Annotated in this window: 54 protein-coding genes (1 of these 54 cut by a window edge); 18 read left to right on the top strand and 36 right to left on the bottom strand. The window is 65.0% G+C overall.

The features are described 5' to 3' along the window. Positions 1-885: the 5' portion of a VOC family protein gene (locus VNN77_04530; GenBank protein HXG50660.1), read on the bottom strand. The gene continues 150 nt to the left of window position 1, outside the view; only the first 885 of its 1,035 coding nucleotides appear in the window; it begins with the start codon at positions 883-885; its stop codon lies beyond the left edge, outside the window. Between the two features lie 202 nt (positions 886-1,087). On the opposite strand from VNN77_04530, the gene VNN77_04525 reads away from it, so the two are divergent. The 6 genes from VNN77_04525 to VNN77_04500 all read left to right on the top strand — a co-directional run bounded on the left by VNN77_04525 (position 1,088) and on the right by VNN77_04500 (position 6,957). Continuing rightward, positions 1,088-1,822 carry an ABC transporter substrate-binding protein gene (locus tag VNN77_04525; GenBank protein ID HXG50659.1) on the top strand — a complete coding sequence of 245 codons (735 nt, stop codon included), beginning with the start codon at positions 1,088-1,090 and terminating at the stop codon, positions 1,820-1,822. A 32-nt stretch (positions 1,823-1,854) separates the two neighbouring features. Next, positions 1,855-2,166, top strand: coding sequence for a putative quinol monooxygenase (locus VNN77_04520; GenBank protein HXG50658.1), 312 nt, complete (start codon positions 1,855-1,857; stop codon positions 2,164-2,166). Positions 2,167-2,175: 9 nt separating this feature from the next. Continuing rightward, on the top strand, positions 2,176-3,426 hold the full coding sequence (locus tag VNN77_04515) for an MFS transporter (protein ID HXG50657.1): 1,251 nt from the start codon (positions 2,176-2,178) through the stop codon (positions 3,424-3,426). A gap of 119 nt (positions 3,427-3,545) precedes the next feature. After that, positions 3,546-4,799 (top strand): MFS transporter, encoded by a 1,254-nt coding sequence (locus VNN77_04510; GenBank protein ID HXG50656.1) that lies wholly within the window; start codon positions 3,546-3,548, stop codon positions 4,797-4,799. A 15-nt stretch (positions 4,800-4,814) separates the two neighbouring features. Further along, complete coding sequence (locus VNN77_04505; GenBank protein ID HXG50655.1) at positions 4,815-6,161, top strand: MmgE/PrpD family protein; 1,347 nt, start codon at positions 4,815-4,817, stop codon at positions 6,159-6,161. A 286-nt stretch (positions 6,162-6,447) separates the two neighbouring features. Continuing rightward, positions 6,448-6,957, top strand: a complete 510-nt coding sequence (locus tag VNN77_04500; GenBank protein HXG50654.1) for a hypothetical protein — start codon at positions 6,448-6,450, stop codon at positions 6,955-6,957. 30 nt (positions 6,958-6,987) lie between these two features. On the opposite strand, the gene VNN77_04495 is transcribed toward VNN77_04500, so the two are convergent. The 3 genes from VNN77_04495 to VNN77_04485 form a co-directional block, all read right to left on the bottom strand. Continuing rightward, a complete protein-coding gene (locus VNN77_04495) occupies positions 6,988-7,986 on the bottom strand; it encodes an ABC transporter substrate-binding protein (GenBank protein ID HXG50653.1) in 999 nt (332 codons plus the stop codon). Continuing rightward, complete coding sequence (locus tag VNN77_04490) at positions 7,983-8,867, bottom strand: polysaccharide deacetylase family protein (protein HXG50652.1); 885 nt, start codon at positions 8,865-8,867, stop codon at positions 7,983-7,985. The genes VNN77_04495 and VNN77_04490 overlap by 4 nt, the downstream gene beginning before the upstream one ends. A gap of 164 nt (positions 8,868-9,031) precedes the next feature. Then, positions 9,032-9,421, bottom strand: coding sequence for a CBS domain-containing protein (locus VNN77_04485; protein ID HXG50651.1), 390 nt, complete (start codon positions 9,419-9,421; stop codon positions 9,032-9,034). A 264-nt stretch (positions 9,422-9,685) separates the two neighbouring features. Between VNN77_04485 and VNN77_04480 the strand changes: the two genes are divergently transcribed. Continuing rightward, positions 9,686-10,114, top strand: a complete 429-nt coding sequence (locus VNN77_04480; protein ID HXG50650.1) for an ACT domain-containing protein — start codon at positions 9,686-9,688, stop codon at positions 10,112-10,114. 62 nt (positions 10,115-10,176) lie between these two features. Here the strand turns inward: VNN77_04480 and VNN77_04475 are convergent, their stop codons facing one another. Genes VNN77_04475 through VNN77_04465 form a run of 3 tightly spaced genes read right to left on the bottom strand, consistent with a single transcriptional unit; the run spans position 10,177 to position 12,406 of the window. Then, complete coding sequence (locus VNN77_04475; GenBank protein ID HXG50649.1) at positions 10,177-11,106, bottom strand: TPM domain-containing protein; 930 nt, start codon at positions 11,104-11,106, stop codon at positions 10,177-10,179. Continuing rightward, a complete protein-coding gene (locus VNN77_04470; protein ID HXG50648.1) occupies positions 11,096-11,869 on the bottom strand; it encodes a hypothetical protein in 774 nt (257 codons plus the stop codon). The genes VNN77_04475 and VNN77_04470 overlap by 11 nt, the downstream gene beginning before the upstream one ends. Before the next feature lie 21 nt (positions 11,870-11,890). Next, positions 11,891-12,406 carry a 3-hydroxybutyryl-CoA dehydratase gene (locus VNN77_04465; GenBank protein HXG50647.1) on the bottom strand — a complete coding sequence of 172 codons (516 nt, stop codon included), beginning with the start codon at positions 12,404-12,406 and terminating at the stop codon, positions 11,891-11,893. A 554-nt stretch (positions 12,407-12,960) separates the two neighbouring features. Between VNN77_04465 and VNN77_04460 the strand changes: the two genes are divergently transcribed. Next, positions 12,961-13,743, top strand: coding sequence for an isochorismatase family protein (locus VNN77_04460; GenBank protein HXG50646.1), 783 nt, complete (start codon positions 12,961-12,963; stop codon positions 13,741-13,743). A 27-nt stretch (positions 13,744-13,770) separates the two neighbouring features. Here the strand turns inward: VNN77_04460 and VNN77_04455 are convergent, their stop codons facing one another. Continuing rightward, positions 13,771-14,952 (bottom strand): MFS transporter, encoded by a 1,182-nt coding sequence (locus VNN77_04455; protein HXG50645.1) that lies wholly within the window; start codon positions 14,950-14,952, stop codon positions 13,771-13,773. 125 nt (positions 14,953-15,077) lie between these two features. On the opposite strand from VNN77_04455, the gene VNN77_04450 reads away from it, so the two are divergent. The 3 genes from VNN77_04450 to VNN77_04440 all read left to right on the top strand — a co-directional run bounded on the left by VNN77_04450 (position 15,078) and on the right by VNN77_04440 (position 17,955). Next, positions 15,078-16,034 carry a peptidyl-alpha-hydroxyglycine alpha-amidating lyase family protein gene (locus VNN77_04450; protein HXG50644.1) on the top strand — a complete coding sequence of 319 codons (957 nt, stop codon included), beginning with the start codon at positions 15,078-15,080 and terminating at the stop codon, positions 16,032-16,034. 167 nt (positions 16,035-16,201) lie between these two features. Beyond that, positions 16,202-17,011, top strand: a complete 810-nt coding sequence (locus VNN77_04445) for a DUF427 domain-containing protein (GenBank protein ID HXG50643.1) — start codon at positions 16,202-16,204, stop codon at positions 17,009-17,011. Next, complete coding sequence (locus tag VNN77_04440; protein ID HXG50642.1) at positions 17,008-17,955, top strand: alcohol dehydrogenase catalytic domain-containing protein; 948 nt, start codon at positions 17,008-17,010, stop codon at positions 17,953-17,955. Before VNN77_04445 ends, VNN77_04440 begins: the two co-directional genes overlap by 4 nt. Positions 17,956-17,962: 7 nt before the next feature. Here VNN77_04440 and VNN77_04435 read toward each other — a convergent pair whose 3' ends face one another. The 9 genes from VNN77_04435 to VNN77_04395 all read right to left on the bottom strand — a co-directional run bounded on the left by VNN77_04435 (position 17,963) and on the right by VNN77_04395 (position 25,080). Next, on the bottom strand, positions 17,963-18,169 hold the full coding sequence (locus VNN77_04435) for a hypothetical protein (protein ID HXG50641.1): 207 nt from the start codon (positions 18,167-18,169) through the stop codon (positions 17,963-17,965). A gap of 66 nt (positions 18,170-18,235) precedes the next feature. Then, the gene (locus VNN77_04430; GenBank protein HXG50640.1) at positions 18,236-18,691 is read right to left on the bottom strand and encodes a PH domain-containing protein; all 456 of its coding nucleotides are present in this window, start codon (positions 18,689-18,691) and stop codon (positions 18,236-18,238) included. An 89-nt stretch (positions 18,692-18,780) separates the two neighbouring features. Further along, positions 18,781-19,533 carry a Sir2 family NAD-dependent protein deacetylase gene (locus VNN77_04425; protein HXG50639.1) on the bottom strand — a complete coding sequence of 251 codons (753 nt, stop codon included), beginning with the start codon at positions 19,531-19,533 and terminating at the stop codon, positions 18,781-18,783. A gap of 14 nt (positions 19,534-19,547) precedes the next feature. Further along, complete coding sequence (locus VNN77_04420) at positions 19,548-20,090, bottom strand: peptidylprolyl isomerase (protein HXG50638.1); 543 nt, start codon at positions 20,088-20,090, stop codon at positions 19,548-19,550. Between the two features lie 132 nt (positions 20,091-20,222). Further along, complete coding sequence (locus VNN77_04415) at positions 20,223-21,221, bottom strand: LLM class flavin-dependent oxidoreductase (protein HXG50637.1); 999 nt, start codon at positions 21,219-21,221, stop codon at positions 20,223-20,225. Between the two features lie 98 nt (positions 21,222-21,319). Further along, the gene (locus VNN77_04410; protein ID HXG50636.1) at positions 21,320-22,600 is read right to left on the bottom strand and encodes an MFS transporter; all 1,281 of its coding nucleotides are present in this window, start codon (positions 22,598-22,600) and stop codon (positions 21,320-21,322) included. A gap of 143 nt (positions 22,601-22,743) precedes the next feature. Continuing rightward, positions 22,744-23,301, bottom strand: coding sequence for a peptidylprolyl isomerase (locus VNN77_04405; protein HXG50635.1), 558 nt, complete (start codon positions 23,299-23,301; stop codon positions 22,744-22,746). A 29-nt stretch (positions 23,302-23,330) separates the two neighbouring features. Further along, on the bottom strand, positions 23,331-23,771 hold the full coding sequence (locus VNN77_04400; GenBank protein HXG50634.1) for a Zn-ribbon domain-containing OB-fold protein: 441 nt from the start codon (positions 23,769-23,771) through the stop codon (positions 23,331-23,333). Positions 23,772-23,886: 115 nt separating this feature from the next. Then, entirely contained in the window at positions 23,887-25,080 is a 1,194-nt protein-coding gene (locus VNN77_04395; protein ID HXG50633.1) for a thiolase family protein, read from the bottom strand. A 486-nt stretch (positions 25,081-25,566) separates the two neighbouring features. Between VNN77_04395 and VNN77_04390 the strand changes: the two genes are divergently transcribed. Further along, a complete protein-coding gene (locus VNN77_04390) occupies positions 25,567-25,878 on the top strand; it encodes a hypothetical protein (protein ID HXG50632.1) in 312 nt (103 codons plus the stop codon). Positions 25,879-26,279: 401 nt separating this feature from the next. Beyond that, positions 26,280-27,257, top strand: coding sequence for an ABC transporter substrate-binding protein (locus tag VNN77_04385; protein ID HXG50631.1), 978 nt, complete (start codon positions 26,280-26,282; stop codon positions 27,255-27,257). A 32-nt stretch (positions 27,258-27,289) separates the two neighbouring features. Here VNN77_04385 and VNN77_04380 read toward each other — a convergent pair whose 3' ends face one another. The 8 genes from VNN77_04380 to moaC all read right to left on the bottom strand — a co-directional run bounded on the left by VNN77_04380 (position 27,290) and on the right by moaC (position 37,947). Continuing rightward, positions 27,290-29,527, bottom strand: coding sequence for a hydantoinase B/oxoprolinase family protein (locus tag VNN77_04380; protein HXG50630.1), 2,238 nt, complete (start codon positions 29,525-29,527; stop codon positions 27,290-27,292). Between the two features lie 55 nt (positions 29,528-29,582). Further along, positions 29,583-31,694 (bottom strand): hydantoinase/oxoprolinase family protein, encoded by a 2,112-nt coding sequence (locus tag VNN77_04375; GenBank protein HXG50629.1) that lies wholly within the window; start codon positions 31,692-31,694, stop codon positions 29,583-29,585. A gap of 112 nt (positions 31,695-31,806) precedes the next feature. Beyond that, positions 31,807-32,568, bottom strand: coding sequence for an intradiol ring-cleavage dioxygenase (locus tag VNN77_04370; GenBank protein HXG50628.1), 762 nt, complete (start codon positions 32,566-32,568; stop codon positions 31,807-31,809). Positions 32,569-32,604: 36 nt separating this feature from the next. Next, positions 32,605-33,744 (bottom strand): LLM class flavin-dependent oxidoreductase, encoded by a 1,140-nt coding sequence (locus VNN77_04365; GenBank protein ID HXG50627.1) that lies wholly within the window; start codon positions 33,742-33,744, stop codon positions 32,605-32,607. Positions 33,745-33,904: 160 nt separating this feature from the next. After that, positions 33,905-35,326 (bottom strand): M23 family metallopeptidase, encoded by a 1,422-nt coding sequence (locus VNN77_04360; GenBank protein ID HXG50626.1) that lies wholly within the window; start codon positions 35,324-35,326, stop codon positions 33,905-33,907. Between the two features lie 208 nt (positions 35,327-35,534). Continuing rightward, complete coding sequence (radC, locus tag VNN77_04355; protein ID HXG50625.1) at positions 35,535-36,227, bottom strand: DNA repair protein RadC; 693 nt, start codon at positions 36,225-36,227, stop codon at positions 35,535-35,537. Positions 36,228-36,291: 64 nt separating this feature from the next. Continuing rightward, positions 36,292-37,467, bottom strand: coding sequence for a class I SAM-dependent rRNA methyltransferase (locus tag VNN77_04350; GenBank protein ID HXG50624.1), 1,176 nt, complete (start codon positions 37,465-37,467; stop codon positions 36,292-36,294). Further along, the gene (gene moaC / locus VNN77_04345) at positions 37,468-37,947 is read right to left on the bottom strand and encodes a cyclic pyranopterin monophosphate synthase MoaC (GenBank protein ID HXG50623.1); all 480 of its coding nucleotides are present in this window, start codon (positions 37,945-37,947) and stop codon (positions 37,468-37,470) included. A gap of 42 nt (positions 37,948-37,989) precedes the next feature. On the opposite strand from moaC, the gene trxB reads away from it, so the two are divergent. The 4 genes from trxB to VNN77_04325 all read left to right on the top strand — a co-directional run bounded on the left by trxB (position 37,990) and on the right by VNN77_04325 (position 42,429). Further along, entirely contained in the window at positions 37,990-38,955 is a 966-nt protein-coding gene (gene trxB / locus VNN77_04340; protein ID HXG50622.1) for a thioredoxin-disulfide reductase, read from the top strand. Positions 38,956-39,316: 361 nt separating this feature from the next. Continuing rightward, on the top strand, positions 39,317-40,354 hold the full coding sequence (locus VNN77_04335; protein HXG50621.1) for a tripartite tricarboxylate transporter substrate-binding protein: 1,038 nt from the start codon (positions 39,317-39,319) through the stop codon (positions 40,352-40,354). A gap of 41 nt (positions 40,355-40,395) precedes the next feature. After that, a complete protein-coding gene (locus VNN77_04330) occupies positions 40,396-41,433 on the top strand; it encodes a tripartite tricarboxylate transporter substrate-binding protein (GenBank protein HXG50620.1) in 1,038 nt (345 codons plus the stop codon). 48 nt (positions 41,434-41,481) lie between these two features. Next, a complete protein-coding gene (locus VNN77_04325; protein ID HXG50619.1) occupies positions 41,482-42,429 on the top strand; it encodes an ABC transporter substrate-binding protein in 948 nt (315 codons plus the stop codon). Between the two features lie 12 nt (positions 42,430-42,441). Here VNN77_04325 and VNN77_04320 read toward each other — a convergent pair whose 3' ends face one another. From VNN77_04320 to VNN77_04270, 11 genes are all read right to left on the bottom strand, one after another. Beyond that, the gene (locus VNN77_04320) at positions 42,442-43,341 is read right to left on the bottom strand and encodes a hypothetical protein (GenBank protein HXG50618.1); all 900 of its coding nucleotides are present in this window, start codon (positions 43,339-43,341) and stop codon (positions 42,442-42,444) included. 279 nt (positions 43,342-43,620) lie between these two features. After that, positions 43,621-44,643 carry a tripartite tricarboxylate transporter substrate-binding protein gene (locus tag VNN77_04315; GenBank protein ID HXG50617.1) on the bottom strand — a complete coding sequence of 341 codons (1,023 nt, stop codon included), beginning with the start codon at positions 44,641-44,643 and terminating at the stop codon, positions 43,621-43,623. A gap of 63 nt (positions 44,644-44,706) precedes the next feature. Next, a complete protein-coding gene (locus VNN77_04310; GenBank protein HXG50616.1) occupies positions 44,707-45,729 on the bottom strand; it encodes an extracellular solute-binding protein in 1,023 nt (340 codons plus the stop codon). An 89-nt stretch (positions 45,730-45,818) separates the two neighbouring features. Further along, positions 45,819-47,879 carry a tripartite tricarboxylate transporter permease gene (locus VNN77_04305; GenBank protein ID HXG50615.1) on the bottom strand — a complete coding sequence of 687 codons (2,061 nt, stop codon included), beginning with the start codon at positions 47,877-47,879 and terminating at the stop codon, positions 45,819-45,821. A 14-nt stretch (positions 47,880-47,893) separates the two neighbouring features. Then, entirely contained in the window at positions 47,894-48,937 is a 1,044-nt protein-coding gene (locus tag VNN77_04300) for a tripartite tricarboxylate transporter substrate-binding protein (protein HXG50614.1), read from the bottom strand. 46 nt (positions 48,938-48,983) lie between these two features. Beyond that, positions 48,984-50,030, bottom strand: coding sequence for a tripartite tricarboxylate transporter substrate-binding protein (locus VNN77_04295; protein ID HXG50613.1), 1,047 nt, complete (start codon positions 50,028-50,030; stop codon positions 48,984-48,986). Positions 50,031-50,093: 63 nt separating this feature from the next. Beyond that, positions 50,094-50,381 carry a hypothetical protein gene (locus VNN77_04290; protein HXG50612.1) on the bottom strand — a complete coding sequence of 96 codons (288 nt, stop codon included), beginning with the start codon at positions 50,379-50,381 and terminating at the stop codon, positions 50,094-50,096. Between the two features lie 227 nt (positions 50,382-50,608). Continuing rightward, positions 50,609-51,982, bottom strand: a complete 1,374-nt coding sequence (locus tag VNN77_04285; GenBank protein HXG50611.1) for a sigma-54 dependent transcriptional regulator — start codon at positions 51,980-51,982, stop codon at positions 50,609-50,611. Between the two features lie 281 nt (positions 51,983-52,263). Next, positions 52,264-52,680, bottom strand: coding sequence for a DUF5329 family protein (locus tag VNN77_04280; GenBank protein HXG50610.1), 417 nt, complete (start codon positions 52,678-52,680; stop codon positions 52,264-52,266). Next, the gene (locus VNN77_04275; GenBank protein HXG50609.1) at positions 52,677-54,317 is read right to left on the bottom strand and encodes an NAD(P)/FAD-dependent oxidoreductase; all 1,641 of its coding nucleotides are present in this window, start codon (positions 54,315-54,317) and stop codon (positions 52,677-52,679) included. The genes VNN77_04280 and VNN77_04275 overlap by 4 nt, the downstream gene beginning before the upstream one ends. Next, positions 54,317-55,906 carry an NAD(P)/FAD-dependent oxidoreductase gene (locus VNN77_04270; GenBank protein ID HXG50608.1) on the bottom strand — a complete coding sequence of 530 codons (1,590 nt, stop codon included), beginning with the start codon at positions 55,904-55,906 and terminating at the stop codon, positions 54,317-54,319. The genes VNN77_04275 and VNN77_04270 overlap by 1 nt, the downstream gene beginning before the upstream one ends. A gap of 79 nt (positions 55,907-55,985) precedes the next feature. Between VNN77_04270 and VNN77_04265 the strand changes: the two genes are divergently transcribed. Then, on the top strand, positions 55,986-56,773 hold a 788-nt coding region (locus VNN77_04265; GenBank protein HXG50607.1), incomplete at its 3' end, for an aminomethyltransferase family protein.

Here is a 56,773-nt window from a genome sequence, read left to right as displayed (position 1 = left end):
GTCGCCGCGCCGGTAAATCTGCTTCCAGCGGTAGCCCACAGGGCTCCGATGCAGGCCGGTTCGCGCCGGGAGAGCATCCTGCTCCTCGATCGACTGCCGCAGCGCTTCCTTGGCGTCTTCTTCCTCGGGAAGCCCTTCCCACATCCGCCGGTAATTCGGCATGTAGTCCTCTTCGCGGACCGTCAAGGCGGTGTGCATGTCCCACCACGGTCCGTGCCCCGCCACCCGCTCGTCGACCCGGTCGACGAGCCGGTAGACGAGCCGGGCGCCCGCCTGTAACCGCAAGACCAGCGTGCCCTCGGCGATCGCCGCGCCGCGGGAGGGCCGCAGGCCGCAGTACCTCTCGAAGAAAGCCGCGGTTCGGCTCAGGTCGCGCGAGCCGAACACCACGTGGCTGATGCGGCCGACCTTCTCCGGCGTGGCGATTTCCATCGCGCCCGGGGGCATGATGTCCGGCGCCCAGAACTCGTACTGGTTGCCGTCGGGATCCTCGAAGTAGACGGCGACGCCTTCTTCTCCTTCGGCCGCGGTGCGGACCGGGTCGGTGTGGGGAATGCGGTGGCGGTCGAGCCGCCGAACGTGCGCGTCGATGTCTTCGGGCCGGATGTAAAACGCGCACCGGGGCAGGTCCCTGCCGAGACCTCCGCTCGGGGGAAAGACCTCGGGCTGCAGAAACGCGCCGATGCGGCAGGAGCCGCCCTCCCACCAGAGGAAACACATGATCGGGGCATTCCTCTTTCGCGCCGCCGTAGTGAGGCCGCCGATCGGGCGGCGCAAGAGCCCGGTCGCATTCACCGCCCAGTCGGACCAGGCGGCCATGTCGTTGGTTCCCACGACATGGTGGTCGATCCAGTGAACGACTCCCTCAGGTTCGTCGAATCCCATGGCGCGCCCCTCTGTTCGATGCCGGCGTCAGGACCCCACGTACCAGAGAGAGCCGAACGGGTCAAGCCGCTGCGTTTCTTGACACAGAGCCCTTTCCCGACGTACGTTGCCCGAGGCCGCCGCAAGCGAGAAGCTGTGCGCGAACCGCGTCGGGAGGCGCGCCGCGACGCAGCGTCCGACGATCCGCCCCGAGGAGGCTTCATTGGCGATCCTGGATTCCTTGCGCGCCGAGCTGGCGCCGACCGGCACCTTGCGCGCAGGCATCAACTACGGCAACCCGGTGCTCGCCCGCAGAGACCCGCGCAGCGGCGAGCTGAGCGGCATCGCGGTCGTGCTCGCGCGTGAGCTCGCCCGCCGCGCCGAGCTGCCGCTTAAGCTCGTCGGCTACGAATCCGCGGGAAAGATGTTCGCGGCCTTCAAGCAAGGCGCCTGGGATATCGCTTTTCTCGCGCTCGACGCCGAGCGGGCGAACGAGATCGATTTCACGGCGCCTTACCTGGAGATCGAGGGCGCCTACCTCGTGCCGGCGGGATCGCCGCTTCGAGCGCCAGCCGACGTCGACCGCGACGGCACGCGGATCGCCGTCTCGGCGGGGAGCGCCTACGATCTGTTTCTTACCCGCAGCCTGAAGCACGCCGTCCTGGTGCGAGCGCCCACCCCCGACGCCGCCTTTGCGCTCGCCGTCGCCCGAGAGGTCGACGCGGTGGCGGGCGTGAGACAGCATCTCCTTGACAATGCACCGAAGCTCCCCGGAAGCCGCGTGCTCGACGGCCGTTTCATGGCGATCGAGCAGGCGCTGGGCCTGCCGAAGGGGCGGCCGCAGGCCAGGGACTACCTTTGCGAGTTCGTCGAGGAGATGAAAGCTTGCGGGCTGATCGCGCGCGCGATCGAGGAGGCGGGGCTCCGCGGCGTCACGGTGGCGCCGAAGGCGCGGTAGCCCGGGAATCGGGCGTGCGATGGAGGTGGCGCATGCTGATATTGCAGGTGACGATCGAGGTCAAGCCGGAGCATGTCGAGGAGTTCCTGGAGGCGGCCCGCTATGATGCGGAGCATTCGGAAAAGGACGAGCCCGGCTGCCTGCGCTTCGACGTGATCCGCGACCGCGAGAACCCGAACCGTTTTTATTTCTACGAGGTCTACCGCGACGAGGCCGCCCTGGAAGCGCATCGCCGGAGTCCGCACTTCAAGCACTATCAGGAAAGAACGCGCTCCTGGCTCGCCGCTTCGCCGGAGCGCCGCTTCGGCACCAACGTGGTGCCGCCGGACACGGCCTGGCGCTAACGGGACGGGATGGAAGGGGTCCTGCGCCGGGATCGCTGGCTGTTGTCGATCTGCGTCGGACGCGTTTTCGCCTACTCCAACTTCATGGTGTACGCGGCGTGCCTCCCGATTCTCAGAGAGCGATGGCAAATGTCCGCGACCGAAGCCGGCACCATCTCCTCGGGCTTCATGGTCGGCTACACGATCTCGCTCGTGGCTTTCTCGTGGCTGGCGGAGCGCGTCGGAGCGCGGCGTGTCTTCGTGCTCTCGGCGTTCGCGACCGCCGCGGGTGCGGTCGCGTTTGGCTTCTTCGCGCGAGGCTACGCGTCGGCGCTGCTCCTCTACACGCTCTCCGCCATGACGCAGGGCGGCAACTACACTCCCGCGATCATGATCATGGCTGAGCGCTATCGGGCCGACCGCCGCGGGCGCGCCGTCGGGTGGTTGATCGCGAGCACGTCGGCCGGATACGCGTTCTCGCTGGCGACCTCGGGCCTCTTGCTCGCGCTCGGCGACTATACGCTGGCCTTCGTCGGTACCGGCCTGCTCCCGAGCCTCGGCGCGCTCATCCTGTGGCGCGCGTTGCGGGACGTGCCCAATAGAGTCCATCGGCCGCCGAGGCATGGCGAAACCGCGGCAGCGCTCTTGGGCAACGTTCGAGCCCGGCAGCTCGTCGCCGCCTACACCTGCCATTGCTGGGAGCTGCTCGGCATGTGGTCGTGGGCGCCCGCTTTTCTCGCTGCGAGCCTGACGCTTTCCGGAACCGCTTCCGCGAAGGCGGCCGAGGCGGCTTCGTATCTCGTCGCCGCCATGCATCTCGTCGGGGCGCTCGCCGCATCGACCATGGGCCATCTCTCCGATCTCTGGGGTCGGGGAGCGGTCTTGCTGCTCCTCGCCGCGGCGGGCACCGTGGTGTCCCTGGGAATCGGCTGGCTCGTGGGGGGACCGCCTTTCATGATGATCGCGCTCATTCTCGTTTACGGTTTCGTCACAATCGGCGATTCGCCCGTGCTGTCCACGGCCCTGACCGAGGCGGTGGCTCCGGCTCATCTCGGCTCGGCGCTCGCAATCCGCTCGCTGCTCGGCTTCGGGGCCGGGGCGGTTGCGCCGACCGCCTTCGGACTGGCGCTCGACGCGGCGGATCTTGCCGGTTTCGGGCCTCCGGCGGCCTGGGGCTCCGCATTTGCGGTGCTGGCGATCGGCGGGGCGGGAGCCGCCTGGAACGCCTGGCGGTTTGCGCGCGAGCCGCGATGCGCGACAGGGAATCCAGTGAGGCCGTAAGTATGCGGACATCGTATCATGGCGGCTCGCGACCGAGACCCCGGAATTGCTTCCGGCGGTGCAAAGGAATCTTTGAACCGGATCGCAGGTGCTTCCCAAAAGGGTGACCGATGCCGGGAATGTCCCTCGCGAGCAGCGCTCTGTCTCTGGTTCGCTCCCTTCGGGTGCTGGGCGCCGAGCGCGCCTGGCTTCTCGGCGTGCTCACGGCCGGCCATTTCGTGATCCACTGGTTCCAGCAGTCCCTCCCGGTGATCCTGCCGACGCTTAAGGCGGATCTGGGGCTCAGCCACGTGGAGGTCGGCGCGCTCAGCTCGGCGCAGCAGATGGTTGCGGGTCTCGGACAGCTGCCGCTCGGAATCGCGGCCGACTCGCTGGTTCGCCATCGGGCGGCGATTCTGGCGCTGTCGCTGGCGTCGATGGGGACCGCTTATTTCCTCCTCGGCGCCGGTTGGTTTTTCGCGGCGCTCGTCGGCTCGGGCCTGGTCGGCCTGGGAACGGCGCTCTGGCATCCGGCCGCCGCGGGGGTGCTCTCGAACCGGTTTCCGGAGAGGCGCGGCACCGCGCTCTCGATCCACGGAACGGGCGCGACCCTGAGCGATACGATCACGCCATTTTGCGTGGGTTTCCTTCTCGCGAGCTTTTCCTGGAGAGGCCTCACACAGGCGCAGCTCGTCCCGGGCCTACTGTTCGGGTTCCTGCTCTGGCGCGCTCTGACGACCGCGCTCGGAGACGGAGGTCCCGCCCCGGCGAGCGCCTCCGGGCAACTGCGCGACGTGGCGCGACTGCTCAGGGACGCCGCGTTTCTGGGGGTCTCGGCGGCGACCGGGCTCTTGCAGATGGGGCGGCTGGTGGTTCTCACCTTCTTTCCCATCTACCTGCAGGAGCATCTGGGATACACCTCGGTCGGCGTCGGCGGGTTCGTCGCCTTGCTGCACGTCATGGGAATCGTCTCGCAGCCCGTTCTGGGGCTGCTTTCGGACCGTTTCGGCCGCAAGGCCGTGCTCGTGCCTTCGTGCCTGGCGCTCGGTTTGTTCTTCGCGCTGCTCGCCGCCGCGCCCGCGGGCGCGGCGCTCGCGCTCGTGGTTCTGGTAACCGGCGTCTTTTTCTACACGATCTTCAACATCATGAACGCGGCGGTGATGGACGTCGCCGGCTCGAACATCCAGTCGTCCACATACGGTCTTACTTTTCTGATCACGCAGCTCGCCGTGATCCCGACGCCGATGCTGACCGGCTACCTGATCGGCGCGTGGGGGATCCGGTCGGCTTTCGTGCTCGCGGGAATCTTCCTGCTGGTCGGTGCCGCCGTGATCGCGCCGCTGAAGCTGTACGGCGGGACCCGAGCGCAACAGCCGGCAAGCGCCCGCAAATAACGAGCGGAGGTCGATATGGACGTCACCGGGAAGATCGCCCGTTTTGCCGCGGAGGCGCGGTACGAGAACATTCCGGCGCGAGCGGTCGAGACGGCGAAGATTGCGGTTATGGACTGCGTGGGGGTGGCGCTCGCCGGGAGCCGCGAGCCGAGCGCCAGGATCTGCGCCGAGCTCGCGCGCTTCGATCGTGAGGAGTCCACGGTCATCGGGCAGCACTTTCGCTCCGGGGCAATCCAGGCGGCTCTTGTCAACGGCACGGCGGCGCACGCGCTCGATTTCGATCACAGCTTTGCGCTGATGGGCCAGCCGACCGCACCGCTGATTCCGGCGATCCTCGCTCTCGGAGAAGCGACGGGGGCGTCGGGCCGGCGCATCGTGGAAGCTTACGCGGCCGGGTTCGAAACCGTCGCCAAGCTGGCGCTCTCGCTCCGCGAGGGAACCGAAAGCGGATGGCACGCGCCGGGCGGCCTGGGGTCGCTGGGAGCAGCCGTGGCGTGCGCCAGGCTCCTCGATCTCGACGCCCCGCGGATCGCGACCGCCGTCGGCATCGCGGCCTCGATGGCGGGCGGGCTCGTTTGCAACTTCGGGACGATGACCAAGCCGCTGCACGCCGGACTGGGGGCGCGTAACGGGGTGATGGCCGCAAAACTGGCGCAGAGCGGATTTACCGCCAACGATCGGGCGATCGAGGCGAAGCTCGGTTTTTATCGGGTGCTCTATGCCGGCGTGAACGCCGACGGCGCGCCGATCGACGAGCTGGGACGGAAGTACGAGCTGGTCGAAAGCGGCTTGAGAATCAAGCCCTATCCCTGCGGCGGCCTGACGCATCCGGCGATCGACGCGCTGCTCGAGCTCAGGGCGCGCCACGGTCTGGCCGCCGCCGAGATCGAGGCGATCGAGGTCGGCGTGACCCGGTACACCTTCGAGCGGATCGCCTTTGGCGTTCCCGAAACCGGCCTTCAAGGAAAGTTCTCGATGCCATATGTGCTTGCGCGCGCAATCATCGACGGCGGGGTTTTCCTGGATGCGTTTACCGACGAGGCCGTGAGGGATCCCGACGTTCTGCGGCTGGCCGAGCGGATCCGGATGACGCACGATCGGGAGCTCAGGGCGACCTCGCCCGGCGGCCGCCCTTGCCGGGTTTCGGTGCGGCTGCGCGACGGACGGACGCTGGCGCAGTCGGTCGAGCACGCGCGCGGCAGCCGGGAGGCGCCGATGTCGACCGCCGAGCTCGAAAGGAAGTTCATGGACTGCGCCCGACGGGTGATCGACGAGGACGCGGCCCGCCGCGCTCTGGAGTGCATCGATCATCTGGAAACGATGGAAGATATCCGGCCGTTCTGTTCTCTTTTGCGGGGATAGGAATCCGAAAAATCCCCGGCTCCCGTTCAGAAGGACCTTTCTTTCCCCCCGCGCGCCGCCAACCACCCGCGAACGCCGGCAATTCTCCTGCGGCCGGGCCGCTTCGCGCATCCCGCCCGGACGACAACTTTGCGTATCGCCATGTAATTTTTACGGGGCTCGCAGACGAGCGATCCTCGACAACTCCCGTGTATTCGCGAGGATCATCGTCCCGGCGCGGGTGGCATGCGGGTTGCTCGGTGTGCCTCCCGGCCGACTCGACGGCAACGGCTGAAGGAGGACGACGATGAAGGTCATCAGAGCAGGCATCTTCGCGGGTTTGCTCGCGGCGGCGCTGGTCATGCCGGCGACGCCAGCGGCTGCAGACCACCGGGATTTCAAGGACAATCCCGGATGGCACAGAGGCCATGACAAGAAGCACGGGAAGCGCTACCACAAGGGCTGGCCGCACCGCGACGAGCATCGCTTTCGGCGGCACGCGCGGTACGACGCCCGCCACCGGTTCCGCAACCGGGACGAGATTCGGAGCGACATCCGGGACGTTCGCCTGGCGCGGCGCGAGGTGGCGAAAGATCGGCGAGAGCTACGGGAGGCTTACGGCGAGCTCAGAAAGGACCGGGCCGAGCTGAGACACGATATCCGCAGGGGAGCAAGCCCCGATGAGATCGCCGCCGACCGGCGCGAGATCCGGGAAGACCTCGCAAAGATCGCGGAGCGCCGAAAGGAGCTTCACGAAAGCCGGGCCAAGCTGGAAGCGGAGCGACGCGACCTCAGGGACAATTTCCGGCGCCGATAGCGCGCCGGGACGGCTTCGTTTTTCTCTCCGCTACCGACTCGCCGGAAAGCCCAGCTCCCTGTGAGCGCGCCGGAGATAGCTCATGTCGAGATATTTCTCCGGCGGCGGATAGGGCTTCTGCCTGAACAGGCGCTCTCCCATGAGATCGATCAACCGTTGAAACCCTTCCCGGTTGATCGAGCCGTCGCGGCTGATGATTCCCTGGGTCAGATACTCCTCGACCGTGGCTCGGGTATATTTGAGGGGGATTCCGGTTCGCTGCGTAACCAGCGCCGCGGCCTCTTCCTTGTTCGCGTGAGCCCACTGCATGGCGCGGATCATCGCCTTCAGATACCGCACGGTGAGATCGCTGTTGGCCTCCGCCCACCGGCTGTCCACGATGAAGCTGTGGAACTGAAGGTTGGCGATGTAGTCCTGCAGCCGCGCAATCTCGGGGAAGCCGAGCTCGCGCGCTCGCGGCAGATCGCCACCGAGGACCATCGTCGCGGCGGCGTTGCAGCCTTTGAGGCTGGCGAGCCGCTGCGTGGTGGGACCGCCCTGGAGGATCGTGTAGTCGCGATTGAGCTCCAGACCTTCCGCCCGGAGCATCTCCCTGAGGAAAATGGTGCTCCCGGAAACCAGGCTCACGACGCTGATGGTCGTCCCTTTAAGCTGCCTGATCGTTTTGTATTTCGGACAACCGACCAGGGTGTAGGCCGCGATCGGCACAGTGCCGCCGATGATCTTGAGCGCGGCGCCGCGCTCGATGGCGTTGATCGCCGCCGACGGGTCCACGATCGCGACATGGATCTGGCCCGCGACGAGCGCCTGGACCAGGGTATCCGTGGATCCGATCAGCACCACGTCGCCCTGAATTCCTTCCCGGGCGAAGAACCCTTTGTCGGTCGCCGCGTAGTTCGGGAGCTGCTCCACGGTGCGCGATACGTTGCCGATGAGGATTCGATCCGCGGCGCCGGCCCGCGGGCCGCCGCAAAAGAGCGCTGCCGCCGCCAGGAGCGGCACGACGTCGAGCCAGCCTTCGCGCTTCATCGGCGCCTCCCCTCGGATGGTTGGTAGTAGTGGGCGTAGAACCAGTCGGCGATCTCCGAACCCGTGGCTTTCCAGACGTCCCGGTGAGCGCAGATATAGGCGAGCGCCTCATCCAGGTACTTGATGCGGAACGCAAGCCCGATCACGAACGGGTGCAGGGGAATGGTCATGACCCGCGGCCTGGTCGCACCCTCGGCATAGAGGGTGTCGAACTGGTCACGGACCATCTGCAGCCATTCCGCAGGCGTGTGGCCTCCTTGGAACATGACGCGGATGTCGTTGAGTCCCTGTTGATACGGAATCCCGATCATGCGGCCCGACTTGACCCGCAAGGCGACCGGCTGATCGTCGCAGCCCCAGTCGCAAACGTAATCGAAGCCTTCAGCGGCGAGGTGGTCCAGCGTGTCCGGACTCTCATCGCCGCCTCCGGGGCCGAGCCACCCGCGAGGCGCCTTTCCGGTCGCCGCCGCGATAGTTTCGCGGACCTGGCGGATAACGGCGCGCTCTTCTTCGGCCGGATACTGGTTCATGCGTATGTTGTTGGTGACGCCGTGGCCCAGCCATTCCCAACCGCGTTTGTTGCCTTCTTCGATGATCGCGGGGTGATGCGCGCAGACGTCGGAGTTGAGAAGAACCGTCGCCCGGATCCCGTGCTTGTCGAGGACTTCCATCATGCGAAACACACCGATCCGCGACCCGTAGTCCCTCAGGGCATATCCCGTGACGTCCGGCAGCCGGGCGGTTGCCGCCCCGGGGATGACCTTGTCGATATGGAAGAACTCGATGTTCGGCGCCACCACCAAAGCGATCCTGGCCCGATTCGGCCACTGAAACGGCTCGCGGCGTATGATGGGCGAATAGTCGTAGCGGTCGGTTTGCATGTCGGTTCCCGGCGGCTGGGACGCTTTAGCGCCGACGCTATGACAAAAAGGCCCGGTGCGTCAAGGCGACGCCCGGACCGGCGAAGGCAACGGCCGGGGAAGGACCGCCAAACGGCTGGGGGTCTCGCGGGCCGGCCGGGGGAGAGAAAATCCCGCCCCGACCGTCAGAGGTCGTAGATCGGGGTTCGGATCGAGAAATTGTCGCCGAGAGCGACGGCCCGGATGACGTCCTCGCGGCTGACGATCCCCGCCAGCTTTTGTCCGCGCAGCACCGGAAGGCGCTTGAGGTGGCGGGTGGCCATGAGGGCGGCGATTTGCTCGACGGGAGTGTCCTCTGCAACGCCGATCACACGCCTGCTCATGATCGACTTCACCTGCTTTCCCTTCCTGGCCGCCAGGTCGCGGTCGGATACGACGCCTACGACTTTGCCGTTGCGGTCGACGACCGGGACTCCGCCGATGCGGTGCTCGCTCAGCGTTTTGGCGAGATTTTTGACGGGGGTCAGGGGTTTTACGGCAATCACGCGTTTGGTCATGATATCTCTGGCCAGCATAACACCTCCATGGGTGCCCGGACTTGCCGCAGGGGAGATAATCCTGTTTACCTCCTAGCACTTGAGCGGGCTCAGTCAAGAGGGTTTTGCCGCTTGCTTGAACTTTTGCCGGTCCGGTGTTATGAGCCGGTCAGCTTCCGCGGGCTCGCGCGATGAGAGTCGGACGCGGGCGAACACGCGTGCCGATCCCGGGCCGACGCTTCGAGGCGAATGCTGGTGGTTGTGTCTGAGTAGCGAGACCGATTCCGAGAAGGAGGTGCGACCATGGCATATACGATCAGCAAAGTGAGCGTTTGGGCCGGAGAAGTGGAGGATCGACCCGGCGGCCTGGCTGACAAGTTGACGGCCCTGGCAGACGCCGGGGCAAGCCTGGAGTTCATCATCGCACGCCGTGCTCCGGACAAGCCCGGCACCGGAGTCGTGTTTCTGTGCCCGATCAAGGGCGCGAAGCAGAAAGCGGCCGCGCAAAACGCCGGCCTGAGCACCTCGGACAGCCTCCATTCCGTGCGCGTGGAAGGCCCCGATCGGCCGGGCCTGGGGGCGAAAATGGCGCGCGCGATAGCCGATGCCGGGATCAATCTCCGCGGCCTTTCCGCGGCGGCTCTCGGACGCCGGGCCGTGACTTACCTGGCCTTCGACAGCGCCGCGGATGCGGACAGCGCCATCCGCGCCTTGCGTCGGGCGCTGAAATAGCCGGAGGGGTGGCGGGGCGATCTCGGGCGTCCTGCTTGGAGATCCCGGCGAGCGCCGGGCCTTCAAATTCCCATTTTTTCGGTGGGCTTTCGCCTGAGCGTCGCGTCCTTCTCGCGCGGTATGCCCATCCAGTCACCCGACATCCAGAATTCCGTAAGGCAGCCGAACAGAGCGAGGGGAATGCTCAGGCTCAGGATGAAGTACCACAGGCCGTCGCTGTAGGCGCCGAGAAAGGTCATTGCCGCGGCCAGAAGCTTCGCCGTGCCCCCGCCCAGGACGGCACCGACGAACAGCCGGGGGAAGCGCTGGATGCCCGAAGTGGCGGCGTAGAGTCCCCACAAGGCCCCGACCATGAAGGCCAGGTAGGGAGCCAGGAAAAGGGCGAAGATCGCTCCCGCTCCGGCGCCGCTGATCGAGGCGTCCTCGAGCTTTTCCTCCTCGCTCAGGGCGTCGGCCCTGATCTCTCCCTTGATGATGCGGAAAATGTAGTTGACGGCCGAGTGGATCCCGAGATCGGGTCTGAGACCGTTGAAATAAAGGCTCGCGTGGGCGTGGATCTTGTCGGTCGCGGCCGGTTCGGGAAAAAGAGGGCGGAGCTCGTCGCCGACGTGGACGCCGGTTCTGCGCTCTTTCCAGGCAATGACGAGCAGTGCGGTTTTTCCAAGCTCGTTCTCGCTAAGCGGCAGGCGGCCGAAGGTCTTTGCGGCGAAGGATTCCATCGGCTCGCCGAGCGCCGGCACGGTGACAACGACCACGGTGCGCCCGGTGCGTTTTTTTTGTTCATGGAGCTGCCGGCTCAGCTCCTCGATGCTTGCCTGGGGCATGATCCCGGCGAAATCGTTGACATCCTGCCTGAGGGGCGGGACCTCCCGTTCGCTCGACGCCGAAACCGGGGCGACGATCAGGAAAATCAACAGGGCGGCGGCCGCCGGGCGAAACTCAGCCGCAGGGATGGCGGGCGGCCTCGCGCGCCCAGGACGGTCAAAGCTCACAGGCCTGCCTCGCCCGCCGGTCCAGCTCCGCGATCCTGCGAGGGCTCAGGGGAAAGCCGAACTGCTCGTTGCGCATCCGTAGACGCTGGCTCGAGATCGCGCGAACGATATCCGCCGCCCGTTGAAAGGACCGTCGACTGTTGACGAGCCGCCGCAGCGCGCGGGCTCCGGCGTCTTTGTGCGCGGTTTCGTCCCGGAGAATTTCGCGAAAGACCCGGGCGATCTTTCCCGACACCCCCGAACGGCCGAGCCGGCTGCAGACGAGATAGAGGGCGCCCCCGCCACCCTCGGTGAGCGCGATTGCGGCGCGCTCGAGCGCCTCGTCGGTTCGGCAAACCTCGGAGTGCCGTAACGTCCCGCCGTGCAGGAGCGCGGCGGAGGTTCTGGAGTACTTGCCCCGTATTCGCGCGAGCTTCTGGTCTTCGGGGAGCCAGAGCAGATCGGTAAGCCTGGTCCTCGCGCCGGCGATCTCATCGAGCAAGTCCATGAGCAGGCGCGCGTGCCTGGTTTCGTCGGCGAGCTTCTCGGTGAGCTCCTGGAACTCTCCCCGGTCGATTCCGCGGCCCACTTCGGGATAGAGAGAAGCCACCGCCGTGAAGATCGGCCGGATGGCCGAGTATTCCTTGTAAGCCTGAGCCTTGAGCCAGCGAAGATGCTCGCGCCGGCTCCTCCGCCGGGAGAAGAAAGCGGAGACCACCTCCGCCTCGGCGTCGCGGTAGGCCCTTGCCAGAGCGAATATCTTCTCCGCGTAGCGATTCGCCATGCTCGTCCTCTCTCCGGGCGGTCAGGCCGGCGGAACCGGCACGACGTAGCCGCAAGAGCCGCAGGTGCGAAGCCTTTCGTCGCCGTAAAACGTCCGGTGGACGGTGGAAACAGGGTCGAGGCGATAGTCCCCCACTTCGACGGCAACCTCGTAGATCTTGTTGCCGCAGCGATCGCAAAACCAGATGAAGGAGTCGCGCTCGCCCGGCTTTCGTTTGCGCTCGAAGACGATAAACCAGGAGTCGCCCTCGACCCGAGGAGAGTGCGGGACTCCGGCGGGACAAAGCAGCATTTGCCCGGCCTCGATGGTCGCGGTTTCCTGCCTGCCCTCGGCCGAAAGATAAACCAGCCGCTGAATGCCGCTCAGCTGGAGGGTCACCTCGTCGCTCGGATCGACGTGAAAGTCACGGCGCTCCTTGCGGCCCCGGCTGAGGAAGGCGATCGTCTCCGAATCCTGCCAGATCACGCGGCGGCTCTGGCCTGCGGACTTGACGTTGTCGACGAGACGCTTGAGATCGACGGCGATCAACGGCTCCATAAACCCTCCGTCGCCGGAGTATATCGCCGATGCGCGCGCCGGGGCAAGAAACGCGAGCGCGTTGCCCGCTTCGCCCGGGGACCGGCCCAGAATTCTATCGCGGTCGACAGGATGGCGCCAGTTCACGACGCTTTTTCCAAGGTCGAGAGGCGTTCTCCTCGGGAGGAGAACGATCGCAGGCGTGGAATCGGCCTCCCGGAGATAAGAGGCGATTTCGATCTCGTGTTCGCGCGCGCCGTCGCGGGCCTTGTAACGCGTGCGCGGCCGCTCGAAGGGGCGGCCCAGGCCCGTGCCGAAGCGGGCGGTCTCCCTTTCTGGGGGCAGGCAATATTTCATCACCTGACAGGCGGTGACGAAGAGTCCATCCGGCGAAATGAGGAATCCTGATCCCGGATTGGAGCGCTCCCGGGCGCCGCCGTACCGAGCCGGTCAACCCGGGAGGAATCATTGCATCGTTCAGGATGCAACCGTGCAACGGTACGCTGAATTGACACCGCAAGGGGTTCGGGGTTAGGCTTCGGCTTCGGCACTACGAAGAGACCGCGGAGGTGATTATGCCGGAGCGCGTTTGGGATCGTTTTCTTACGGAGCAGGACAAGGCCTCGCTTCAGTCCCGGGAGCCGAAAAGAATCGGGTTCGGAAACCGGCCGGCGTTGCTCTTGATCGACCTTTACCGCTGGGTATTCGGCGACAAGCCCGAACCGTTGCTCGAGGCGATCAAGACCTGGCCCGGGAGCTGCGGGCTCGCGGGATGGAACGCTTTGCCGCACATCCAGAGAGTGCTGGCCAAGGCGCGCGAGGTCGGCATTCCGATCATTCATATCACCGGGCTGGACGGCGTGGGCATCGAAGGATGGTCGTTTCGCAGGGAAGCGAAGCGCTCGAACATGACTCCGGAGCAGCTGGACCGCATCCGGCGCAAGTTCGACATCGTCGACGAGGTCAAGCCGTTGCCGGGAGAGACGGTGCTCAGAAAAGTGTCGCCGAGCGCTTTCTGGGGGACTCCGCTGGTCGGCCACCTGAGGTTCCTGGATGTCGACACCATCATCACGGTGGGCGAGAGCACGAGCGGCTGCGTGCGCGCGAGCGTCGTCGACGGCACCACCCATCGTTTTCGCATGATCGTGGTCGAGGAGGGGGTCTTCGACCGTCACGAAGCCTGCCACGCGATCAACCTGTTCGACATGAACCAGAAATACGCTGACGTGGTCTCCGAGCAGGAAGTGCTGGACTATCTGGACGGGTGGCGGGCCGAACGAAACCGCCGCGGCGCCGACGGCGAGAATCCGCTGGACCTGCTCCGCGAGCTCACGACCGGCGAGCAGCTCAAGATCTGAGCCGCACGCGCGGTTCCGGGAGGCGCCTTACGGAACCGGCTCGCCGTGCCCCGCCGCCCGCAAACCGCGCCAGGAGGCGAACAGAACAAACGCCGTGATCAGCGCCATCCACTGGAATCCGCGCTCGTAGCCGGCGCGCTCGATCAGCCATCCGCAGAGCAGCGGCCCGAGCATCTGACCCGCCGAGGTCGCGGCGCGCGAAAGGCCGAGGCCCAGCCCTTTGGCGCCGGCGGGCGCGACCTGCAGCGCCAGCGTGGTGGAGCCGACGTTGGTGAAGCCGAACCCGAGCGTGAGGAGCGCGAGAGGCGAAAGCAGCGCCAGATAGCTCTCGCCGTAGGCTTGCAGGGCGAGCGCGGGAATTCCGAGAGAGATCCCCATGAGGATCACCCTCGCGGCCTGTATCCGATCGGAGAGCCAGCCGCCCGTGTAACGGCCGAGGGTGTCGGTCAGTCGCGAGATCGATACCATCGCGCCGATGGCCTCGAGGCCGATCCCGCGATGGTTCAGCGCGAGAAACGGGAACGCCACCCGAGTAACGCCGACGAGAAACAGGAAGCACTGGAAGATCGCCAGGCAGGAGGCGATGAAGGGAGGGCTTTTGAGGAGGCCGAGCCCTTCCTGCCACAGCGGGGCCGCGGAAGGGCGCGAAGCCTTTCGATACCGATGGGCCCCGGCCGCGAGCACGAGCGCCAGCCCCAGCATCTGCGGCGTTCCGTAGAGGAGAAAAAGCGCGTCGGGCCCGAGCCGATTCCCGACGAAGCCGCCCAGAAGAGGGCCCATCGTAAAACCGATCCCGAGAGCGGCCGCCAGCTGCCCCTGGACGCGACCCTGCCGCTCCGCGGGAGCCAGATCGAAGCCGATCTTTCTCAGCGACAGCGCGAACATCGCCTCGGTCAAGCCGAAAACGGTCCATGCCCCGAGAAAGACCGGCATGAGGTCGAGGAAAAAATAGCCGAGGGCGCTCGTGAGAAGCGCGAGCGCCATGGACGCCACGAGCAACGCGCCGGAGCTGAAGTAGCTCGCCATGAAGCCGGACAGAAGGTCGGAGCAAACCCGGCCGACGCCGTTTGCGACCAGCGGGATTCCGACGAGCGCGAGCGGATAGCCGTGCTCTTTCATGAAAAAAGGCGCCAGCATGGCGGCGCCGGAGGAACCCGAGGTCTGGCAGATCGCCGCGAGGGCGTAAAGGACGATGGCGGAAAAATTCATGGCGCCGCATTATACCAGCGGCCGGCAAATCGTGATATGGATCTGGGCGGTCGAGGCTCGGAGATTCCTCGGGGTGGAGCCGGCAACGCGTTGCGTCCGGAGGTTTCGAACCGAACGGAGGTGCTATGAGCGTCGTTCTCGGGAGCGGGGAATTTCGCTACGAGGTCGTCGAAGGCTGGGGGAAGCTCCCCGACGGGTGGAGTTTCCGGGAGGTCGCCGCGGTGGGCGTCGACGGAAAAGACCGGGTATATGTCTTTACCAGAGGGGCTCACCCGGTGATCGTGTTCGACCGGGAAGGAAATTTTCTCACGTCGTGGGGAGAAGGAGTCTTCAAGCGCGCGCACGGGCTGACCATGGGACCGGACGACACGGTCTTTCTCACGGACGACGGCGATCACACGGTCCGGAAGTGGACGCTCGACGGAAAGATCCTTCTAACCCTGGGCGTTCCCGGCAGGCCGGCCCCATACCAGAGCGGCGAGCCGTTCAACCGCTGCACGCACGTGGCCTTCTCGCCGCAAGGCGACATCTACGTCTCCGACGGCTACGGCAACTCGCGGGTGCACAAGTACTCCCCCGACGGGAAGTGGCTGCTGTCGTGGGGCGAGCCGGGATGCGACCCGGGGCAGTTCAACATCGTGCACAACATTTGCACCGACCGCGACGGCTGGGTTTACGTCGCCGATCGGGAAAATCACCGTATTCAGGTTTTCGACGGCAACGGGCGCTACGAGACACAATGGAATAACATGCACCGGCCGTGCGCTCTGTACATGGACACGACGAAGCCCGACCCGATCTGCTACGTCGGCGAGCTGGGCCCGGGGATGGGCGTCAACAAGGACTGCCCGAATCTGGGCAACCGGATCGACATCTACGACAAGCGCGGCCGGCGGCTTGCGCGCCTGGGAGACATCCGCGGTGGAGAGGCGCCGGGACAGTTCATCGCGCCCCACGGCCTCGCGCTGGATTCGCGCGGCGATCTCTACGTCGGGGAAGTCTCGTGGACGATCGTGGGGCAACGCCTCGATCCTCCGCGGGAATTGCGCTCCCTGCAGAAGCTGCGCAAGCTGGAGCGCTAGCGGCTGGCCGCGTTGAAGCATTTTGGGTTCCCGGTTTTCAGTTTCCGGTTCTTGTATCGAGCCGCGAAGCGACCGGTCCCGGTCCCGACCGGCCATGATACCTTGTCTAGATGCCTGCGAACCGCTGATCTGCGGGTATCGTTTCCCCAGACCGAAGGGAGGCGATCATGGCGGAACCTCGAGTTCCCGTGCACGGTGATGCCGGCCATTGGATTCACGTTTCCGAAAGCCCCCGCCATGTGCGGGTGGTCTTCGGCGGCGAAACCATTGCCGACAGCAAGCGGGTGAAGCTTTTGCGGGAGGCCGGCGAGCTCCCGGTCTACTACTTCCCGCTGACCGACACCCGCGTCGATCTGATGAAGCCGAGCGAGCGCCGCAGCGTCTGTCCCTACAAGGGAGAGGCCGTCTACTGGTCGCTCGAAGCGGGAAGCAAGATCGCCAAGGACGCTGCGTGGAGCTACCCGAACCCCAAGCGCGAAGCCGAGGAATTGAAAGATCACGTGGCGTTTGCGTGGACTCCGATGGATGCGTGGTACGAGGAGGACGAGGAGGTTTACGTTCATCCCCGCGACCCGTTCAAGCGGGTGGACGTGCTGCACAGCCGCCGCCATGTCCGGGTGGTGGTCGACGGCGTGACGGTCGCGGACACGCGGCGCCCGCGGCTGCTCTTCGAAACAAACCATCCGGTCCGTTACTATATCGAGCCCGAGGATATCCGCATGGAGCTGCTGGTCCCGAGCCCGACCCGCTCTCGCTGTCCCTACAAGGGGCTGGCAACCTACTGGTCGGTGCGGATCGGCGACCGGCTGCTGGAAGACCTTGCCTGGGGATACATGGAGACGGTGCCTGAGTGCCCCAAGATCAAGGGCCTGCTCTGCTTCTTCCAGGAACGTGGAGCCGAGCACTTGGTCGACGGCGAATGGATCGCCCCTCCGAGGACCAAGTGGGCGCGGGATCCGGGAAGGGGCCGGCAATGAAGGCCCTTCACTGGGACGGTCGCGCGCTTTCGCTCGTTTCTTCTGCAATGCCTCGAAAGGAACCCGGGGCCGCTCTGGTGCGGGTCCGGCTCGCCGGGATCTGCGACACGGACCTTCAGATCTTCAAGGGCTATATGGGCTTCCGCGGCATTCCGGGCCACGAGGTCGTCGGGGTGGTCGCGGAAGGCCCTGCCCCGCTCATGGACCGGCGGGTCGTTGCGGAGATCAACTTCGCCTGCGGGAGTTGCACCGAGTGCCGCCGCGGGCTCGGCAACCACTGCGCGAGCCGAAAGGTGATGGGCATCGCGGGCGCCGACGGGGCTTTCGCCGAATACGTGGCCGTGCCGCCCGAGAACCTCCACCTCGTGCCGGACGGCGTGCCGGACGAAGCGGCGGTCTGCACCGAGCCGCTCGCGGCCGCCTTCGAGATCCTGGAACAGGTTCAGGTCAACCCGGCGGATCGGGTTCTGATTCTGGGCGACGGGAAGCTCGGCTTCTTGTGCGCGCAGGTTCTCAAGCTCACCGGCGCGGCGGTGACCGTCGTGGGAAAGCACGCGGGCAAGCTCGAGCGGATCAGGCAGCGCTCGATCCGCACCGAGTTCCTGGACGGCTGGAAGCCCTCGGCCCATGATGTCGTCGTGGAAGCCACGGGCAGCGCGGACGGGCTCCGGCGGGCGATCGAGGCGGTCCGACCCCGCGGGACGCTCGTACTGAAGAGCACCGTCGCCGAGGCGCATTCCGTCTCCCTCGCTCCGCTGGTCGTCAACGAGGTGACGGTCATCGGGTCCCGCTGCGGTCCCTTTGCGCCGGCGCTCGAAGCCCTGGCGGAACGGAAAGTCGCCGTGGAACCGCTCATCGAGCGGATCTATCCGCTGGATGCCGGCCTGGAGGCGGTCGCTCACGCCGCGCGGCCCGGGGCGAGAAAGATTCTGTTGCGCCCCTAGGCCCGCCTCACCTCTGCTCCTCGAGAATCTGATAACCCTCCTGGCGGGCCGCCGAGATGCAGGCTTCGTAACCGCGGTCGGCGACGATGGTGGAAAGCAACCCCCAGCCGCGCGACTCGCAGGTGATCTTCTCCCCGCGCTTGTTCATCATGACGGTCCGGACGCCGCCGCAGCCGGCGAGCAGAAAACCGAGAAGCAGAATCATCGCCTTCATAGCGGCAACCTACTACAGAGCGCGTGGCCGCTCCAGCGAAAGGACGGGCCGCGAGGAGCCGCTCGGCTAGATCCTTCCTGAAGCCCCGGACGCTTCCTGGGCGTGAATGCGGCGGCGAAACTCGAGCGGCGAGGAGATGTTGTGAAAGACCTGCTTGATGTCCCCGGTCCCGGTCAGCGTGACCGAGCCGAAATCGAGGATCCGCCCCAGCACGGTCTGGTCGACGGCGATCGCCTCCACCTGGCGCAGGAGCAGCTCGATCGTCTGCCGGCGAAGAAAGCCCACCTTGATGATCACCCGCTTGGTCGTGACGCCGAACTCCGAGCTCGCGTACTCGATCAGCGCCTTTACTCCCATGGCGAGCCCGACAGCGAGCACGACGGCGCCGAGAACGGGCTGCAGAGCGAAAGCGGCCAGCCCGAGCAGCACCACGCAAACCGGCTTCACGAAAATCTTCCAGTGCAACTTGGCTCGATATACCAGTTGCTCGTCGGGCAACAGGCTGGCTTCGATGTATCCCAAAGGAGCCCCCGCGACCTCAGCGGCGCTCAGTATGCGACATCTCGATGGCCGGGGTCAAATCGGCCGAGCCAGGGACGACGGATTTTCTCTCAGCGGCGGGACAGCCGCGGCATGAGATTTTCGAAGAACTCGCCGATCGCGCCGCGGTGGATGAAATCGGCGAGACCGTCGAGAGGCGTCTCGTCGCGGTTGACGATGGCGAGCAGGGCGCCGTTTCGCTTGGCGATGACCGGGAAGGACGCGGCCGGCTGGACCTGGAGGGAGGAGCCGACCACGACGAAAACATCCGCCGCCTCGCTCCACGCCCGGGCCCGGCGCATGGCCTCGGTCGGCATCGGTTGTCCGAAGGAGACGGTGGCCGACTTGAGGAATCCCCCGCACCGGTCGCACACCGGCGGCTTGAACTCTCCGACGATGCCCGGGTAGATCGCGTCGGGGTCGAAGCTCTTGCGGCAGCTCAGGCACTCGATCCGCCGGTCCGTGCCGTGGAGCTCCACGAGCCTGGATTCCGAAATCCCGCTAAGACTGTGCAGGCCGTCGACGTTTTGCGTGATCAGGCCGAGGAGCTGCCCGCGCCGCTCGAACTCGCGCACGGCGCGGTGCGCCACGTTCGGCGCCACGGTCCTGTACAGCTCGTAACTTTCCTTTTTCAGCTTCCAGTGGCGGATGCGCGCTGCCTCGCTCGTGAGGAACTCGTCGAAATAGACCGGCTGGTAGCGGGTCCAGACTCCTCCGGGGCTGCGGAAATCGGGAACACCCGACTCCGTGCTGATTCCCGCGCCGGTGAAGAAGACCACGGCGCGGGCCGCCTCCAGCTTCGCGGCGAACTCCTCGAGGCGCATCCCTGCGCGAGAGACTATTTCTTATTAGGCGGCGGACCGTCCTGGATGTCGAGGATCTTTACATTGAAGACCAGGGTTTTTCCGGCCATCGGATGGTTCATATCGATGACGACGGTCTTTTCGCGGATCTCATGGACTCGGACGGGCATCGCCTGGCCCTGCGGGCCCCGGGCGGTGAGCTCCGCGCCCACCTTCAACGCTTCGGGCGGAATTCTCTCCTTGGGGACTTCGCGGAACGCTTCCTTGTGAACCGGGCCGTAGGCATCCTCGGGTTTGACGGTAATCTTCTTTTCGGCCCCGACCTTCATCCCCGCCAGCTCCCTTTCGAGGCCTGGAATCATCTCCTGACGCCCCTGGGTGTACCGAAACGGCTCCTTGCCCTTGTTGGTCTCGATCAGCTTGCCGTCCGTTCCGGTGAGCGTGTATTCCAGGCTCACGACCGAGCCGTCCTTCACCACTCTTTCGTTCCTGGCCGCCTGGGCCGCTGCAGCCGGCGCGGCGGCGAGGGCGAAGAAAAAGCCCAGGCCGACGAGCGGGCCGAAAAATTTTACAGACATGGGAGCTCCTTTTCTGGATATCCGCGGGCGGGCACGACATCCAGCATACCGGCAAGGGCGGACGAAAACAACCGCGGCGCCGCGGTCTCGGTCGCGGGCCTTTCCGCAGGACGTGGCCGGGAAAGGGGGAGACTAGCGGCAAAGCGGCATCACGCGGCGACTCCAGGCCTCCATCGTCTCGTCGTAGAGGGCGTTGGGAGGCGTGAGCAGCACGCGCCGGACCCCGGCTTCCTCGAGGCGCCGGATTTGCGCGGCGCATTCCGCGGGCGTGCCGGCGATCGCGAAACGCCGCAGCAGATAATCGGTCACCAGCTCGGGATCGACGCGCTCCTCGATCGGCTTCGAGATGTCGAAACTTTCCATGAAGCGTTTGACCCCGTCGAGCGCGCCTTCCGGAACGGTCTCGTAGGTGAAGCGGAAGTTGTGGTGCGCCCGGTTGGCCATCCGGGCGCGCACGCGTCGGCACGCTCGCTCGCCGTCGTCGTCGACGCAGATCATGCCGGCGGGCATCAGATCGATCGCCTCGGGATCCCGCCCGGCCCTGCGGGCGCCCTCCGCGATTCGGGCACGGGCCCACGGCAGAAGCGACGGATCGACTCCCGCGCCTAGGATCACGCCGTCGCAGGTGCGTCCCGCGACCTCGAGCGTCCGGGGCCCTTCCGCGGAGATGTAAAGCGGGACGGGGCGTTTGCCCGCTCGCAGCCAGACGCGCCCCCCGCCGGGCCGCTCCCTGGTCCTGGGCACTTCGATGCCTCGGTCATGGAGCAGATCGCGTATCGCCGCGAGGCCCTTCTCGAAATCGGCCAGACGGGTCGCGGTCCGGCCCAGGCTGTATACCGGCCCGTCCCCGGTTCCGATGCCGATGATCGCGCGGCCCCCGGAAATCTCGTTCAACGTCGCAAAGGCGTTCGCGATGATCGTGGGGTCGCGGTAGACCATGTTGGTCACCGCGGTTCCGAGCCGAATGGTTTTCGTGTGCATCGCGCACATCGCCATGACCTGATAACAGTCGACGTTGTTCATGTGGCTGTCGGCGAAAAAGATGGCTTCGTAGCCGAGCCGTTCGGCGAGCTGGGCGCGACGTATCGATTCGCCGACGGTGCGGGCCGAGCCGTGCAAGCAAAAGTTCATCGTTTTCGACCTCCTCGAGCTGCGATCCGCAGAAGCGGCGCCGCCGCTTCGGCAGCCCGTTTCATAGCACGCGGGCTCGAGCGAGCCAACGGCGCACCTCACAGCGCGGCCGCAGCTTCGAGAGGGCGGGCAGCGTTGCGCGCCTGCCACCGAAGACAGGCGTGGATCGAAAGGCCCGAAATCGAAAAGCAGAGAACGCACAGGGAAAGCGGCCACGCGTACGAGCCGGTCAGGTCGAAGAGATAGCCCCCGAGCCAGGCCCCCGCCGAGCTTCCCAGCCCGAAGCTGATCTCGAGAAAGCCGAAGATCAGGCCGACCTTGGGTCCGGAGAAGATATCGCCGATGACGGCGCCGTAGGTGGGATTGCCGGCGCTGTGGCCGATGCTGTAGATCACGGCGGCAAGATAGACGAACCAGAGCGGAGAGTCCGCGGAAACCGCGATCAGACAGAGGATGCCCGCGATGACCACCAGCGTGGCAATGCCGTATGCTCTGTCCCGTCCCAGCAGGTCGGACACCGTGCCCCACGTCACCGTGCCCCCGATGCGGACAAAGCCGATCAACCCGGCGAGAAACGCGGCGAACAGCTTGTCGAATCCGGCCGAGACGAAGTGGGCGACGATGTGCGTGTTGATCATGAACAGCGCGGTTCCGAGAGCCAGATGGCCCACGGTGATGCACCAGAACGGATAGGAGCGGAATGCCTCGCCGAGGGTCCAGTCACGACCCCGGCCGGCGCGATGCGCGGCGCGACCGGCTGCTTCCGAAGAAGGGCTGTCGCCGTCAGGGCTCTGTCCGACCTCCTGCGGGCTTCGTCGCTGCAGCAACGCGTTGGGGACGACGATGGCAAGGAGGATCAGCCCTGCGCTCAGCGCGAACGTCGAGCGCCAGCCGATCCGACCGATCAGGAACTGCGTCATCGGGACCATCGCCAGTGCGCCCAGCCCCTGGCCCATCGCCGCGATCCCGATGGCCGTAGCGCGGCGGCGGACGAACCAGCGGGAGATCAACGCATTGTGCCCGACGAAGCCGAGCGCGCCCTGGCCGAGCGCCGTCATCACGCCGTACGAGACGTACAGGTGCCACAGCGAGCCCGCAAAGCTCGACGCCAGCATGCCGGCGGCGACCAGGGCTCCGCCGAGCGGCATCAGCACGCGGGGGCCGAAGCGGTCGAATCCCAGGCCCACCAGAGGCGCCGCGAGCGCATAGACCAGGAAATTGACCGAGGCGACGGTCGCGCCGTCGCTGTGCGACCACGAAAAGCTCTCCAGCAACGCGATGTAGTAGACGCCGAACGCGCCGTTGACACCGCGCATGACGACCATGTTGATGAAGCAGAGCGCGAGGATGACGTAACCGTAGAAGAGCTTCGGACGCATGGAAACGGCCTGTCCCCGGGGGGTTGCGACAAAAGAGCGAGCGCCGGACCTTCGCCGGTCGCCGAGTGCAAGGATTTCCGTCGTCGAGCGGCTGAGGGCTCCGCGAGTCGCGGTGGCGTGACCGCCCGCCGGCGGCCGCCCGGCTAAGGCGCCGACGCTTCCTGGATGTCCTTGATCGTTACGTCGAACGTCAGCGTCTTTCCGGCCAGAGGATTGTTGAGGTCGACCACCACCGTCTTTTCTTTGACCTCCCGGACGCGGATCGGAATCGGTCCCTGCGGCGTTTGCATCATGAGGACCGTACCCGGATCGAGGCTCCCGGCCGGGAACTTTTCCTTGGGCATCTCCTGAACGAGGTCCGGATTCAAAGGTCCGTAGCCGTCCTCGGGCTTGACCGTCACGGTCTTTCTCGCTCCCCGGCCGAGGCCCGCGAGCCCCTTTTCGAGGCCGGGAACGATCTGTCCCGCCCCGTGGACGTAGGTCAGCGGCTCCTTGCCGACATTCGACTCGATGACCTGGCCGGTCTCGTCCCGGAGGACGTATTCGATCGAGACGAGCGAGCCCTCCTTGACGGTTTGCCCCGCGGTCAGAGTCACCGCCGGCGTTCCCCGGCCGATCATCGGACCGGAAAAGCTCGCCATGAGAAGGAGCGCCCCGGTTGCGAGGCTGCTGATCACCAGGAGTGCCAGGAGCTTTTTCAAGATCGTTTGCCGTCCAGGGCGGAGCCGGGTCAGGCAGCCGCTTGCCCCGGCCTGAATTTCGGCAGCACCACCCCTTCGCCGGTATCCTCGAAGACCACCTCGACGCCCATGCCGATCGTCACCTTGTCGATCGGACAGCCGACGATGTTGCTGCAAAACCTCGGCCCCTCTTCCAGGTCGATCCAGGCGGTGACGTAGGGGATGTCGGGAGCGAATCCTCTGAGGGCGCGGCCGACCACTTCGCGGATGACGGTGAACGAAAAAACTTTTCCCCGGCCGCTCAGTGGAACCCACTCGAGCCGTTCGCTATGGCATTCGACGCAGAGCGGGCGGGGACAAAAGACCCAGGAGCCGCAGTCCCTGCATTTCTGCATCACGAGCCGGCCGGCTCTGGCGCCCTCCCAGAACGGCCGGTTGACAGGGGTCATCTCGGGAAGGGGTTTCTTTATCGCTCTGTTTTCATCGGCCATGTGAAACTCCTGGAATCTCGCGGTCAGGGAAATCTCCTCGGGAGCAGAAAGGCGACGCTTGCGGCCGCGTGTCGCTACGGGATCTCCTCGGCTGGCATGGCGCCGGTCGACACTTCTACCGCTCGTTTCCCAGAACGGCCGCCGCGGTGCAGCCGAAATTCTTCCCATAGTTGACGGCGCCGAGTCCCGTGGCGACGCCGAACCTGACGTTCGGCACCTGCCGCTGCCCGGCCTCGCCGCGCAGCTGCCGGACCGTTTCGATCACGTGGAGCATTCCCCCGGTCGTCGACGGCTGACCGCAATTGATCATCCCGCCGCCGGTCTGAATCGGCAGGTCGCCCTTGAAAGTGAAATCCGTGCGCTCGAAGAACGCCTTGTCGTTCTTCTCGCAAAAGCCCAGGTCCTCGATCTGCAGCATCACGATCGGAATATAATCGTCGTAGAGATTCAGGCAGCCGATGTCCCTGTGCGTGACGCCCGCCATCGCGAAGGCGCGCCGGCCCGCCTCGCTGATGCCCGTGACGAGAGGATTGGAGCGGTAGCGGGGACCGTAGCTCGCGTTGTTGCACTCGCCCCAGCCGAGCAGGTAGACGGGCGGCTTGCGCATGGTCTTTGCGCGCTCCGCCGAGGCCATGATGTAGGCCTTGCCGCCGTTGGCAGGGAGCACGCAGTCGAAAAGCCTGATTGGATCCGAGATCAGCCGCGATTTCTTGTAGTCTTCGATCGTGATCGGCTTTCTCAGGTAGGCGTTCGGGTTGAGGGACGCGTGGTAGCGAGCGGTGACGGCGATCTTGCCGAAATGCTCGGCGGTCATGCCCGACTCGTGCATGTAACGGCTCATCACGAAGGAGATCTTGCAGTTCGGCCCCATCACCCCGAACGGCATTTCGTAGTCGCGGGTGTCGGCCGGAGCGCCGCGGTGGGCGCCGCGCTCGCCGAACGGGGAGGCCGCCGCGATGACCAGAACGAGGTCGCAGAGGCCCGCGGCGATCGCGGCCGCGGCGTGTCCCAGCAGCGAGACCGAGCTGGCGCCGCCGTTGCCGCCAGCGAGCGACACGCCCGGCTTGAGGCCGAGGATCGATGCGACCTCTTCCGGCCAGAACGGCTGCGAATGGCTGGTCGTGTAGATCGCCGCCAAGCCCTGACCTTCGAAATCTTTCTTGGCGAGGCCGGCGTCTTCCATCGCCAGCTTCGCCGCCCACGCCAGATACTCGGCGGTCGACTTGCGGGGCTCTCCAGGTTTGCTTCCCAGCCGGTCGGTCGGCGTCTCGCCGATGCCGACGATAGCCGCTTCTCCTCTGATGCTCATCGAGAGTTCTCCGAACGTTTCGTTTGACCAGAGATAGTTCAGCGGTCGATAGCTGTCAAGGGAACCGCCGCACGGCGACGCCGAAGCGTCTGCATCCCGGCCGGGCCCGTTTTTCGGAGCGCCTCGCCGACGCCGCTGAGCCGAATCAGTGCCTGAATCAATTTAGCTACAGAGAGTATTCAAATTGATGCGGCGGACGTTTCGCCGGATCCGCGTCGAGAAGGGGCCGGACCGAATTGCTTCGATAATTCAGGAGGATTGAAGGAGCCGTCGCAAACTCGAGGCTGGCACCGCTATTGCCCGCCTTCACAGCCGAGAACGAAATGGCTCGCGGCGCCGCCGCCGGAGCGGGACAACGCGCGGGCGCTCCGGGCGCGCCCGCCAAGGCCCGCAGTCGAAGCGGACGCGAAAAGACAGCTGTTGGATCGCGCAGCGCCGAGAACGCGTGTTTGGACCGTCCGGACGACCGGTCGAAAGGAGAAGCGCATGATTCGATCCGACGGAAACCGTCCGATGCTGATTTCTCTGACCGTGCTCGCGCTTCATGCGTTGCCGCTCTGGGCGGCTGAAGGGTTGATTTCCAAAGTGCCGGACCCCTCCGGAACGTATTGCCACTTGAAGTTTCCGGCCATCCGGGAAGAAACCCTCGGCTGGGCCCGGCCGGTGCTGAAAGACCCGAGCGAAGGCGACATCATCGACTTCTACGGGCCTTGCGACCACGATCCCATCGGAAAAGAGCAGGTTCAGTGGCAGAAGGACTATCTGCGGCGCGAGCGGAACCGGGAGGCCAGCGACTGAAGCTTTTTGGCCGACAGCCGGGCTGACGCGTGAAGAACAGAGTTGACGCCGCGGGTGTCGTCCTGTTCAAACCCGCCTTTCCGGGACGGGAGGGGGGTAATCGATTGAAAAAGCCGATCAAGCGCAAACCGGCGCTCGGCGATTCATGCGGTTGTCCTTTGTCTCTCCGCTGGCGCTCTTACGGCCGCGCAGGAAGTGAAGCGTGTCGGTATTCTGGCCGGCGGCCCTGGTCCGGCGCGGGGTCGCGGTAATCGTCGCCGACGGCGATTCCGCGATTCAGGCCGCGAAAGAGGCGACGGCGTTCGAGCCTTGACGCATCCGGGCGAAGCCTCTAACATCCCGTCAGCCCGTCAGGGGATCGCGCCTGGCGCGCGGCGACGAAACGGGCTCGGGAGCCGAAAATGAAAATCATCGGATTCACCTCGGCATTGATTTTCGCCTGCGTCCTGGCCGCAAACGCGAGGGCGGCGGAGAAGATCATCGCGGATTACGGCGGACTTTCCGGGTTCCAGAGCAGCGTTTGGGTGGCGAAGGACCTCGGACTCTTCGAAAAACACGGCCTCGACGTCGAGGTCATCATGATCACGGGCAGCGCGCGCTCCGTGGCCGCTCTCCTGGGCGGCAGCACCCAGTTCGCCACGGGGTCCGCAACCGGCCCTCTGGTGGCCGCCGCGCGGGGAGCCGACATCAAGGTCATCGCCGCCTCCTACAACAAGTTCCCCTACGCCTTCGTGGTCCGCCCCGAGATCCGCTCGCCGAACGATCTTCGCGGGAAAAAGGTCAACATCCTCAACTTCGGCGGATCGAACGATCTCGCGTTGCAGCTCGCCCTCAGGGAGTGGGGGCTGAAATCCTCCGACATTCAGGTGCTGATCGGCGGCGACGCCCCGACGCGGCTCGCCTCGCTCATGGCGGCTCGAACTGACGCGACGATTCTCTCTCCTCCGCACCTGACGAAAGCCGTGCAGGCGGGGTACCGGGTCCTGGCGGACATGGGGGACATGAGCGCCAACTTCACGCAGTCCTCCCTCTACACCAGGGGCAGCCTCCTCAGGGAAAACCGCGACCGGGTTAAGCGCTTCCTGCGCGCCTACGCCGAAGCCGTGCACGTCATCAAGACCGACCGGGAGCGGGCGACGAAAGTGTTCGCGCGGCGGATGAGGCTCGAGGACCCCGAAGTCTTGAAGGCGACGTACGACTACTACGCGCCGAGATTCTCCTTCCCGCCGCGAGTCGACATGGCCGGCGTGCGCGACACCCTGCGGTTTTTCGGGGAATACAACCCGGAGCTGAAGAACCGAAAGGCCGAGGAGTTCGTCGACCACTCGCTGCTCGACGAACTGGCGCGCGAGGGCTTCTTCAAGAAGCTCGGTTCCTGAAGCGGCGCGGCTCCGGAAGCGGGCGTGGGCGGTTATCCGCGCAGCCGGCTCGCGTCGATCCGCGTGTCCCACAGGACGGGATCGCCGCCCAGCGTGGGGCTGAACAAATCGACCTGCAGCTGCGTTGCGCAACCAGGGCAGTAGTACTCGTGGTACTCGCCGATGTAAGGCTCGCCCGTAGGCAGCGGGGGCATCAGCTCTTTCAGATGGACCGACCGGTGAAGCGCGTAAAGTTTGTAGTTGTCCTCCGCGCCGCAGTAGATGTGCCCGCACCGCGAGCAGCGGATCACCTTGCGCTCCCCTGCGGCGGCGATTTCGAGCACGGCGTGAAAGCGCAGGAGCACCCGCGCGCCGTCCGAGGGGCTCGGCTCGAGCGCGGTCGTCTTCCCGGAAACCGGCTGTGACCGGCGCCGTTCCGCGCGGATCTCGTTCCGGCGCGCCTCGGTGGCCGTGAGATCGCAGCCGCCGTCGGCGTCGAGAACGACGCCGTAGATCCGGCGGGCGGTCTCGCGCGTCACCCAGCCCCTGCGGAAATCCGCGACCACGGCCGCGGGATCGCGATCGATGGGGTCGCCGAATCCTCCGCCTCCGGCGACGTAGTCGACCAGCAGGCTGCCTTCGGGCAAGGGAATTCGCTCCGGAACGCCGGCGGGATGAAACGGCCTGCCCCACTCGCCCGCGCGCATCGCCGCGCCCGTCGGATACTCTCCGGCCCTGACTCTTTCGAGCATCTCGAGACCGGCCTCCACCATGACGCGGTTGGCGCCGATGCCGGTGGGATAGCCTCCGCAGAGGCCGAACCCGCCCTGGGCCACGCCGCCGTACGGTTTGTAGTCGACGCTGCAGTCCTTCGAACCGTAGATCATGTAGATCCGGTAGCTTCCCAATCCCCCGCGATACCGGCCGAAGCCGCTGCCGTCGGGGTTGTGGGAGCGGGTGAAATAGAGAAACGGGTACTGCATCTCGATCCGCTCGACGTCGCTGATGCCCGCGGAAGGAATATTCATGTGGCCGCCGGTATTCACACCGTCCCGGTGCGGGGCCGCTCCCATCCCGGCGCCGTGAATGTCATAGAGCCCCTGGGCGACAGGGATGCCCTCGCGCGTATGGCCGCCGTAGAAGTAACCGGGCCCGCCGACAAACTCGAGGTTCCCCGTGGTGGAGGCGTTGACGTCGTCGTAGCGCCCGGAGGCGTAGATCATCTTGGCGACGCCTTCGCACACCGTGGAGACGAGCACGTTGCCGATCCGCGGGGCCGCGCCGCAGGCGGCCGGATACTTGCAATTCAGAATCGTCCCTTCCGGGACGTGGATCTTGACCGGACGCATCTTGCCGTCGCTCCACGGCACGTCCCAGAAAAGCGTGTTGGTGAGAGCCAGCGCGATGTGCGCCACGGTGCTGGGAAGCGTGGAGTTGTGGTCGGTGTCGGTCTGAGGGCTGGTGCCCGTGAAATCGAAGCTCAGCTCGTCTCCCTTCTTCGTCATGGTACAGTAGAGCTGTTGCGCGACGGCCTTGCGGGTCTTGCGGTCGAGCGTGGTGACGTACTGGCGGGTGACCCAGGTCCCGTCGGGCATCGATTTGAGCTTGGCCCGGGCCTTGGCTTCCGCGTCCGCGATCATTTTCTCGCCCGCGAGCCGGACGAATTCGAGACCGAACTTTTCCACCAGCCCGAGGTAGCGTCTGGCGCAGATGTTATTGCCGGCGATCATCGCCTTGAGATCGAGCCCGACGTACTGGGGGTCCCGGCACATGCCGGTGAGGGTACTGAAGACGTCCTCGCGGAACTCCCCCTTTTCCACGATCTTCAGCCCGGGAACGCAGATTCCTTCGTGGAAGATCTCGTACGCTCCGCCCCGCAGCACCCCTCCGGTGTCCGCCGTGTGGGTGCTCGTCGCGGTCCAGGCGATCAGGCGACCGCCGTGAAAAATCGGCTTGATGATCATCATGTCGTAGGTGTGCGAGCCCGCGACGTAGGGGTCGTTGAAGAAGAACTGATCGCCGTCGAAGAAACCGGGGCTCTTGGCGAAGCGCCGAATCAGGCTCTTGATCGCGTCCGAGGTTGCAGCGGCGAACCGGAGATGACCGGAACAGGCGAGCACCATGGTCCCGCTCTCGTCGTAAAAGGAGCTCATGCACTCGCCGCCCTGGGAGACGATGGGCGAGGCGGTGACGCGCTGCAGCGTCATGCGTCCTTCCTCGCCGATCGCCCAAAGACGGTGCAGGTACATTTCGTAGCGTATCGGATCGATCTTGGCGGATCTGGCTTTCATGGGAAACGACTCCTCGTGTGCCTTCGAGCCCTTGGCGGTTTACCTTTGCCGAGCGTCAGCGCGTCTCCATGACCAGGTTCAGATAAGGGTCAACGGTGACCCGGAAACCCGGCGGAATCAGGGTCGTCGTGAAGGGCAGCTCGACGACCGCCGGCCCTTTGACCACCGCTCCGACACCGAGGCGGCCGTAATCGTAAACGGGAGTATCGATGAACCGGCGCTCGGGGCGCGTGAAGAAGACCGGGCGACTGCCTTTGCGGGCGGCTCGAAGATCGCCCCGTTTCTTGCGACTCGGGCTCAGGCGCGGCTTGGCGACCTTGCCTACGGCGTCGACGCGAATCTCGCTGATCTCGATTCCGGCCCTGGTGTATCCCGCCCCGGTTCCGTAAAGCTCATCGTATTTCGCCTCGAACGCGCCCTGGATTTCCGCCATCCGCTTGTGGTTGAAGCGACTCCAGGTGACCGGCATTTCCACGCCCGCGGTCTGGCGGCGGTAGCGCATCGTGAAGAAACGGCGGAACTCGACCTGGCTCGGCTTGAACCCTTCCGCCGTCATCGCAGCCGCCATTTCCGCTTCGATGCCCTCCAGCCGCTGGTTGACGGCGGCCGGGTCGGCCGGGAGAATGTACTGGCAGCTCATCACCCGGGTGTGAATCACGTCGGCCGCGGCCGCGCCGAAAGCGGAAAAGACCGGGGAAGTCGCGAAGATGTAGATGCGCTTCACGCCGAGCTCGGCGGCGAAGCCGGAGGCGTGAACCGGCCCGGCGCCGCCGAAGACGTAGATCACGAACTCTTCGGGCAGGTAGCCGGTGCGCACCACCTGACGGCGGATCAGATCCGACATCTTGGCGTTGACGATGTCGTAGATGCCCGCGGCGGCCTCGTGAACCTTGAGCTTGAGCGGCCGCGCGATCCTTTCCTCGATGGCCCGCAGCGCCTTTTCCTTGTTCAGTCGTTTGCGCCCGCCGAGGAAGTAGTCGGGGTCGATGATGCCGAGCGCCAGATCCGCGTCGGTGACCGTGACCTGCTCGCCGCCGGCATCGTAGCAGACCGGGCCCGGGCTGGCCCCCGCGCTTTTCGGTCCGACCAGGAGGCGGCCGGTCTCGGCCTCCACCTGCGCGATCGTGCCTCCGCCGGCGCCGATCGACTCTATGTCGATGATCGGCTGCAGCATCCGGAAGCGCTCCACGATCGGCTCCTGGGCGTAGCGCCAGTAACCGTCCGTGATCAGGCCGACGTCGAAGCTCGTGCCGCCCATGTCCGTGGTGATCACGTTTCGATGCTTGAGCAGGCCGGCGACGTAGGCGGACGCGATCATCCCTCCGGCGGGACCAGACTGGAGGTTGGCGATCGCGCTGACGTGCTCCCGGTGCGCGACGCCGCCGTTGCCCTGCATGATGAGCAGCGGTCCCTTGAAGCCGCCGTTGCGGAGCTTGGTCTCCAGCCCCTTGAGGTAGCGCTCCACGGTAGGCCCGAGATAGCTGTTGAGGATCGCCGTGTTGGCCCGCGCGTACTCGCCGGCAACCTGCGACAGCGAGCTGCCGAAGGACCAGTACACCTTGCGGTGTGGATCGGCCTCGGCGCTGAGCGCGCGGATCTCCTCTTCATGCCTCGGATTGGCCCAGGCGTGGATCAGGCTCACGGCGATCGCGTCGACTTTTTCCTTTTCGATGAGGCGGCGGATCGCCGCCATGACGTCGTCCCAGTTGAGGGGCACGATCTCGTTGCCCTGGTAGTCGATCCGCTCGCGGACGCCGATCACCCGCTCGCGCGGCACGAAAGGCTCGGGCTTCGTGATCCAGGTGACGTGCTTGATCTCGTCCGAGGAAAGGCCGTCGACCCGGCCGATCGCCCGCATGATCTCGGTGGTGTCCTCGAAGCCTTTGGTGGTGATCAGGCCGACCTTGACCCCGCTGTGAGTGATCAGGGCATTGGTCGCGACCGTGCTCCCGTGCTTGAAGAGCGCCGTCCCGGCGAGGAGCTCGGGGACCGTGACCCCGACCGCGCTCGCGGCCTCGCCGACCGCATCCATCACGCCGCGGGAGAAATCGTCGGGCGTGGTCGACGCTTTCGCCGTCCAGATCTCGCCGTTCGCCCCCATGACGACAACGTCGGTGAACGTTCCCCCCGTGTCCACTCCCACGATGTATTGCTTCTTCGCCGCCATTCAGTCCTCGCAGAAAAGTCTCTCGATCTGGAATATGAGAGGGCGCACGGGTTGTCAAGCGAAGCGGCATCGCCCGGCGCGGGCCGCGATCGCTCCCTGGCCGGGATCGTCGCTACTCGATCCGCAACCCGACCTCGAATTTGCCGGCATAGCCCGCGCTCTTCTCGGCCAGCCGGAGCAGGAGTTGCTCGCCGCCGCTGCGGAAGATGAAATCGTCGTCGTTGGTGGTCGTGCGTTTGCCGCGGGCGCGGTACGGCGCGTGCGCGTGAACTCGATCGGTGAGCGCGTCGTCGAAGTAGAGCTGGGAAGTGAATTCGATCCGCCCGGAGGGCAGCGAAGCGCGGATCTTGAAATGAATGTGCACCGTGCGCCCGTGATACCAGCCCGGGTAGATCGTGAGGAATCGGGCGAGGCCGTTCCGGTCGGTCCTCTGATAGCCGCGCAGGAAAAATCTCCCGCGCGTGTCGAACGCGCCTCCGGGGTCGCGAACCCCGGAGTAAACCCCGAGGGCGTCGCATTGCCAGACGTCGACGACGGCGCCCGCGAGGGCCGAGCAGCCCTTTTTATCGAGCGCCGAGACCTGGAAGGCCAGCTCCAGGGGAGCGCCGGGCCGGATGGAGCCGTCGGCGGGGTCGACGCGAATGTCGGAGCGCTCGAGCCCGGCGTCGATGAAATGGCTCCCCTCGATCTGCTGCGGCCGCGTCACGCAGGCGGGCGCAGCCTCCGCCTCCGCTGCAGGTTCCGAAGCGCCGAAGAGCCGGCTTCCGCCCGGCCGGCCCAGCCGGCATCCCAGCACCGTCGCGGCGGCGCTTCCCGCGAAGGCCAGCCATTCCCGCCGGGTCCACGGGTGTCCGATCGAGAAGCGCCGGCTCATGAGCGGCTCGGCGACATCGGCCCCTCGGCCGGCGGCTCAGCCGCGCAGCCGCGGCATGATCTCTTTGGTGAACCGTTCGAGCGAGGCAACGACCTTGTCGTGCGGGAGATTTCCGATGTGAAACATTCCCATGAAATGGCCCGCGCCGACCTGCTTCGTCTGCTCGAGAATCTGGCGGGCGACCGTGTCCGGATCGCCCGCGATGAGGTATCCGGTGGCGATCAGGTCGTCCCACGAGAGCTTGGAGAAATCGACGCGCTCGCGGTTGCCTTCGCGGAAATAGCTGAAGGAACGTTCGGTGGTCAGCTGGGCGAGCAAGCGGGCCTGGTCGGCGGCGGCCTGGTTGATGGCGTCGTTGAAGCCGCGATTGTAGACCGAGAAAAAATACTGCATCGCGGGCTCGGCGGCCTCGCGCGCCTCGCGCGCGGACTCGCCCACGTAGACGTGGCGGCACAGGATGAAGTCGTCGGGGGTCGCTTCCCAGCCCTGCTCGCGCGCCACCTTGCGATAGTAGCTGAACGTGTCCTCGATCTGCGAGGTCGTCTGATAGATCTGGGCCGTCGGCAGCCGGTGCCTCACGCACCACTCGATCGATTCCGCGCTGCGCGCCGCGATCCAGATCGGCGGGTGCGGTTGCTGCAGGGGCCGCGGCCAGATGGCGCAGTCCTTGAGCTGGAAGAACTTCCCTTCGAAGCTCCAGACCGGTTGCGTCCAGGCCGTCATGATCAGCTCGTAGGCTTCCTCGAAGCGGCCTCGGGATTCGGCCGGGTTGACGCCGTACCAGATGTATTCCGCCGGGATGCCGCGGACGAAGCCCGCGATCAACCGGCCGCGCGAAAGGCAATCGATCATCGCGTATTCCTCGGCCACCCGCACCGGATGGTAGCGCAGCGGCAGAATGTTACCGAGGACGCCGATCCTGATCCGGCTGGTCTTCTGCGTGAGGGCTGCGGCGATCAGATTGGGCGACGGCATGGTGCCGTAAGAGCTGTAGTGGTGCTCGTTGAAGACCACGCCGTCGAAGCCGAGCTCCTCGCAGTAGACCATTTCTGCGAGATGCTCTTCGTAGTTGCACGCTCCCTTGATCGGATCGAAGTAGTTGCTCGGGACGGGGGTGCGAGGCGCTTCCCTGGGAACGTAAGGATAGGTGAGGAGATCGAAATTGTAGAGCTTCACGGGTTTCGCCTTTTCGCTGAAATTCTCGCACTTCTAACACCGCGGCGACGGGAGGTCAAACCGCGCACAGCCGCCGCGGGCGCGCTTCGGTCGCGGCCGGCGGCGGTGTCGATGAGCGCTAAGGGATGTCGGCTTTTCGGCGGTCTCGGCCCGGGCGCCGTCACCGGCGCCGCTTGCGCGCCAGCTTTGGGGTGGGCTTGCTTTGCTCGGCCGCGGCGGCGGCCGCGGGGTCCAGCTTGGGTACGATGTTGTCCCGGATCCATTTTTCGTCCCACCACTCGATCGGCAGGACGGGAACTCCCTGGAGATAGACGCCGAAGTGGAGGTGGTCCCCCACGGCCAACCCGGTCTCGCCGGTTTTCGCGATGATCTGTCCTTGCTTGACCTGGTCGCCGACCTTGACCTCCGCGGAGCTCAGATGCGAATAGAGCGTCGACAGCCCCAGGCCGTGATCGATCATGATCGTGTTGCCGTAGATTCCCAGATCCCCGACGAACGACACGACGCCGGCGTTGGCGGCCTCGACAGGATACCTCTTGGTGACCGAGAGATCGAATCCGAGGTGGTAAGCCTTGTCGACGTTTTCCCCCTGGTAGACGTACGTCCTCGCATCCGCGAAGTTGGCCTCCACCTTGGAGTTGGAGAGCTGCCTGAAGGCCCCGCTCCAGAGCATGGAGCTCGCCGTCTTCCGGCCGATGGCGCGGATGCGGTCGTCGTTCTCCTTTCTCAGGTCGCGGTTGACCTTGAGGAAGATCTCGCGGGCGCCCGCCTGGCGCGCCCCGACATCGTTGAGCAGCGGCGCGACCTTGGACCGGATGAAATCGTCCGTGACGGAGATCACGCTCCTCTTGTACTTCACTCCCTTGAGCTCGTAGGCGAGGGGCACCTGGCGGGTGTTGCCCGCCCGGTCCGCAGCGATCAGGGCTGCTTTTTCGCTTTCGGGGACGTCGTAAGGATGGGCGAAAAAGGCGAGGTACGCGTCGGAGTTCCTGACCTGGCCCTTGTACCCCGGGAAAAAGTACGGTCCGACTTTGACGCCGCTGCTCACGGCGTCCGCGGAAACCCTGTAGACGATGAGGCCGCAGCCGCCGAAATTGACGTAGGGGTCGTCCGCGATCAGCTCGATGGCCGGGGGCGTGATGTCGATCGTGATTTCCTTGCGGACCACGGCCTGGTTGCCGCGGAAAAAGCCCCACCACGATCCGTCTCGAGCCGTGACAGTCAGGACCGCCGGTCCTTCCTTGAGCCCCGATAGCTTGGAGGAGAGGGCCACTGTCAGCCTTTTGCCCGCCAGCGGGCGCGCGTATTGCTCGGAGGCGAGCGTGTGGTCGGTGCCGGCCGATGACAGCACCACCGAAACCGACCTCAAGCCCGAGCCGCCGTCCGCGATCTCTATCTCGAGCGGGACGAGACCGAGGACGCCAGTGTCGGGCCGGATCCGGACCGAAGGCTTCGTCCATTCGAAGCGGGGGACGAGAAAGTACACGGCGGCGCCGAGCAGGACGGCGCACGCGGCGAGGAAAGTGGTCCGGCCCGGCACGAAGGACCGCCGCTGCCGTTTTCCTATTTCTATCCGGCTCATCGGAAACGACCGGCCTTGCTCCGTTCGCGTCGGCGCCCTGCGTCTCCTTCCGGGGACGGCGGAGACCGGACGGAAACCGCGCGGCGCCGCAGGGGATGTCGGCTATGCCGGGCGAGCGTTCGGAAACAAAACCGCAGGCCCAAGATAAATGCGAGAGCAGTCCCTGTCAACGCGAGCGGGAAAAATCGCGGGGAACAGGAGGAAGCGCTCAAAGCATGCCGCGATCGCTGAAGCTGAAATAGCGGCCGTGCCCGATGACGACGTGATCGAGCACGCGGATGCCCATGACGTCGCCGACTTCCTTGAGCCGGCGCGTGATCTCGACGTCCTCGGGGCTGGGCGAAGGATCGCCGCTGGGATGGTTGTGGACGAAAATGACCGCCGCCGCCGATTCGCGAATGACCGGGTTGTAGACTTCGCGCGGGTGAACCAGCGAAGCGGTGAGCGAGCCCTCGGAAATCTTCACTTCGCGCATCTTGCGGTTCTTGTTGGTGAGCAGCACCACGTAGAAAAGCTCGCGCTTTTGCCGTTCCAGGCTTTCGCGGAAGTGACGGAAGACGTCCTCGGAGGAGCGCAGCGGTTCGCCGGCCTCCCACTTCCGGCTTCCCAGCCGGCGCGCGATTTCCAGGCACGCCTTGAGCTGAGCGGTTTTGGCTGGGCCGATTCCCTTGATCTGCGCCAGCTCGGCCGGAGAAGCCTCGTCGATCCCCTTGAGCCCCCCGAACCGGTCGAGGAGCAGTCGGGCATGGTCCACCGCGCTTTGCTTCGCGGCCGCGTTTCCGTCCCGCAGGATGATCGCCAGCAGCTCGGCGGTGGTCAACGTTTCGGCGCCATGGGTCAGAAGCTTTTCCCTGGGACGGTCCTCGGCCGGCCAGGCCTTGATCGACTGATAGACGGCCATGGGGCACCTCGCGTGTCGTCGCCTGCGAAGAGGCAGCGGCTTTCGTCTATCATCGGCCCGGCGATCAGTTCAATACCCGCAGCGCGAGGCCCTTGAGGTACTCGCCTTCCGGATGGTGCAGGCTGACCGGGTGATCGACGGACTGGCCGAGGCGCTTCAGGACGGCGACGCGCCGCCGGGCATCGACGGCGGCGCCGAAGACAATCTTCTGGAAAAGGTCGGCGGAGACGTGCTGAGAGCAGGAGAAGGTGAGCAGCAGGCCTCCCGGTTTGACGCGGCGAAAAGCGTGGAGATTGAGAAATTTGTAGCCTCCGGCCGCGGCCGCGGCGTCGGCCCGTCGGTGCGCCAGCGAGGGCGGATCGAGCACGATGGTGTCGAAGGAAGCGTCGTCGGCCTTCAGGTACGAAAACGCGTCCGCCTTGATCAGCGTCTCATCGCCGGCGGGCAGCCCGTTCAGCTCGAGATTGCGCCGCGCGAGCTCCAGGGCGGGACCGGAGGAGTCCACCGAGATCACCTCCCGCGCTCCGGCGCGATAGGCGTAGGCCGAAAAAGCGCCGCTGTAGCAGAAGCAATCGAGAACTCTTTCCCCCGGGGCCAGCGAGCCCAGGAAAGCCCGGTTGTCGCGCTGATCGAGGAAGAATCCCGTTTTCTGCCCGCGCCAGACATCGACCTCGAACCGAAAGCCGTGCTCCTCGATCGCCAGTCGTTCGGGCGGAGCTTCTCCGGCCAGCACGCCGAGGGACGGCGGGAGCTCTTCTTCTTCGCGCACCCGCCCCTCGCTTCGCTCGAAGATGCCTTTGGGCGAGAGCAGTTCCGAGAGCGCCTCGACGATCCACGCCTTCAACGCCTCGATGCCTGCGGTGAGGAACTGGCAGACCAGAAAATCGCCGTAGCGGTCGACGATGAGCCCGGGGAGAAAATCGCCCTCGCCGTTCACCAGCCGCCAGGCGCTGGCGGACCGAGCCGGCTGGCGGCGCCGCAACTCGAGCGCGTCGAGGATCCGGCGACGGAAAAAGTCCCGGTCGATCGGCTCGTCCCGCCAGGTGAGGACGCGAACCCGGATCTGGGACTTCGGGCTGGAGAGCCCTCGGGCGATCCATTTGCCCGAATGATCGAACACCTCGGTCGTCGAGGGCGCCTCGGTGTCGCCGTGGGCTTTTTCGACGGCGCCGGAGAAGATCCACGAGTGGCCGCGCAGGACGGGAAGCTCTCTTCCCTTCTTGAGGAAGACCTTGAGCAACTATTCCTTTCGGATGAACGTCCCGCTCTTGCCGCCGCTTTTCTTGACGAGCCGGATCTCGCCGATCGACATCTCCCGATCGACAGCCTTGCACATGTCGTAGATTGCCAGGCCGGCGGCGGCCACCGCAGTCATCGCTTCCATCTCGACGCCGGTCCGGCCTCGGACTCTGACGATCGCCTCGATCTCCACGCGCGCCGGATCATCCGCGGGCGCGAGATCGATCTCGACCGAAGTCAGATTCAGGGGATGGCACATCGGAATCAGCTCGGGGGTCTTTTTCGCCGCCATGATTCCGGCGATCCGCGCGACGGAAAAGACGTCGCCCTTCTCGATCTTGTTGTCCAGGATGAGCGCCAGCGTCTCGGGCCGCATCCGTACGCTGCCGCGCGCGACCGCGACGCGGTCCGTCTCGTCTTTCCCGGAAACGTCGACCATTCGGGCGCGACCGTGCTCGTCCAGATGACTCAGCTTCGCCATGCCTTTCTTTTTACCGCGAATTTTTTATGTTACAAAGCCTCGATGGCGAAAAAAAGTCACTACCGGGTCATCATCCTGGGTTCCGGGGCAGCCGGGCTCACGGCCGCGATCTACGCGGCGCGGGCGAATCTCGAGCCGCTGGTCGTGGAGGGGCCGCAGCCTGGCGGGCAGCTCACCATCACCACCGACGTCGAGAACTATCCAGGCTTTCCTGAGGGGATCCTCGGTCCGGAGCTCATGGAGCGGTTCAAGAAGCAGGCGCAGCGCTTCGGCGCGGAGACGGTCTTCGGCGAGGTCACTGCAGTGGACCTTCGCCAGCAGCCTTTCCGGGTGACGGTCGGGAAGGAGACGCTTACCTGCGACGCTCTGATCATCGCCACGGGCGCGTCGGCCAAGCTTCTGGGTCTGGAATCCGAAACAAGGCTCATGGGACACGGAGTTTCCGCCTGCGCGACCTGCGACGGCTTCTTTTTCAAGGACAAGGAGCTGGTCGTCGTCGGAGGCGGAGACACGGCGATGGAGGAGGCGATCTTCTTGACGAAGTTCGCCTCGAAGGTGACGGTGGTTCACCGCCGGGACAGGCTTCGCGCCTCCAAGATCATGCAGGATCGCGCCGAGAGGAACCCCAAGATCTCGTTCATCTGGGACAGTGTCGTCGAAGAGATCCACGGAGACCCGAAGGCCGGAGGGGTAACCGGCGTCCGGCTGCGCAACGTGAAGACCGGGGAGGCCCGGGATTTCAAGTGCGACGGGGTTTTCATTGCAATCGGCCATGAACCCAACACGAGGCTTTTCGCCGGGCAGCTCGAGCTCGATCGGCTGGGCTACGTCGTCACCCGCGATGGCACCAGGACAAGCGTGCCGGGGGTTTTTGCCTGCGGCGACGTTCAGGACCGGGTCTATCGGCAGGCAGTGACCGCCGCCGGCACGGGCTGTATGGCCGCAATCGACGCCGAGAGATTTCTCGAGAGCCAATCCCACGAATCCCACAGCCGCCCGCAGCCATGAAGGAAGCCCTCGCGCCTTTGTGAGCTTTTTGCACATCGAAGAGGCGCGGCCGCGAGCCGATTTTGTCGCAGATTCGGCGGGGAGCCGGTCGCTCCCGGCCCGCGTGTGAAGTTCTCGAAGTCGCCGTCCGGCGACGTCGAGAAGCTGTGAAATCATTGCACACGGGGCGGCGCTCTTGCCACCGATGGTTCGGCGCCTCCCCTCGTAATCCCCCGTAATCCGCTTCGTTTCCGTCGCTGGCACGAGGATTGCCGCTTGCCAGAAATTCCCCTCAGGGCCTTCGTCGGCCCGAGCGGGACTGGCCACGGGCCCGGCTGCGGCTGCCGGTTAACCCGCGATAAATTCAGCAGCGGAGGGGGCGATGAAAAAAATCGGTCTTTTCTTCCTGACCGCTCTCCTGCTCGGAGCGGGTCCCGGTCGCGCCGCGCAGGAGCAACCCTTTTATCAGGGACAGTCGATCAAGGTTATCGTAGGGTTTACCTCGGGTGGCTTCTACGACCGCTGGTCCCGCTTGCTGGCCCGCTATGTCCCGAAATACATTCCCGGAAATCCAGAGATGGTCGTGCAGAACATGCCGGGAGCCGGCGGTCTGGTGGCGGCCAACCATGTCTACAGCGTGGCGAAGCCCGACGGGCTCACCCTGGGGATGCTTTCCTACGGGATGTATCTGGACCAGCTCGTCGGCCGTAAAGAAGTCCAGTACGACGTCCGGAAATTCAACTGGATCGGCTCTCCGGAACGGAGCGACGTCCTGCTCTACATGCGCAGCGACGCCCCCTACAAGTCGATCGAGGACATCCGCAACGCCTCCACGCCGCCCAAATGCGGCTCCACCGGCACCGCCGGGACGGATTACATTCTGGCCCGCCTCCTCGAAGACACTCTCGGGCTCAAGATCAACACCGTGCTGGGTTATCCCGGAGGAAGCGAGATCGACCTGGCGGTGGAAAAGGGTGAAGTCCAGTGCCGCGGGATGACGGCGGCCCCGTTTTTCGGGCGCGAGCCCTTCATCAGCTGGCGCAAGAAAAACTTCGTCAACGTTCTCGTTTTCGGCGGGACCAAGCGCGACGAGCGGATTCCGGAGACCCCCACGATCTACGAGATTTTCGACAAGGAAAAGACGCCGGAGGAAGGCCGACGGGTTGCCGACGTGATCCTTCGGGGCGGCGATTTCGGTCGGCCGTGGGTCATGCCTCCTGGCACCCCCGCCGAGCGCGTCAACATCCTGCGGGGCGCCTACGCCAAGGCGATGGCCGATCCCCAGCTCCTGGCCGAGGCAAAAAAAGGCAAGATGGAGGTTTCCCCGGTCACGGGCGGGGAGCTCCAGGAGCTGGCGGCCAGGATGCTGAGCCATCCTCCGGCCGTCGTCGAGCGGGTGAAAAAGGTGCTGGGCAAATAGCTGTCTGGCCGCCAGGCGGGTCATACCGGGAGGGCACCACCATGAAGAAGCTGGTTTCGCCGTCCTTTCTCTTGTTGCTGCTGGCCTTGCCGGTCTCGTACGGGTACGGCCAGGTGCCCTTCTATCAAGGAAAGACCATCACCATCGTCGCCGGCACGAAGGCCGGCGACGTCTACGATCTCTACGCGCGCCTGTTCGCGCAGCATTTGCCCAAATACATCCCCGGCAATCCGAACATCATCGTGCAGAACATGCCCGGCGCGGCGTCGATGATCGCCGCCAACCACGTCTACAACGTCGCGGCGCCGGACGGCCTGACCATCGGCGCGATCTTCCCCGCGCTCTATTTCGACCAGATCGTGGGGCGGCCGGAGGTGAAGTTCGACTGGAGCAGGTTCATCTGGCTCGGAAGCCCGGTGACCTCGAACCACCTGCTCTACATGAGGGCCGATACGCCTTACCGCTCGATCGCCGATGTCGTCAACAGTTCGAAGCCCCCGAAGTGCGGCGCGACGGGGACCAGCTCGACGGCCTACTACATTCCGAAGCTTCTCGAGGAGACGGTCGGAACCAGGTTCGATATCGTTCTCGGCTATCAGTCCGGGCAGGACATCGACCTCGCGGTCGAGCGGGGCGAGCTGGTCTGCCGATCGTTCACGGTGACCGCGTTTTTCGCTCGCGAGCCGTTCACGACCTGGCGAAAAAAAAGCTTCGTCCGCGTGTTGATGCAGACCGGGCGCAAGCGGGATGCGCGGCTGCCCGATACGCCGACGATCTACGAGCTCATGGACCGTTTCAAAACGCCGGCCGCCGGCCGGAGCCTCGCGACGCTGGTCCTCGCCGCGAGCCAGTTCGGCCGTCCGTACGTGCTTCCTCCCAACACTCCGGCGGAGCGCGTGAAGATCATCCGGGACGCTTTCGAGAAGGCGCTCAAGGACGAAGCCGTCGTCGCCGACGGGACCAGGAGAAAGCTGGAGTTCGACCCGACCTTTTCCGACGAGCTGGAACAGCTGGCCAAAGAGGTGACGAGCCAGCCGCCCGAAATCGTCGGTAAGATGAAACAGTTGCTGAAAAAATAAGCGGCGCGCCGAGAACGCAGCGGCGCAGCCGAGCCGGGAGGCCCCTTCGTGAAAACAGCCATAGCGGTGTTCGTGTGGTTTGCGGTATGGGTTTCCGTCTTTTCCGCCGCCGCCGAGGAGAGGGTGCGCGTCGGTTTGACGTCGCTTTCGCCGAGCACGCTTCCGGTTTGGGCCGCGAAGCGGCAGGGCTACTTCAAGGCGGAGAATCTCTTCGTCGAGCCCATCGTCTTCACCAGCGGAACGATCAATTCCCAGGCCGCTCTCGCGGGAGAGATCGACATCGCGCTCGGCTCGGGGACCGAGGTCTTCACGATCCGCCTCGCCGGCGAAGACGCGCGGTTCTTCTTCGGGATATCGAATTTCATGCCGTTCAAGCTGTACGTCAATCCAGCGATCCGCTCGCCGCGAGATTTGAAGGGAAAGAAGCTGGCGGTCAGCCGATTCGGCGCGCAGTCGGATTTTCTCACGCGCTACGCGCTCGCCAAGATGGGGCTGGACCCTTCCAGGGACGTGACCGTCTTGCAGATCGGGTCGACCCCGGCGCGGTACGCCGCCTTGAAGAGCGGCAGCGTAGACGGAACCATCATGTGGTTTCCCGTCACTTTGATCGCGAGCAGCGAGGGTTACCGGATGCTCGCCGACCTCAACGACATCATCGCCGACTGGCCCTACCTGGGGTACTACGCGATGGCCCGCGCGTTGAAAGAGCAGCGGGACAAGATCACCCGCTACCTCAGGGCTCACGTCAAGGCGCTGGAGTGGCTGCGGGCGGAACCGAAGGCGGGCGTGAGGATCCTGATCGACGACGTGAAAATCGCCCCGGAATACGCGGAGGCCGGCTACAAGGAATTCATGAAGTCGTTCGCGTTCGACGGTCGGATTCCGCTGGCGGGGTTCGAGCTTCTCATGGAGTCCGAACGCAAGAAGCTAGGCGGCAGATTCAAGGTCGCCGACTTCGTCGATGAGAGCTTCCACCGGCAGTTCGTCAGAAGATAAACGCCGCCTCTCTCACCGCTCCGGCGCCGGCAGCGGTCCCGCGCCCACGAGCTTCTTGAAAATCTGAATCACCTCGCGATCGCGCGGGATTTCCCGAATCGCTTTTTCGTGCTCCTCCGGCATGAGCGGGCTCGGGTCGTCGGCGGTCATTTTCCTGTATTCCTTGTGAAACTGCGGATCGCGGTACGTCTTGCGGAATGCCTCCTGCAAAACCCGCACGCGGTCTTCGGGAGTGCCGGGCGGAAGAATGAACGGCTGGCCGGTTACCCGAAAGGCGCGCTGCATCACGATCAGCTTGCGGTCGGTTTCGGATCGGGCGAAACTTTCGAGCTCGGGCAGGTGGCCGAGGCGGGGATGTCTTTCGTCCCTGGGAACGTTGAGAATCGCGTGAAAGTCCACCAGCCCCTTTTCCAGCCAGTCCAGGTTGCGCCTCAGGATGCTGTCTGCGCTGGTCGCTCGCGCGTCGATCTCTCCGCTCATCAGCGCGGGATCGAGCTCCGCGCCCCCGTAGCCGGTGACGAAACGCGGCTCGCTCAAGCGGAGAATGTAAGCGAAAAGGCGCCCCTCGTTGTACGTGGAAAAGCCGACGGACTGGCCGCCGATCCGGATTCCCTTCGCGGCGCGCAGCTTTTCTATCGTGGCGAGGCCGGCTTCCTTTCGGGTGACGAAAACCGCGTGATGGCTCTTGAAGGGCGAGCCGAGATAGAAGAATTTGTCGAGATCGTAGGATACGCCCTTTTCTCCGAGGACCGCAACCGAAACCATGCCGGAGCTCATGTTCCCGATGGTGAGCCCATCGGGGCGGGCCGAGTGAAAGAGATAATTGGCGGCTTTCCGGCTTCCCCCGCCGGGCATGTACTCGTTGACGATCGCCGGATGGCCGGGGATGTATTTCTGCAAAAACGGGATCAAGGGCCGGACCCTCATGTCACCGGTGCCGCCCGGGTCGCGGCCCTGAACGATGGTAATGGTTTTCCCCTGGAAGAAAGGGGTCTGCGCGGGGGCCGGTGCCGAGAAGAAAGTCCAGAAGGGTAAGAGAGCGACAGGCAAAGAAGCGAGCGTGAAACGAGAACGGCATAATCTGATCATCGCTTCCTCCTTCGGGGGCAGGTCTGGGCTTCGCTCGCCGCGACGCGCCCGACGCCGCGCTCGCTTCGGTCGAGACGCAAGCGCCGGGAGCTTCGATTTCCGCTACTTCAGGATCTCCTTCAGCCTGGCCACCAGCGACCCCGGCAGCTCGAAAATCTCCCTGACATTTCGCTCCAGCCCGGCGCCGTCGTCGGGGTTGATGTCGAGCTTGGCCTTCCTGGCGTCGGCCAGGAACTCCGGATCCCGCATGGTATCCATGTACGCCCGCCGCAGCATATGCACCCGCTCCGCCGGCGTGCCCGGCGGAAGAAAATAAGGGCGCGTGGAGGGCCCGTGAATCCGGGTGACGACGCGAATCAGCTTGCGGGCCTCCTCGGTCCTGGCAAAGTCGGCCGCGACCGGGAGATGCGGAAGCTCGGGGTGGGATCGGGTCGCCGCCTGTAAAATCATGACGACAGTCCCGGATTCCAGCTGTTCGCGCCAGGTTGACTTGAACGATTCCCAGGCGTTGCACACGCCGTCCACTTCTCCGGCATCGAACGCCAGCCGGATCGGACCGGTCCCCTTGTATCCGGTGACGATCTTGACGGGAAGCCCGATCGCGGCTCCGAGGACTTTCGGGATATCATCGGTGGCGCCTCCCGGGGCGACGCCGCCGAGCTTGACGGGCTTCCTCGAAGCCATCCAGCTCTCGAAGCTGGCAATCCCCGCTGCTCTGGAGAGCCCGATCAGGAAGTGATCCTGCGCCGGCACGCCGATGTATTCGAACTTGCGGGCATCGAACTCGATCGCAGGATTCTCCAAAAGCTGCTGGAGGAAAAGACCGCCCAGGATGTGGCCGATGGTCAGCCCGTCCGGCTTCGCGGCCTTGTACATATAGTTTGCCGCGATGATGCTCCCGGCGCCGGTCATGTTCTCGACCACCATCGTGGGGGTGCCGGGAATGTGCCGTCCCATGTGTCGGGCGATGACGCGGGAATAAAGATCGTACCCGCCCCCGGCCGCGAGGCCGACAACCAGGCGGATCGTTTTGCCCTTGTAGAAGGATTCCTGCGCGCGGGCGCCGCCGCCCAGCATGAAAAAGAGCGCGGCGGCAAACGCCGCGGCTCCGACGGATCGCTTCATGTCTGTCTCTCCCCGAGGCCCGGCGGCTTTGCTTTTTCGCCGCATGGCGCCCCGCTCCCTCTCTCAGCGCAGCCTGAATATGCCTTTCCAGAGTTTTTCGTACCTGGAGAATTGCTTGATGTCGTCCGGGCCGACCGCATAGATCTTCGCGGGGCGGAGCCTGTCGCGCGGCTCGACCTTCGGATGAGCCGGCGTCCGTCCGCCCGCCGCGTAGACTCGCTGCCCCTCTTCGCTCGCGGCCCAGCGCGCGAAGAGCCAGGCCGTTTTGGGGTGGGGGGCGCCCTGGGCGAGAGCGGTCGGGTTCACGGTCGCGATCCCTTCCGCCAGGAAATAGCCGAGTGGAGCTCCCTTCTTGATCCTTCGCGGGTAGTGGTGCGAATAACAGGTGAAGCAGGCCGCGGCCTGACCGGCGCCCAGGAGCTCCGCGAGCTGGGAATGTCCCTTGTGGAACTCGACTCCGTTGGCCGCGATCTTCTTGAGAACGGCGACCGCCTTCTCCTCGCTGTTATGCTTGTGCTTGAGCCCGATCAAGATCTCGGCGTCCCGCGGCTCGGCGATCAGCTTGCCTTTCCAGCGGGGGTCGGCGAAGTCGTCGAAGCTCGCCGGCTCGTCCCCCTTTTTCACGAGCTCGGTGTTCCAGGCGCCGATGAAAAAGATCATGTTGTTCGCCACCCAGTACGGGCCCTTGAGGTTCGGAGGATACTCGGCCGCTTCGGGCGGCAGCCTCTCCAGGACCAGCTTCTCATCGTAGAGCTGCACCAGGTTTTCGAGCGAGAGCTGGAAGATATCGGCGAAAACCCGGCCGCCCCGGGCTTCGGCGATGGCGCGCGCGGCCAGCTTGTCGGCCGTGGCGTCGATGTGGTTGATCTTGATGCCGGGAAAGCGCTTCTCGAAGGCGGGAAGGATCTTTTCGGCGTTGATCTGCGCGAGCGTGCCGTAGAAATTCAGCGTGCCGCCTTCAGCGAGCGCTTTCCTGTAGGTTTCGTCGAGGCTCTCGGCGCTCGCCGGCGCGCGGACGGCGAGCGCGAGCGCCGCCAGAAGCAGGAGCCGGAACCCGGGATGCCAGAGGATTACATGGATTCTCATGGGAACCTCCGACCATCGTCGCTCGCGGATGCGCGAGCGGTCCGTTTACAAAACGTCTCTTCGTTCCAGGACGGGTGCCTCCGAGTCCACTAGTTTCCCATCAACGAAAAGAGCTGCCCTTCGGGAAAGGGCAGATGGAGAAAGTAATCGAACAAGCCGTAAAAGATCGCGCCTGCGGTCAGGCTCAACGGAATGCTCACCGACCATTTCTCTCCGCCGGCGAGCCGGAAGTAGAGGAAGCTCGCGACCGGCACCGCGATGACGAAGCCCAGAAGCCAGATGGCGAGGAAGAAGCCCACGATCCAGGCGACGATCGCGAAGGCGCGCTTGCGCACGACCGAGGATTCGACCGAAGCCCCCCGGAGGGCGAGGGCCGCGCCTTCCTCGCGACGAAGAATCGTGAAGACCTCCTGGCCGAAGGCGAGAATGGCCAGCGCGAGGCACGGGATCCCGAGAACCATGGGGAAAAGGGCCGCGCGATCTTCCATCGGCCGGATCTCGTAGAACGTTTCGCGCAGGACGTAGCCGAACAAAGCGACGAAGAAAAGCGCGAAGAGCGGCCGGTAGACGGGGTTCTTGATCATGACCACGTCGAGCTCGGGCGCCGCCGGTTGCGCGACGGCCGGGCGGGGGCGCTTCTTTTCGCGCACGATCTGGCGAATGGAATAGAAGATCGCGCCGGCGATCAGAACCGCGATCAGCAGGACCCCGGGATGGGTGAGCCACCCGGCGCCGTAGGCGCGGGTCGAGATCCAGAAGTTTCGTTCGGTGATGGTTCCGAGGACCAGCCCGACCAGCAGGGGGGGGCGCTGCCAGTCGAACTGCACCATGAGCCAGCCGAGCGCGCCGAAGATCAGCACCATGATCATGTCGCCGAAGCTGTTCTTCACGGTGAAGCCGCCGAGGTAGATCAGCACGAGAAGAAACGGGATGAGAAGCGTTCCGCGGATGTTGGTGATCCGGGCCAGCGGGTTCAGGAACATGAAGCACGCGGCGACGGTGATGATGTTGGAGACGATGATGATCCATACGAAGGAAAAGGTCAGCGCGAGGTGCTTGGCCGGATTCAGCATGTCCGGACCCGGGACGATCCCTTGAATGAGAAAGGCGCCGAACAGGATCGCCGTGGAGACGCTGCTCGGAATGCCGAAAGCGACCGTGGTGATCAAGTCGCCGCCGCGGGTGGAATTGTTGGCGGCTCCAGGGCCGAGAACCCCTTCGACCGCCCCTTTGCCGAAGCGCTCCTTGTCGGGGGAGCTCTGGACCGCGTAAGCGTAAGCGACCCATTGCGCCGTGCCGCCGCCCACGCCGGGAAGGATGCCCACGTAGGCGCCGAGGGCGCTGCACCTGAGCACCAGCCACCAGTGGCGGAACGTGTCCTTCACTCCCTCCATGACGCCGCCGAGCTTTCCGACCTGCTCGCGGGAAATGCTCGTTCCTTTGACTGCCAGATCGATGATCTCGGGAATCGCGAACAGCCCGATGGTGACCGAGACCAGGTCCACGCCGTCCCACAGGAAGATCGAAGCCCCTTCTCCCAGGATGCCTTCGAAGGTGAAGCGTGGAACGCCGCGTATGGGATCGAGGCCGATCGTGGAGATCATCAGCCCGAGCCCTCCGGCCAGCAGGCCCTTCACGATGTTGCCGCCGCTCAGCGAGCCCACGAAGGTGATGCCGAGCAGCGCGAGCATGAAGAACTCGGGAGAGCCGATGGAGAGGACGAGGGGAGCGGCGATGGGGATCGCCGCCGCGAGGACGAAGGCGCCGAAGATCGCGCCTACCAGGGAGCTCATGAGCGCGGCGCCGAGCGCGCGTCCGGCCTCGCCTTTTTTGGCCATCGGGTGGCCGTCGACGATGGTCGATGCCGTGGTTCCCTCCCCGGGGACGCCGAACAGGATCGAGGTGATATCGCCGGTGGTCGCGGTCACGGCGTTCGATCCCAGGAGAAACGCGAAGGCCGAGGTCGGATCCATCTTGTAGATGAACGGCAGCATCAGGGCGAGCGTGGCAGCGCCGCCGAGACCCGGCAGGATGCCCACCCAGAACCCGATCGCGATCCCGACCAGCATGAAGCCGAAGGCCTGCTGCCCGGCCGCGCTGAGCGGCAGAATGTTCAGGAGCCCGTTGTAAAACGCTTCGATGTATTCCATCGAGAGGCCCCGAGCTACTTTTTCGGCTTGACCATCAGGAAGCTCAACAGCTCCCTGGCCTTGGGCGTGATCGACATGATCTGATCGACGTAGCGGTCGATTTCATCACCCGCGACGTAGGTGATCTCGAGCTTGGACTTCGTGGCCTCGGCCTTGAACTCGGGGTCTTGCATGGTTTCCGCAAAAGCCTTGCGCAGCGTCAAAAGGCGATCCCTGGGGGCCGCGGGCGGGAGCATGAACGGCCGCTGGAATTCGAACGTTCCGACCCAGGTCCGATAGGCCGACAGGTTGTCCTCACCCTTGATCACCTCGGGAATGAGCGGCAGGTCCTTCACTTCCGGGTCGGGCTCGCGCCTGTGAATGATAAAGGGGATCAGTTTCTCCTCGCCTGTGGCGTCGAGCAGGCTTCTGGCCGTGGTCCGCGCCGATTCCCAGCCCCAGCAGCCGCCATCGATTTCCTTTCTCCGCATGGCGACCAGGATCGGTCCGGTTCCCTCGTAGCCGCTGACGACCTTGAACTTCGTTCCGATCGTCTGGTTGAGGATCTTCGGCGTGTCGTCGTAAGTCGACCCAGGACCCGTCGACCCCATCTTGATTTCCCGGGTCGTGGCGAGCACGTCTTTCAGCGTTTTCAGTCCGGTGTGGGCCATGATGCTGCAGTGCGGCGTTCCCTTGGTCGGCGCGCCGATCCACCCGAACTTGCGGGCGTCGAACCTCATCGCCGGATCTCCGAGCGCCTGGCGCAAGACCAGGGCGCTGTTCCAGATTCCGACGAAAAGGCCGTCCGGCCTGGCGCTGTTGAAGGTGTAGTTCGCGGCCCGCAGGCTTCCGGCGCCGGTCATGTTCTCGACCACGACGGTCGGGTGGCCGGGGATGTGCTTGCCGATGTGACGCGCCACGGTTCGCGCCGAGAGGTCGTAGCCGCCGCCGGGGGCGAGGCCGACGACGAAACGGAGGGTCTTGCCCCGGTAGAACTCGTCGGCCCGCACGGGCGATGCGCCGAGGGCGAGGGCAAGGGCCGCCGCCCCGAGATAAAATCCCGCCTTCATGTTCGGCATATGCGCTCCTTACGGTGATCGGCGCGGTTGCAGCCGGCCGATCGGCCTATTTTTTCGGCTTGACCATCAGGAACTGCAGAAGCTCCTTTGCCTTCGGGGTGATCGCCAGCATGTTGTTCACGTGTTTTTCGATCTGCTCGCCGGAGACGTAGGTTACCTCGAACTTGGTCTTTTTCGCCTCGGCCAGGAACTCCGGATCCTTCATCGTTTCGGCGAACGCCTTGCGCAGGATCTGCACACGCTCGGGTGGGGTCCCCGGCGGGACGCTAAACGGCCGCTGGAACTCGTACGTGCCCACCCAGGTGCTGTAAGCCGCCAGCTTGTCGGGGTCCTTTTTGATGACTTCCGGGATCAACGGAAGATCCCTGGCTTCCGGATCTTCCCACCGGCGATGAATGAGGTAAGGGATCAGCTTGTCGTCTCCCTGGGCATCGAGCATGCTGCGCGCAGTCGTGCGCATCGACTCCCACGTCCAGCAGCCTCCTTCCACCTCGCGCCGACGCATCGCGACCAGGATCGTGCCGGTGCCCTCGTAGCCGGAAATCACGTTGAACTTCGTCCCGAGCGTGAGGTTGAGCAGCTTCGGAAGGTCGTCGTACGTGGAACCGGGACCGGTGGCGCCGACCTTGATCTCGCGGTTGGCGGCGAGGACGTCCTCCAGCGTCCTGAGGCCCGTGTAGCCCATGATGGCGCAGACCGGAGTCCCCTTCGTCGGCGCGCCGATCCAGTTGAGCTTGCGCGCATCGAGGCGCACCGCCTTGTCGCCCATGGCCTGGCGCAGCACGAAAGCGCTGTTCCAGATTCCCACGAACAGGCCGTCGGGTTTGGCGCTGCTGTAGGTGTAGTTCGCCGCGATCAAGCTGCCGGCGCCGGTCATGTTTTCGACCACCACGCCGGGGTTTCCCGGAATGTGCCTGCCGATGTGCCGGCCGACCACCCGGGCGGCAAGGTCGTAACCTCCGCCCGCGGCAAAGCCCACCACGAAGCGGATCGTCTTCCCTTTATAGAACTCGTCCGCTCCCGCAGGCCGCGGCAAGGCGAGCAGGACGGCGATCCCGCAGGCGGCCGTCGCTAACGAGCGTATCGATTTCATGACCATAGCCCTCCTCTGGACTTGCGTTGCGCGCGAGCCCTTGAGATCCGCGGAAGACCCCGCTCATCCGCGGGATCGCATCGGTCCGCCGAGACCTCGCCGATCGACGACAACGATCATCTTCAGTCGCGGGTTGATGTCCCGGAGGTTCAAGACGGTTTCGATCAGGTCCATCTTGTTTCCGGTCGAGACGAGAACGGCCGTGTCGAAAGGCGCTCGCAAGCTCTTGCTTACGGCGCTCGCCCCGTCGTGAACCTTCGTCACCCTACAGCCCGCTCGGGCGAGCGATTTCTCCACCTGCCGGCATCGACCGGAGCAAACCAGCAGCGTTCTGCCCAAATTCCCAGCCATTCAACGAACCGGGCCGCACCCTGCTGCCGAAATCGACCGGACCCGGAGCGCTGATTCCGCAATCGCAGTGCCAGCACTCGGCGGTGGGAAGGTATTATTAAGGCTTGAATATTACGCCGGTTTTCTAGATGAGGCGGGAGCGTACGGGCCGCCGTGTGCACAATCTCACAAGGCGGCTGCGGGGCGTGTACAGATCCGTTACACGAAAGAGGGCGCGGGGGTATGCCTCAAGGGACATTGAGGCCGTGCTTCTTCAGCTTGTCGTACAGAGCCCGGCGGCTGATCCCGAGCTGCATGGCTGCTTGCTTCTTGTTTCCTTTGGTCATGGCGAGCGTCATCAGGATGTATTCCTTCTCGACGGCCTGGAGGGACATGCCCGGATGAATGGGAAAGGAGCGTCCGGAATCGAGGACATCGCCGCCGGCCGCAGTGCGGATTCGCAAAGGCAGAAGGTCCGGCGTCAGCTCTTCTCCCTTCGCCATCAACACGGCCCGTTGGATGACGTTCTTGAGCTCGCGGACGTTTCCCGGCCAGCTGTATCGCCTGAGACATTGCCAGCTCTCCGACGTCACCACGCGCACCTTTTTCTTATAAATGGCGTTGAAGTGGGGCACGAAGTGGTTCGTGAGGAGCGTGACTCCCCCCGGCCGCTCCCGCAGCGCGGGTACGTGAATATGAAAGACGTCGAGCCGGTAGAAGAGGTCTTCCCTGAATTTTCGTTTGTGCACGGCCTCTTCGAGATTTTCATTGGTCGCCGCGATGACCCGCACGTTCGCGCAGAGGTCTCTTTCCCCCCCGACGCGACGGAAGGTCTTGGTTTCGAGCACCCGGAGGAGACTCACCTGGGCCTTTTCATCGATGGTGCTGATCTCATCGAGGAAGATCGTCCCGTTGTGGGCTTCTTCGAAGCGGCCCCTGCTGCTCTCGACCGCGCCTGTATAAGCGCCTTTTTCCCGCCCGAAAAGCTCGGCCGCAATCAGCTCGGAGGAGATCGCCCCGGTATTGACCGCGATGTAAGGCCCGTTCCGCCGCCGACTTCGCCGGTGAATTGCGGCCGCCACCATATCCTTGCCGGTTCCCGTCTCGCCGGTGATCAGAACGGATATGTCTTCGGAGGCCGCTTCGAGGATCCTCTGGAAAACCTCTTGCATCGGCAGGCTGATCCCCAGCATGCCCTCGAACTCCAGCGGAATCTGAGTTTCGCTACGACCGTTGGATTGCCAGGCGGCCTGCTGGTGAAAGGCCTGGGTGATCAGCGCCGAGAGCTCGTCGTAGTCGACGGGCCGCGTCAGGGTGTGGTGGGCATAACCGCGGAGGTGTTCGAGGCGGATGGGGCTGTTCCCCTGGTCCGTGACGACGATTATGTAGGTCTTGCTGGAGTCATCCTTGGCAAGCAGATCGAGAAACTCAAGTCCGCGGGATTGCTCAGTCCTTGATCCCGACGTGTCCCACACCAGGACATCGGAGTTCGACACCCGGAAGCGCTCCATCGCTTCGGACACCGAAAAGGCCCGCTCTACCGAGACGCTTTCCGGCGAGAAGCGCTGCTGGAGCAAGCGGTGGATCTGACCGCTTTTTTCGACGACTAGGACTTTCGGCATAGCTCCGGCGGCCACACCCTTAACAATTCTTCGGGTTCAAGTCCAGCCGAAACCTCGGGGCGCCTCCGCTCCCCCGGAAACGGCCCCGGTGAGCCTGCCGGAGTCATCCGCCCGGGCCCGCTGACCTGTTAGACGCCGTTTTCGCGCGAGTTCAGGCGGCGGTGGACAGAGGGGGGATTTGAGGACGATGCTGCAGCTGTGGCTTTCCCGCACGGCGATAAACGGCTCCCGGACCCGGGCTTCTAAACCGGCACCCGTGCAGAGATTACTTCCCGGCACCCCTACTTTTCAATACCCGCCCCGGGCTCCCTTCGGACGCTCACCGCGGGCCGGTGCCCGAGCTTTAGTAATTCCGCGCGCAGGAACTCGCGGCTTTTTATCTCCCTGCCGTCGGGGTAGCGGATCGTATAGGGTTTGCCCGTGGTCCCCGAGAAGCTTGCGACCTTGTCAATGAACTCCTCCACGCTGCCGATGTCAGCCTCGCGCGCCTGCCATTTCCTTCGAAGAAACGCTGCCGCCACGCTTGCGCCGTAGACGCGTCCGTTCCGAACGAATTGAACATCCGTCAGTTCACCGACGCGGCGGATGAGCGCTTCGATGCGTTCTCGTTCGACTGGGGGAAGCGTACCCGCGAAAAGATGTGATGAGAGAGAAGAAACGAAAAGAAAAAGGACGGCGGCGGCGCCAGCGATTTTCATACGACAGGTGCCTTCCTCCCGAGCAGTTTTGTCGGCCGAGCCATCGCCAGGTGACTTTTCCCTTTGAGGTCTTTCAGTATCTCGCGCGCCGCATAGCATCCGGAAAGGCCGGTCACGGCGCCGCCGGGATGGGTGCCGGCGCCGCAGAGATAGAGACCGGCCAGGGGAGTGCGATAGCGCGACCAGCCCGGCAGGGGCCGCATGAAAAAGATTTGATCGAGCGCGAGCTCGGCGTGATAAACATGGCCCCCCGTCAACCCGAACTTCTCCTCGAGGTCCGGCGGCGCCAGGACCTGCCGTTCGAGTATCAGATCCCTGAAGCCCGGCGCATACTCCTCGACGAGGTTCAACGCGGTCTCACCGAGCGCTTCGCGGTGCCGCTCCCACCCGCCCTCCCGCAGGCGATAGGGAGCGTACTGCATCCAGATCGACATGACGTGCTTGGCCGGCGGCGCCAGGCCAGGGTCGCTGAGGGAAGGGATCGTGATCTCCAGAAAAGGCTCGGGCGAGAAGCGGCCGTACTTGGCCGCATCCGCGGCCCGCTCCAGGAAGTCGAGCGCCGGGCCGATATGGATGACCCCGGAAAGGCGTTTGGCGGCGTCGGCGGCGCCGAGGCCTTTGAAGCGCGGCAATCCGTCCAGCGCCAGATGGATCTTGGCCACGGTTCCTTGCGAGCGGATGTTGCGAACGTCCAGGAGAAAGTCCGGATCGAGATGAGACGGGTCGACGAGCCGCAGGAACGTCTGTTTCACGTCCACGGCCGAGACCACGACGGCGGCGTGAAACTCGTCGCCGTTGCGCAGCGCCACGCCGGTGGCGCGGCCGTCGGAGACGAGAATGCGGTCGACCGGGCTTTCGGTTCGAACTTCCGCCCCGCGGGACTGAGCCGCGCGAAGGAGGCCTTGTGCAAGGCCGCCGGTTGCGAGCCTCACCGAGCGAAAGGCGCCGGCGGGCTGGCCCTGGAGCTGGTGCAAAAGCGCGCACGCGGTTCCCTGGGCTCGCGGGCCCACGCTTCCGCCCAGGAGCGCCGGCGCGGCCAGTGCGGCTTTTACGATCTCGGTCTCGAACCACTCGTTCAAGAAATCAGCGACGCTCAGCGGGAGGAACCGCAGGAACTCCTGCAGCCGGCGCCGGCCGAGCCGCTGCAGCTTCCAGCAGAGCTTTGCGAGCCGGGCGAGCTCGCGCGCTCCGCCGGGAATGCGGGCGGGCATCGGGCCGTCGGTTAGAAGCCTGAATGCAGCGCCGAGTCGCTTCATGTGGCCGATAAAATCGCCGATCTTCGCGCCGTCCGCGCGCGAGAAGCGCGCGACTTCCTCCGCGAAACGCGCGGGATCGGAGGGAATCGTCAATGCGTCCCCGTCCGGAAGCGGAGCGAACAGGGGCGGATCGAGAGGTAGGAGCTCGAAGCCGTGGCGGCCGAGCTCGAGCTCGCCGGCAACTCGCGGGGAAAACGATCCGCAAAGGTGTATGCCCACCGGAGCCCGAAATCCGGGGCAAATTTCCTCATCGGCGAGCAGCCCTCCGACTCCGTGCCGCCGTTCGAGGACCAGGACTTTCCTGCCGGCTCCGGCAAGGTAGGCCGCCGCCACCAAGCCGTTGGATCCGGCACCGATGATAATCGCGTCGAATGACCCCATCAGTCCCAGAAGCCTTTTCGATCCTTGAGAATTTCCAGAGCCGCAAGCCTTCCAGAAGCCGCCATGACGCCTCCGCCGGGGTGCGTCGCCGCGCCGCACATGTACAGGTTCTTGATCGGCGTCCGGTATCGGGCCCATCCCGCGGCCGGACGCAGGAAGAAGAGCTGATCCAGCGTAAGCTCCCCCTGGAAGATGTTGCCCTCGCTCAGGCCGAACTCCTGCTCGAGGTCCAGAGGAGTGATGACCTGGCGATGGAGGATCAGGCTTTTCAGGTTCGGGGCGTATTCGGCCAGCGTGTCGATCACCGTATCGCCGAACTCCTCCCGCCGCTCCGCCCACGTGCCGCTTTTCAGGTGATAGGGCGCATACTGAACGAAGATCGACATCACGTGCCTGCCCGGCGGGGCCACGGATGGGTCCAGCGTCGAGGGGATGACGATGTCGAGATACGGGCGGCGGGAGAACTCGCCGTACTTCGCCTCGTCGTAAGCCCGCTCGATGTAGTCGATGCTCGGGCTGATCGAGATCGCGCCGGCGAGGTGCGGTCCCCTGCCCGGGAGCGATGCGAAACTCGGCAGGCCGTCGAGGGCAAGGTTGACCTTTGCCGACGAGCCGCGGATCTTGTAAGCCTCGATGCGCCGGCGAAACTCCTCCGGAAGGTCCCGCCTTTCGACCAGCTGCAAAAAAGTTCTTTTGGGGTCGACTCCCGAGACGACCGTTCGGCTGCGGATCTCTTCGCCCGAATCGAGCACGACGCCGCAGGCCCGGCCGTTCCTGGTGAGGATACGGTCGACCTGAGCCCGGGTGCGGATTTCGGCGCCGAAGCGGCGCGCCGCCTCGGCGATGGCTCCGCTGACGGCGCCCATTCCGCCGCGCGGCAACCCCCACGCGCGAAACACGCCGTCGAGCTCCCCCATGTAATGGTGGAGCAGGACATAGGCGGTGCCGGGAGAGCGCGGCCCCATGAAGGTTCCGATGATGCCGCTGGCGGACATGGTCGCTTTCAAGGCTTCGGTTTCGAACCACTCGTCGAGAAAATCCGCGGAGCTCATCGTCATGAGCTTGAGGAGGCGGTAGAGCAGCGATTCTGGCAGGGCCGTGAAATGTCGGGCGATGCGTGACCAGCCCAGGATCTCCCGGGGGCTCCATGACCCCGGTTGCGGCGGGGCCATGCCGAGCAAGGGCTTGACCGCCATCGCCATCTGCACCATGAGCTTGCCGTACTCCTCGTAAGCCTCGGCGTCCGTTCGCGAGTGGCGCGCGATCTCCCGGCGTGTCTTGGCGTGATCGCCCCAGCGCACCAGGTAATCGCCGTCGGGAAACGGGGTAAACGTGCTGTCGAGCGGGATGATCTCGAGATCGTGGCGCGTAAGCTCCAGCTCGCGGATCACCTCCGGACGCAACAGGCTCACGACGTAAGAGCAGACGGAATATTTGAAGCCCGGATAGATCTCCTCGGTGACCGCGGCTCCGCCGATGACGTGGCGCCGCTCGAGCACCAGAGTCTTCCACCCGGCCTTGGCGAGGTAAGCCGCCGCGGTGAGGCCGTTGTGGCCGCCGCCGATCACGATCGCGTCGTAGTGAGTCATGGCGGGATTGGCTTAAAGCGCCATTCTTGGTAATTTTACCCCCCAAGTCAACGAGAGCCGCCTGTCCGGACCGCTCGCCATGCCCATTGGAACCCCCTTCCACTCCAGAACCACCGCCCTCTCGGCAAGCCAGAACTGGCGCGACTGGTCCGGATATTTCGCGGCGGGCTCCTACGACGTCGTCCACGATTACGAGTATCACGCGATCCGCAACAGCGCCGCTCTGATCGATGTCTCGCCGCTTTTCAAATACGACGTCGAAGGCAAGGATGCGTCACGCCTGGTGGACCGCGTCATCACGCGCGACGCATCGAGGTGTGCCGTGGGACAGGCCTTGTACACTTGCCTGTGCAACGGTGCGGGCAAGGTCATCCAGGATGGAACGGTCTTTCGCCTCGCGGACGATCGTTTCCGGTTCCACCTCGCCGACCCGGCACTCCGATGGCTGAAGCTCAATGCCGCGGGGCTGGAAGTGTCGATCCGGGACGTCTCCGAACAGATCGCGGCGCTGGCCCTGCAGGGGCCGACTTCGCTGGCGATCTTGAAACAGGTGGCAGGCCCGGAGGTCGAAAAGCTCAGGTTCTTTCGGTTTTGCTCTTCGGAGATCGCACGGACGCCGGTGATCGTCTCCCGCACGGGCTATACGGGCGATCTCGGTTACGAAATCTGGCTGCCTTCGGCGTCGGCGGAGGCGGTCTGGGACGCCTTGATGAACGGCGGGGAAGCGTACGGCATCAAGCCGGCGGGGATGCTCGCTCTCGACGTGGCGCGGCTGGAGGCCGGTTATATCCTGATCGAAGTCGACTACGTCAGCGCCGCAAAGGCCCTGATTCCTTCCCAGCTCTACTCACCGTACGAGATCGGTCT

Source organism: Candidatus Zixiibacteriota bacterium (assembly GCA_035574315.1).
Lineage (GTDB): Bacteria > Desulfobacterota > Binatia > UBA9968 > UBA9968 > DATLYW01.
This window is presented reverse-complemented; position numbering and strand designations above follow the sequence as displayed.

Bases quoted from the DNA above. Each gene is read 5' to 3' on its own strand.
- VNN77_04520 (HXG50658.1), top strand. From the start codon at position 1,855: ATGCTGATATTGCAGGTGACGATCGAGGTCAAGCCGGAGCATGTCGAG.
- VNN77_04515 (HXG50657.1), top strand. From the start codon at position 2,176: ATGGAAGGGGTCCTGCGCCGGGATCGCTGGCTGTTGTCGATCTGCGTC.
- VNN77_04510 (HXG50656.1), top strand. From the start codon at position 3,546: ATGTCCCTCGCGAGCAGCGCTCTGTCTCTGGTTCGCTCCCTTCGGGTG.
- VNN77_04505 (HXG50655.1), top strand. From the start codon at position 4,815: ATGGACGTCACCGGGAAGATCGCCCGTTTTGCCGCGGAGGCGCGGTAC.
- VNN77_04500 (HXG50654.1), top strand. From the start codon at position 6,448: ATGAAGGTCATCAGAGCAGGCATCTTCGCGGGTTTGCTCGCGGCGGCG.
- VNN77_04495 (HXG50653.1), bottom strand. From the start codon at position 7,986: ATGAAGCGCGAAGGCTGGCTCGACGTCGTGCCGCTCCTGGCGGCGGCA.
- VNN77_04490 (HXG50652.1), bottom strand. From the start codon at position 8,867: ATGCAAACCGACCGCTACGACTATTCGCCCATCATACGCCGCGAGCCG.
- VNN77_04485 (HXG50651.1), bottom strand. From the start codon at position 9,421: ATGCTGGCCAGAGATATCATGACCAAACGCGTGATTGCCGTAAAACCC.
- VNN77_04480 (HXG50650.1), top strand. From the start codon at position 9,686: ATGGCATATACGATCAGCAAAGTGAGCGTTTGGGCCGGAGAAGTGGAG.
- VNN77_04470 (HXG50648.1), bottom strand. From the start codon at position 11,869: ATGGCGAATCGCTACGCGGAGAAGATATTCGCTCTGGCAAGGGCCTAC.
- VNN77_04465 (HXG50647.1), bottom strand. From the start codon at position 12,406: ATGGAGCCGTTGATCGCCGTCGATCTCAAGCGTCTCGTCGACAACGTC.
- VNN77_04460 (HXG50646.1), top strand. From the start codon at position 12,961: ATGCCGGAGCGCGTTTGGGATCGTTTTCTTACGGAGCAGGACAAGGCC.
- VNN77_04455 (HXG50645.1), bottom strand. From the start codon at position 14,952: ATGAATTTTTCCGCCATCGTCCTTTACGCCCTCGCGGCGATCTGCCAG.
- VNN77_04450 (HXG50644.1), top strand. From the start codon at position 15,078: ATGAGCGTCGTTCTCGGGAGCGGGGAATTTCGCTACGAGGTCGTCGAA.
- VNN77_04445 (HXG50643.1), top strand. From the start codon at position 16,202: ATGGCGGAACCTCGAGTTCCCGTGCACGGTGATGCCGGCCATTGGATT.
- VNN77_04440 (HXG50642.1), top strand. From the start codon at position 17,008: ATGAAGGCCCTTCACTGGGACGGTCGCGCGCTTTCGCTCGTTTCTTCT.
- VNN77_04435 (HXG50641.1), bottom strand. From the start codon at position 18,169: ATGAAGGCGATGATTCTGCTTCTCGGTTTTCTGCTCGCCGGCTGCGGC.
- VNN77_04425 (HXG50639.1), bottom strand. From the start codon at position 19,533: ATGCGCCTCGAGGAGTTCGCCGCGAAGCTGGAGGCGGCCCGCGCCGTG.
- VNN77_04420 (HXG50638.1), bottom strand. From the start codon at position 20,090: ATGTCTGTAAAATTTTTCGGCCCGCTCGTCGGCCTGGGCTTTTTCTTC.
- VNN77_04415 (HXG50637.1), bottom strand. From the start codon at position 21,221: ATGAACTTTTGCTTGCACGGCTCGGCCCGCACCGTCGGCGAATCGATA.
- VNN77_04410 (HXG50636.1), bottom strand. From the start codon at position 22,600: ATGCGTCCGAAGCTCTTCTACGGTTACGTCATCCTCGCGCTCTGCTTC.
- VNN77_04400 (HXG50634.1), bottom strand. From the start codon at position 23,771: ATGGCCGATGAAAACAGAGCGATAAAGAAACCCCTTCCCGAGATGACC.
- VNN77_04395 (HXG50633.1), bottom strand. From the start codon at position 25,080: ATGAGCATCAGAGGAGAAGCGGCTATCGTCGGCATCGGCGAGACGCCG.
- VNN77_04390 (HXG50632.1), top strand. From the start codon at position 25,567: ATGATTCGATCCGACGGAAACCGTCCGATGCTGATTTCTCTGACCGTG.
- VNN77_04385 (HXG50631.1), top strand. From the start codon at position 26,280: ATGAAAATCATCGGATTCACCTCGGCATTGATTTTCGCCTGCGTCCTG.
- VNN77_04380 (HXG50630.1), bottom strand. From the start codon at position 29,527: ATGAAAGCCAGATCCGCCAAGATCGATCCGATACGCTACGAAATGTAC.
- VNN77_04375 (HXG50629.1), bottom strand. From the start codon at position 31,694: ATGGCGGCGAAGAAGCAATACATCGTGGGAGTGGACACGGGGGGAACG.
- VNN77_04370 (HXG50628.1), bottom strand. From the start codon at position 32,568: ATGAGCCGGCGCTTCTCGATCGGACACCCGTGGACCCGGCGGGAATGG.
- VNN77_04360 (HXG50626.1), bottom strand. From the start codon at position 35,326: ATGAGCCGGATAGAAATAGGAAAACGGCAGCGGCGGTCCTTCGTGCCG.
- radC (HXG50625.1), bottom strand. From the start codon at position 36,227: ATGGCCGTCTATCAGTCGATCAAGGCCTGGCCGGCCGAGGACCGTCCC.
- moaC (HXG50623.1), bottom strand. From the start codon at position 37,947: ATGGCGAAGCTGAGTCATCTGGACGAGCACGGTCGCGCCCGAATGGTC.
- trxB (HXG50622.1), top strand. From the start codon at position 37,990: ATGGCGAAAAAAAGTCACTACCGGGTCATCATCCTGGGTTCCGGGGCA.
- VNN77_04335 (HXG50621.1), top strand. From the start codon at position 39,317: ATGAAAAAAATCGGTCTTTTCTTCCTGACCGCTCTCCTGCTCGGAGCG.
- VNN77_04330 (HXG50620.1), top strand. From the start codon at position 40,396: ATGAAGAAGCTGGTTTCGCCGTCCTTTCTCTTGTTGCTGCTGGCCTTG.
- VNN77_04315 (HXG50617.1), bottom strand. From the start codon at position 44,643: ATGAAGCGATCCGTCGGAGCCGCGGCGTTTGCCGCCGCGCTCTTTTTC.
- VNN77_04310 (HXG50616.1), bottom strand. From the start codon at position 45,729: ATGAGAATCCATGTAATCCTCTGGCATCCCGGGTTCCGGCTCCTGCTT.
- VNN77_04305 (HXG50615.1), bottom strand. From the start codon at position 47,879: ATGGAATACATCGAAGCGTTTTACAACGGGCTCCTGAACATTCTGCCG.
- VNN77_04300 (HXG50614.1), bottom strand. From the start codon at position 48,937: ATGCCGAACATGAAGGCGGGATTTTATCTCGGGGCGGCGGCCCTTGCC.
- VNN77_04295 (HXG50613.1), bottom strand. From the start codon at position 50,030: ATGAAATCGATACGCTCGTTAGCGACGGCCGCCTGCGGGATCGCCGTC.
- VNN77_04290 (HXG50612.1), bottom strand. From the start codon at position 50,381: ATGGCTGGGAATTTGGGCAGAACGCTGCTGGTTTGCTCCGGTCGATGC.
- VNN77_04285 (HXG50611.1), bottom strand. From the start codon at position 51,982: ATGCCGAAAGTCCTAGTCGTCGAAAAAAGCGGTCAGATCCACCGCTTG.
- VNN77_04280 (HXG50610.1), bottom strand. From the start codon at position 52,680: ATGAAAATCGCTGGCGCCGCCGCCGTCCTTTTTCTTTTCGTTTCTTCT.
- VNN77_04275 (HXG50609.1), bottom strand. From the start codon at position 54,317: ATGGGGTCATTCGACGCGATTATCATCGGTGCCGGATCCAACGGCTTG.
- VNN77_04270 (HXG50608.1), bottom strand. From the start codon at position 55,906: ATGACTCACTACGACGCGATCGTGATCGGCGGCGGCCACAACGGCCTC.